This window comes from Cereibacter ovatus, from assembly GCF_900207575.1.
Classification (GTDB): domain Bacteria; phylum Pseudomonadota; class Alphaproteobacteria; order Rhodobacterales; family Rhodobacteraceae; genus Cereibacter_A; species Cereibacter_A ovatus.
Window position 1 is genome coordinate 336,709 of record NZ_OAOQ01000001.1, and the last position, 55,345, is coordinate 392,053.

Here is a 55,345-nt window from a genome sequence, read left to right on the forward strand (position 1 = left end):
CCAATGGCTTTGGCTTTCAGTGGTTCCCGATCCCGTGGCTGGATGGCTCGTCCGAGGCGATGGCGGCCGAGGGTCTTGCCGCCGCCGCCTGCGATCTTGACGCCTTTCTTGACGAGCTGCTGGAAGCCGAGGGGCTGGGCCCGGAGGCGCTGGCGCTGGTGGGCTTTTCGCAGGGCACGATGATGGCGCTGCATGTCGCGCCACGGCGGGCGGCGGAAATCGCGGGCATCGTCGGCTTTTCGGGGCGGCTGCTGGCGCCTGACCGACTGGCCGACGAGGCGCGGGTGAAGCCGCCGGTCCTGCTGATTCATGGCGATGCCGACCCGGTGGTGCCCTTTGCCGACATGAGCCTTGCCGGCGAGGCGCTGTCGCGGGCGGGCTTTACCACCTATGGCCATGTGATGAAGGGCACGGGCCACGGCATTGCCCCCGACGGGCTGTCGGTGGCGCTGGCCTTTCTGAAGGACCGCCTGCCCGCGGCGTGACCGGCGCTGTGCGCGCCCGGCCTTGGGCGGGGCGCGCACCGTCGGGGCGATTGCCTCAGGCGGTTGCGGTGCCTTTTGCCGCGATCCGCGCCGAGCAGAGCGCCCCGCCCACCGTGCGCAGCGCGGCCTTGCGCGCATCGCCCAGCACCAGTGCGCCATCGCGCAGGGACGACCGTCCCCGGTCGTCACAGGGGCACCAGCCGCTGTCATCGGCCAGTCCCGCGGTCCGCGCGATGGCGCCCGCCCAAAGCGGCGGCACGAAGTTCACCACATCGGCCTTGAGCCGGCCGGCTGCGGTCTCGATCAGGCCGCGCGGTGCATCGATTGCCTGCACGACCCCGCCTTGGGCCGCGGTCAGCCAGCGCAGCCCCTGCGGGGCGGCCGTCTGCGCAAAGGCCCGGGCCAGATCGTCGGTCGCAGACGCGTCAATCACGGTCAGCCGCGCGTCCGGGCGGTTTGCCGCCAGATGGTGGGCAAGGGCCGCGGCGCGGGCGACCGCGGCCTGCGGATGGCTGACATCTGCGGGCAGGCGCAACACGACATGGCCGCGGTCGGGCAGGGCGGCAAGCTGCGCCGCCAGACGACGCGCCTCGCGTGGGCTGCCCCAGGCGGCGGGCCAGACATGGCGGGCCATGGCGTCAAGGCCGGGGATGGATTCGTCGCGCGGGGCGGTGCCGGGGGCCAGCAGCAGTCGGTCGAAAGCAAGCTGGCGATTGCTGAACAGCGCCAGCCGAGCCGCGGACCAGTCGATGTCCACCACGTCGTCCAGAACGACCTGAATGCCCGCAGCCTTCAGCGCCGCAAGGCCGGCCTCGGCGCGGGGGCGGACGAAGGCGGCGGCGGCGGGATCGTGCGCCCCATCCGCCAACCGACCGGGATCGCGCTCGACCAGAAGGATCCGCGCCCCGGGGCTTGCCGCGCGCAGGGCCAGCGCGGCTTCGGCCCCGGCCGGGCCGCCGCCGATCACAATGGCGCGCTCGCCCGGGCGCAGGCGGACGGCAAGCCCCCCCGACGCGGCAAGCGCAGAGGCGGCGACAAGGCCAAGGGTGAACTGGCGGCGGCTTACGCGATGCATGAGGGGCTCTCCTTGCGGGCCGTGGCGGGACAGGCGCGGGGGATCATTGTTTCTTTTCCAGCAGTTCGGCTTCGGGATGGATCGGGCGGTAGATCTCGACCCGGTCGCCTTCCCGCAGCACCCGGTCGAGCGGACAGATCGCACCGAAGATGCCGATCTTGTTCAGGGCAAGGTCGATCTCGGGGAATTGGGCCAGAAGGCCGGATCGTTCGATGGCCTCTTGCGCACTTGCGCCTTCGGGCACGTCGACGTGCTTCCAGACCTGAACGGTCGGCTTGGCATAGGCGACACCCACGATCATGCGTCGTCTCCTTCTTGCAGGCGGGGTTTCAGCACGCCGGCGGCGGTGAACACCCGCTCGACGCGCAGATCCTTGATTTCCTGTTCCAGGTTGGCCTTGCTGCGGTCGATCACCGATTTCAGCGCCAGAAGCAGCCCGACAAGGATGAACCCCCCGGGCGGCAGGATCGCCAGAAGAAAGCCCGGATAGTCGGGGAACACCGTCAGCTCCATGAAGGCGAAGCCCTGCCCCAGCAGCACCGATGCCTGCGCAAACAGCGTGCCGGACCCCACCACTTCGCGCAGCGCCCCCACCACGACCAGCGCCAGCGTGAAGCCCACCCCCATCGTCAGCCCGTCGAAGGCCGAGACCATCACCCCGTTGCGCGAGGCGAAGGCCTCGGCCCGGCCTAGGATGGCGCAGTTGGTGACGATCAGCGCGATGAACAGCCCCAGAACCTTGTGCAGGTCATGGACCCAGGCATTCAACGCCAGATCCACCACTGTCACGATGCAGGCAATGACAAGAACGAAGGCCGGAATGCGGATTTCCGGCGCGATCACCCGGCGCAGCGCCGAGATGGCCACGTTCGATGCGATCAGAACCGCCGTGGTGGCCAGCCCCATGCCCAGACCGTTGGTGGCTGTGCCGGTGATCGCCAGCGCCGGGCACAGCGCCAGCATCTGGCCGAAGACGATGTTCTTGTCCCAGATCCCGTCGCGGGCGATCTTGCCGTAGATGGTCGACATCGGCCGTTCTCCTTACGGTTTCGCGGTCAGGGGGGCTGTCAGCGCCGTCTGGTGGCGCTGGAACAGGGTCAGACCGCGGTAGATGGTCTGCACCACGGCGCGCGGGGTGATGGTGGCGCCCGAGAATTGGTCGAACACCCCGCCGTCGCGCTTGACCTTCCAGCCCGCGGGCGCCGGATCGGTCAGCGAGCGGCCCGCGAACCCGTGGATCCAGTCGCCTTTGCCGACCTCGATCTTGTCGCCCAGACCGGGGGTTTCGGTGTGCGACAGCACCCGCACGCCCAGCAGGCGGCCATCGGGCGCCACCGCCATCAGGACGCGGATCGCGCCGCTATAGCCATAGCCCACCAGTTCGAACGCGACCCCGGTGACGGTGCCGGCCCTTGCGGCGATGTAAACCGGGACTTCGCCCTCGTCGGGGTCGGCCAGGGTGCGGATATCGGCGGTGGGATCGTTGTCATGCAGGTCGGGTGGCACCACCTGTTCCAGCGAGGCCAGCAGATCCTCGGCCGAGCGTGCGGCAATGGGCGCGCGGGTGCTTTCACTGGCGACCGCCAGCATCAAGGCGCTGACCAGCGAGAACAGCCCCAGCATCAGACCCAGCCCGAGGGGCGAGCTTTTCAGCGCGGCCATGCGACCCTTCGGCACGACAAGGGTTTCTTCGGTCATTTCTTCCCTCCGCGCGCGGGCTTGATCGGAAGCGGCTTGCCGGTGCGGGTGCGTCCGAACACGCGCGGGCGCACATAGGTTTCGATCAGCGGGGTGCAGGCGTTCATCAGCAGCACCGCGAAGGCCACCCCTTCGGGGAACGACCCCCAGGTGCGGATCACGAAGATCAGCGCGCCGATGGCCATGCCGTAGATCAGCTTGCCCGCCGCGGTGACCGGCGAGGTCACATAGTCGGTGGCGATGAAGAAGGCGCAAAGCATCGTCGAGCCAGAGGTCAGATGCAGGATCGGCGGCGCGAAACGGTCGGGCGCCAGCGTCGAGGCCACCGCCGACAGCGCCGCGATCGTGCCCAGCACCGACAGCGGAATGACCGGGGTGATGATCCGCGTGGCCATCAGCACCACCCCGCCCAGCAGCAGAAGGACGGTGCTGGTCTCGCCCAGGCTGCCCGGCACAAGGCCGATCAGCCGGTCGCGCAGATCCGCAAGGTCGGGGGTGATCTGCCCCATCGAAGCACCCGCGCCGATCTGGCTTTTGATATGGCTGAGGGTCGAGGCGCTGGAAACCGCATCATAGTCCTGCGATCCGGCGAAGGTGATGGCCAGGCCCTGAACGAACCCCGGCCCGTCCAGCAGGCCCACCGGCGCGACCCAGGTCGTCATATGCACCGGCAGCGCGATCAGCAGCATCGCGCGGGCCACCATCGCCGGGTTGAACAGGTTCTGCCCCAGCCCGCCGAACAGATGCTTGGCGATCACGATGGCGATGCCGGCGCCCAGCACCCCCACCCACCACGGCGCATAGGGCGGCAGCGTCATCGCCACCAGCCAGCCCGACAGCAGCGCCGAGCCGTCGGTGGCGAAGCGTGCGACGGATTTGCCGGCGATCCAGAGGCTTGCCACCTCGAACAGCCAGGCCGATCCGACGGTGACCAGAAACAGGAAGATCGCCGGCCAGCCGAACTGGTAAAGCCCAAAGACCGTGGCCGGCGCCAGTGCCGCGCAAACCGTCAGCATGGTGCGAGACACGGTGAACAGCGTGTGTGTATGCGGACCCGAGATGATCAGGGGGGCGGTCATTGCAGCGGTTCTCCGTGCTGGGCCGGTTGCGGCGTCGCGGCGGCGGCGGCGGCCTCGCGCTGTTTCTTCGCCTCCATCTCGGCCTTGCGCTTGGCCATCGCCTGACGCTTGGCTTCGGCGGCGGCCTCTTCGCGGGCCTTGCGTGCGGCGGCGAGGCGCCTGGTTTCTTCCTGCTGGTGTTTGCGGCCTTCCTGTTCGGCCAGTTTCCCCTTGGCGAAATGGATGGTCTGCACCAGGGGGATGTTCGACGGACAGGTGAAGGAACAGCAGCCGCAGGTGATGCAGTCCAGAAGACCGATCCGGCCCGCGCCATCCAGATCGTCGGCCTGAATGCGGGCGTTCATCTCGAAGGGCGTCAGCCCGACCGGGCAGGCCTGCGCGCAGCGCCCGCAGCGGATGCAGGGCATGGTGTCAAGGTCCGGCGTCTCGGCCCGGGTCAGGGCGAGGATGCCGCTGGTGCCCTTGACCACCGGAACGCGGGTGTTCTGGATCGGCTGGCCCATCATCGGCCCGCCCAGCAGCAACCTCTCGGGGTCTTCGGTCAACCCGCCGCAATGGGCCAGAACCTCGGCCACCGGAGTGCCGATCAGAACGCGCACATTGGCCGGCCGCCGCACCCCGCGCCCCGAGACGGTGACCACGCGCGAGATCAGCGGCTCGCCATAGCGCACCGCAAGGTGAACGGCATGGGCGGTGCCGGCATTGTGGACCACCACGCCCAGATCGGCCGTCAGCGCGCGGGCGGGGGTTTCCCGGCCGGTCAGGATCTTGACCAGATGCTTTTCCGACCCCATCGGATATTGCGTCGGCACCACCTGCACCCGCAGCGGGATGCCAAGGGCGCGATCGAACCGCTGCATCGCCGCAATCGCCTGCGGCTTGTTCGATTCGATTGCCACGACGATCTGGGTCACGCCAAGGGCGCGGGCGATGATGCCGATGCCGTCGACGATCTCTTCCGCGCGTTCGCGCATCAGGCGGTCGTCGCAGGTCAGGTAGGGCTCGCATTCCGCGCCATTGATGACCAGCGTGTGCAACGCATATTTGCCGCGCAGGTTCAGCTTGACCGCCGAGGGGAAGGTGGCGCCGCCCATGCCGACGATCCCGGCCTCGGCCACCTTGGCGGCGATCTCTTCGGGGCTGGCGTTTTCGGGGCGCAGGCGGCCAAGGCGCGGACCCCAGCTATCCGCGCCATCGGTGCGGATGGTGATGGTGGGGATCGGCAGCCCCGAGGGGTGGGGCGCCGCGAAATGGCCCACCGCGATCACCCGCCCCGATGTCGGCGCATGGATATTGGCCGAAACCGGCCCGCGGGCCTTGCCGATCAGTTGCCCTTTCAACACCACATCGTCGCGTTTGACGACCGGCTCGGCCTCGGCGCCGATATGCTGCTGCAAGGGTACGCGGATCAGCGTGGGGATCGGCATGTCCTCGATCGGGCAGTCCGAGCTCAGCGACTTGCGCCCCTCGGGGTGCACGCCGCCGCGGATCGAGAAGAACTGCGACGGCCGGAACAGGGTCGCGAAGGACCGGACGCTCATGCTGCATACCCCCCGTTGCCAGAGCCGAAGGCGGGCTGCGGCTTGTCCCAATACCAGTTCTTGATCGATTTCGGCTTGACCCGCTTCACGATGGCCTCGGTCGGGCAGACCTCGATGCAGGCGTCGCAGCCGATGCAGGCATCCACCACGACCGAATGGATCTGCCGGTTGGCGCCGATGATCGCGTCGGTCGGGCACCGCTTGAAGCATTTCATGCAGCCGGTGCAGTGGTCCTCGAAGATGAAGGCGACGGTCGGCTCGGTCTCGGCCATGCCGGCCACCGCACCATCGCTGCCGGTGTCGACGATGGTCGCCAGTTGCAGCGCCACGTCGCGCCCGCCGGGGGTGCAGGCGGTGACCGGCGCGCTGCCCTCGGCCATCGCTTCGGCAAGGCCATGGCAGCCGGGATAGCCGCAGGCGCCGCAGTTGGTGCCCGGCAGGATGGCGTCGATCGCATCGACGACGGGCGGGGTTTCGACATGGAACCGGCGGGCGGCGACGCCCAAAAGCAGGCCCAGCCCAAGCCCGAGGGCAGACATCGAGACAGCGGCTTCGATCATGACATTCGTCTCCTGCTATGTCTCAGTTCGGCGCAAGCCCGGCAAAACCCATGAAGGCCATCGACAGAAGGCCCGCCGAGACGAAGGCGATGGGCACGCCCGCGAACGGCCCCGGCACCGCAAGCTGGGCCAGCCGCTCGCGCATCCCGGCAAAGATCACGAGGACCAGGGTGAACCCCGCCGCCGAGCCGAAGCCGTAAAGCAGGCTTTCCGCCAGTGCGTGCCGTTCCTGGATGTTCAGCAGCGCCACGCCCAGCACGGCGCAATTGGTGGTGATCAGCGGCAGGTAGATCCCCAACGCCTTGTGCAACCCCAGCGAGACCTTGCGCAGCACGGTTTCGATGAACTGCACGATGGCGGCGATCACAAGGATCAGGCTGAGGATGCGCAGAAAGCCAAGGTCGAGCGGCTGAAGGATCAGAACCTCGATCATCCAGCTGGCCCCGGCCGCCAGCGTCAGCACGAAGGTGGTGGCCAGCCCCATGCCGATCGCCGCATCGGTCTTGCGCGATACGCCCATGAACGGGCAAAGCCCGAGAAACTTGACCAGCACGACATTGTTCACCAGCGCGGTGCTGAGCAGGATGAAAAAGAAGTCGCCCATCTGGTTCCCCGTATGGCTCTGCGGCTTTGTGCCGGGCCTTGTGCCGCAACAGCCGCGGCGGGCCCTTGCACAGGAGTTGTGGAAAAAGGGGAAGCAACCACCGTGCCAAGCCAGTCGAAGGCGCTGGGCCGGCGTTCTGCGCCTGCATCGCCGCGGTGGCCGCGGTCTTGCCTGCGGGGGGCATCGCCCGTGCGCAGGGGGGGGCGGAAGGGCGGTGATGGGATCGCCGCCGGATCGCGCCAGATGCATCGCCCGTGCGCAGGGGGGGGCAACGCCGCCCCGCGCCGGCATCTGCACGGTTTCGTGATGTCGCGTTCCCTACAGTCTCGTCGGGAAATCCGTCCGTTCCGGACAAATGTCCCGACCTCGCCCTTCTTCCCGAGAATTTCGGGCGGGCGTCCGCTGGTCGGCGCCCCTTGCTGGCCGGGCGGAATGAGCCACCTGACCGGGCGGCGCTGGGCGCCGGGTGCAGTTGGCACGGTGTTTGCTTCCTATGACATAAGTATTCCGCCGCCGAAGGAGTTCCGCTTGTTCCCCGCCGCCGCGACCTTTGCCTGCCCACAGCCCCCCGTGTCGGAAGGGCCTGTCGAGATCGTGCCCGGCGTTCACTGGATCGGCGCTTTCGATCCCAACCTTCGCAGCTTCGACACGCTGATGAAGACCGCGAACGGCACCAGCTACAACGCCTATGTCGTGCGCGGCAGCGCGGGTGTTGCGGTGATCGACACCGTGGACGAGACCTGTTCCGACGCCTTCTTCGCCCGGCTTGAAGCCGTCGCCCGCTATGACGAGATCTCGGTTCTGGTGCTGAACCATCTGGAATCGGACCATTCCGGCGCCCTGGCCGAGCTGTTGCGCCGCGCGCCGCAGGCCCATGTCCATGTCTCGCCGCGCGGGCTTCAGATCCTGCGCACGCTGTTGAAGGATGCGTTCGGCCTTTACCGCATCTCGCCGGTGACGACGGGGCACAGCGTCTCGCTGGGGGATCGCAGCCTGCACTTTCTGACCACACCCAACGTGCACTGGCCCGATACCCAATGCACATGGCTGGACCAGGACCGGATCATCTTCACCTGCGACCTGTTCGGCAGTCACTATTGCGATGAACGGCTGTTCGACGATCTGGTGGGCGATTTCCGGTTTTCCTTCGAACATTACTTCGACCGGATCATGCGGCCGTTTCGCAGTTCGGTCGCAGCCGCCCTTGACCTGATCGAGCCGCTTGCGCCTGCGGTGATCGCGCCCTCGCACGGGCCGATCCTGCGGGCGAACCCCGGCGATTACCTGCGCCATTACCGCCGCCTCAGCAGTCCGCGCTTTGGCTTTGGCGCGGGGACGGACAAGACGCTGGCGATCCTTTACATCAGCGCCCATGGCGCCACGGCCGAACTGGCGCAGGCGATCCGCGACGGCGCGGCCGAGGAACCGGGGGTGCGCGTCTCGCTGTTCGATCTGGACCGGGGCGAGTTGCACCCCTTCGTCGACCTGATCGAGGAGGTCGATGGCATCGCGCTGGGCACGCCCACGATCAACGGCGATGCGGTGCGCGCGGTCTGGGAATTGCTGGCCAAGCTGGTCGATATCGAGACAAAGGGCAAGCTGGGCGCGGCCTTCGGCTCTTACGGCTGGTCGGGCGAAGCGGTGCGTCAGGTCGAGGCGCGGCTTCAGGGCCTGAAGATGCGCCTGCCCGAACCCGGCCTGCGGGTGAAGCTGGAACCGACCGCGGCCGATCTGGCCGAGGCCCGCGCCTTCGGCCGTCGCCTTGCCGCCCATCTGACCGGCCGAGCCCCCCCGCGCGAGATCGACCTTGCCGACCTCGCCGCACGCTGACTTCAGGAGACCCAGGATGGAAAAAGCCACACTCACGTTCACCGATGTATCCATCACGGTCAATGTGCCGCCCGGAACGCGGATCATCGAAATGTCCGAAAAGGTCGGCTCTGGAATCACCTACGGCTGCCGCGAGGGCGAATGCGGCACCTGCATGACCCATGTGATCGAAGGGGCCGAGCATCTCTCGGAACCCACGGCGCTGGAACAGCGGGTGCTGGCCGAAAACCTTGCTGGCAAGGACGACCGCCTTGCCTGTCAGTGCCGCGTCCTGTCGGGCGCGGTCAAGGTGCGCCCGGGCTGACCCCGCCACTTCCATCCGTCACCCCCCCTTTACACAGCCGAAGAAAGGATCTTCCCATGGCCATGATGATTTCCGCCGACATGTGCACCGCCTGCGGCGACTGCGAGCCGGTCTGCCCGACCGCCGCCATTGTCCCGAAAAAGGGCGTCTATTTCATCAAGGCGGATGTCTGCACCGAATGCGACGGCGAACATGATCTGCCGCAATGCCTGAACGTCTGCACCGCCGACGCCATCACCCCGGTTGATGCGTGAACCCCATGCCGTGGCGGGATGACCTTCCGTCAGACGATGCCGGGCCACGCCTTCTGCGGGAACGGTTGAAGGTTGTTGCCGTCTCGGGCGACCGGCTGCAACTGGCGGCCGATCGTGCCGCCGGTTGCACGGCTTGCGCGATGCGCAAAGGCTGCGGCGCGGTCGAGCTTGCGGCCGCGGCGCGGCCTGACCTGATCGAGATCGCCCGGCCCGACGGGCTGGCGGTTACCGCCGGCGACGAGGTCGAGCTTTTGCTGCCCGGTGGCAGTTTTCTGGCCGCGGTGGCCCTGGCCTATCTGCTGCCGACGCTGGGGGTGGTGGGTGCGGCCGCGGGCGGGTTGGCGCTGGGTCTGCCCGATCCGTGGGTGGCGCTGCTTTGTCTGTTGGCGCTGGCGCTGGCTCTGGTGCCGTTCGGCCGGGCCGGGCGTCGCGACGGGTTGCAAAACGCCTTCCGGATCGTGGCGGTGCATCGCGCTGCCCGCTTGCCGGGATGCGGCGGGACATGACGGCGGGGCGAACAGCCCTGCGCCTGTCGCTGGCCGGTCTTGCACTGGCCGCTGTGGTGGCCGGTGTGCGTCTTGCCCAACCCGATCCCGATATCCGCGAAACCTTCTTTGTCTTTGGCACCCTGGTCGAGATCGAGACCCGGGGCGTCCCCGAGGACAAGGCCCGCGCCGCCATCGCCAAGGTCGGCCACCGTCTGCAACAGATACATCACGACTGGCACGCCTGGCGCCCGGGCAGGCTGGAAAGCCTGAACGCCGCCATCGCTGACGGGCGGGCCTTTACCGTCGATCCCGCGCTTGCCGACCTTCTGCGTGAGGGACGCCAGCTTGCCTGTGCCAGTGGCGGCCTGTTCGATCCGGCCATCGGCCGCCTGATCGAGGTCTGGGGCTTTCACGCCGACACCCCGCCCGAAGGCGCCGCGCCGCCCGATGCCGTGCTGGATGCGCTGGTTGCGCGCCATCCCCGCATGACCGACCTGCGGATCTCGGGGACCGAGGTGCGCTCGGACAATCCGGCGGTGCAACTGGATCTGGGCGCCTATGCCAAGGGCGCGGCGCTGGATCTGGCTGCGGCCGACCTTCGTGCCGAAGGAATCGAGAATGCGGTTCTGAACGCGGGCGGAGGCGTGCAGGTGATCGGCCGCCACGATGCGCGTCCGTGGCGGGTGGCGATCCGCGATCCGTTCCAGTGGGGCGTGGTGGCCGCGGTGTCACTGCACCCGGACGAGGCGCTGCACACATCGGGCAATTACGAACGGTTCTTCGATCAGGGAGGCGTGCGCTTTTCCCATATCATCGATCCGCGCAGCGGCCGGCCGATGCAGGGGATCGTCTCGGTTTCGGTGCTGGATACCAGCGGCGCGCGCGCCGATGCGGCGGCGACCGCCCTGAGCGTCGCCGGGCCTGCGGACTGGCCGAAGGTGGCAGCGGCAATGGGGGTTCATGCGGTGATGATGATCACCGACGACGGCACGATCTACGCCACCCCCGCGATGAAGGCCCGGCTGGAGCCCGTCGATGGCGGGTTTCCTGCGCCGGTCCATGTGGTCGACTTGCCCACGGGCGTCGTCAGCCCCGACTGCCCCTGACATCGACGGCTCTGGCCGTTTCACCGGCCCGCAGCCCGGCCCTGAACCGCTTTGGCCGTTGCGTGACGCAGACCCCGCTGCATTCCTGTGGCGGTCTTCGGGTGTTTGCGCGGCTCGTGCCTATTGGCATGCGACCGAACCTTACCCCTGACCCTGTGGCGCGGTTTTCGGATGGTTCGCAAGGTGCGCTGTCCCTGAAGCGCAAAAGGACCGCCGAAGCGGTCCCTGCATCCAACCGGCTGATAAGGCCGGTTTAATTGGAGCGGGCGATGAGATTCGAACTCACGACCCTTACCTTGGCAAGGTAATGCTCTACCCCTGAGCTACGCCCGCACTCCGTGAGCGGGGTATTAGCCGAGCTGCCCGGCGGCTGCAAGGGCCTTCTTGCAGCCTCAGGCGTGGTTTGTTGCGACTTTTGCAGGATGGGCCGGGGCCACGGCCGCCCGCGCGGCCTGATCGATGTGATGCGACTTCCAACGGTCGGCAAGCCAGGCCATCGTGAACTGGATCGACAGGCCGATGGACAGCAAAAGCGTGTCGAACAGGAAGTGGTTGCCCACAACATCCTTCACGCCCTGACCGATAAAGCACAGGATGGTGCCGGTCGCGAACACCAGAAGGGCGTGGCGGCCGAGCAGGGCGAACGGCTCCATCGCGGCACTGGCTGCCAATCGGCGCACCCAGGGCAGGGTGCTGACCAGATAGGCCAGTGCCAGCACATGCAACAGACGCGGCGCCGAGACGAAGGTCTTGTCGAAGGTGGCCAGATAGAACGGCACGCCGACATCCTGGGCCAGAAACCGCATGAAGCCGTTCAGCGCGACCGTCAGCGGCGGAACCTTCAGCCAGATCAGCGCGAACAGCAAAAACGCAGCCGACACCCACTGCAACCACGGCAGAATCGGTACGAAGCGCCGGCCCTGTTTCATTGCGATTCCGGTCATCAGGCCCAGAACGAAGATCAGCTGCCACGAGATCGGGTTGAAGAACCAGCCGCCAGGGTTGGGAAAGTTGGGCAGATTCAGCCGGAACTGGCCCGCAAGCAGCCAGACCGCCACCGAAACCGCCAGCAGCTGGCGCGGCCAGCGCAGCGCCGCCAGCAGCAAAGCCGGCGTCACCAGAAGCAGCGTCGCATAAAGTGGCAGGATGTTGGTGTATCCCAGCTGATGGGTCAGTGCCGGCACGCCGATCATGAAGCCCAGCGGCTTCTTGAACAGCACGCCCACCTGATTCTCGCCAAGCAGTTGCGGCGCCGCGAACCAAAGCGCAAAAGCCGCCGCGATCGCGATCGCCCAGACCGTGGTCAGCATGTGGACAAGATACAGCGTCCAGGCGCGGCGCCAGATCTTGCGCGCCGAGGCCCAGGACGGCTTCCAGAACCCCTTGGAATAGGCAAGGCCCGCGGCGATCCCGGACATCAGCACGAATCCTTCGGCCGCGTCCGAGAAGCCGAAGTTGCGGTTGGTAAAGTTCTCCCACAGCGTTCCGGGCACATGGTTGATGAAGATCATCACCAGAGCCAGTCCCCGGAACATGTCGAGCCGCTTGTCGCGCGCGGGCGGCAGGGAAATTCCAGCCTCAGGCATGGCTGACCGCCAACGGCGCCTCGGCCCTGGGGGCGGGGATGCTTTGCCAGTCGGCAAGGATCGCCTCATGCGCCAGCAGAACCGGCGTCGGGTGCAGGTCGAGCGGCGCGGTGAACAGCCCCGACCGGCTGGCCCGTGAACTGCTGGCAATGACAAGCGGCGAAAGGATCATCGGCAGGGCAACCGGAAGCAGCCAGGGCACAAGGCCGGGGGCAAGGAAATAGGTCGCGGCGATGCCCGCGATACCCCAGGTCACGATCCAGTGGCTGGCCATCCACGCCTCGGACAGCGTCATGCTGCCGTCACCGCGGTTGTTGGTGGGCCAGCCGCCGTCGCGTCCCATCAGCACCTGAAGGACCGAGCGCGTCTGATACGCCATCAGGATCGGTGCCGTGACGCTGGAAAACACGATCTCGGCCAGGGTCGAGGCCATCACCCGCACCGGCCCGCCAAAGCCCGCGGCCCGCCCGGTCAGGATCGCATCGACCCCGATCAGCAGCTTGGGCAGGAACAGCAGGCCGAAGATGCCGACGGCAAGGCCGATCGCCTTCCAGGTCTCGTCCGACGGGAACACCGGGAAGGGCCAATAGGGCACCGGGAAATAGTCGACCGGCGGCACAAAGAACGGTGCCGCGATCGATGCCAGGATGAAGCCCAGCCAGAACAGCGGCGCGATATAGGCCATGATGCCCTGAACGAACACGAAGCGGTTCCAGGCCCGCAGCCCCGGCGCGAACAGGATTCGCGTGTGCTGAAGGTTGCCCTGACACCAGCGGCGGTCGCGCTTGGCGTGGTCGACCAGATTTTCCGGGCCTTCCTCGTAAGAGCCGGCAAGATCGTCGTCGAACCGCACCAGCCAGCCCGCACGGGCGAGCAGGGCGGCCTCGACATAGTCGTGGCTCATCACCGGGCCGCCGAAGGGCGGCGGGCCGCTCAGTTCCGGCAGGCCGCAGCTTTCGACAAAGGCGCGCACGCGCACCATGGCGTTGTGGCCCCAGAACGGCCCCGTCGGCCCCTGCATCATCGCAAGTCCGCGGGCAAAGCTCGGCGCATAAAGCGCGGCCGAGAACTGCATCGCGCGGCCAAAGCGTGCCTTGGCCTTGGTCACGGCGGGCAGGGTCTGAAGCAGGCCCAGCCGCGGCTCGGCCTCCATCCGGCGGACCATCTCGACGATGGTGTCGCCTTCCATCAGGCTGTCGGCGTCAAGGATCAGCGCAAATTCATAGGCACCGCCGGATTTCTGAAAGAAATCCTCGATGTTGCCGGCCTTGCGGCCGCGGTTGATCGGGCGGCGGCGGTAGAAGATCCGCCCCTCGCCGTTGCGTTCGGCCAGAAGGCGCAGGAACCAGAGCCGTTCGCGCGCGGCGATGGTGTCGTCACGGGTGTCCGACAGGATCGCGAAATGGAACAGCCCGGCATAGGGCGTTGTGGCCAGCGAGGCATCCATCGCGGCGATGCGCGAGAAGGTGGCGACCGGGTCTTCGTTGTAGACCGGCACCAGAATGACCGTCCGCCCCGAGATCGGCGCGTTCGGGCGCACCCCTTCGGGCCTGCGGGCACGGGTCAGCAGGCCCAGGATCGCATGTGCAGCCCCCCAGGCCAGCCAAGAGGTCGACACCAGGATCAGCACGCTGCGCGTGATGTCCATCGAATCCAGACCGTCGGCCGAGCCGAACTGGAGGAAAAGGAAGAAGGCCCCGGCCGCTGCGGTCAGGCTGATCGCCATCGCCGCAAGGCGCGAGGCCAACGTCACGGCGCCCAGGCGCCGCACCCCGGACATGGATCAGAGTCCCGGCCTGGGCGCGCGGACACCGAACAGCCGCAGCAGCGACATCCGCCCGGCGCGGGCAGGCTCCAGTTGCTGTTTCGGCATGATGCACGGCGCTGCCGGAGGCGCGCCGAGCGTGGCAACGAGGGCCTCGATCTCTTGGGCCGAGGCGGCCACATTGGCCTCGGGCCGGAGCAGGTCGGCAGAGTGCAGCATCAAGCTTTGTTCCACTGATAGAGCCATGTTTCAGTCAGTTTGCGTCCGTAACCGGCGATATGGGCGCCAAGTTCCACCGTGGCGCCCGCCGGGGCGACCACATCCAGGACGAGACGCCATATGTCCATTCCGTCCAGTCGTTCAAGGGTCTGATTCACGATCTCGCCCTGCTGGACCGAGACCACCGCCTCGACCTCGGCGTTGCCGGGCAGGTTGCCCAGCAGACCGCCCTTGAAATCAATGACGAACTTGCGCGAATTGGGATCATTCTTGCCCCCCGACACGCCACCGTGGCCCGCGCGGCTTTCCGCCACATGGGCAATGTCGGCGCGTTCGGGAAGCGGCAGGTCGCCCCAACGCAGGCGATAGGCGAACTCGCGTGCATCGCCGGCGACGATGGTGCCTTCGGGCACCCAGAACGCCACGATATTGTCGTTCGTCTCATATTCGGTCGGGATCTCGACCAGACGCACCGCACCCTTGCCCCAGTCGCCGACCGGCTCGACCTCGACCGAGGGGCGGCTTTCGTAATGCGCTTCGGCATCCTGATACAGGGCGAAATCGCGGTTGCGCTGGTGCAGGCCAAAGCCCACCGGGTTGTGTTCGCCGAAATAGCTGCTGGCCAGCCGCGGCGGATTGTTCAGCGGCCGCCAGATCCGGTCCCCGTCGGCGCGGCGGACGGTCAGCCCCTCGCTGTCGTGAACGTTGGGGCGGAAATCGTCAAAGCTGGCGCGGTTCTTTTCACCGAACAGGAACATCGAGGTCAGCGGCGCGACGCCCAGCTGCGTTACCGCGCTGCGGAAGAACAGCCGGGCCGTCACCTCCATCACCGTTTCGACGCCGGGGGTGATGACAAAGCGGTAGGCGCCGGTGACGCTGGGGCTTTCCATCGCGGCATAGATCACCGCGTGCAGGCTGCCGCCCTTCGGCCGTTCCAGATAGAACCGATCGAAGCGCGGGAATTCCTCGGGCGAGGTGGTCGCGGTGTTGATCGCAAGTCCGCGGGCCGAAATACCGTAAGAGTTGCCGCGGCCAAGCGCGCGGAAATAGCTGGCGCCCAGAAACGCCACCAGTTCGTCCTGCACATCCAGCCGGTTCAGCGGCACCGACATGCGAAAGCCCGCGACGCCCGGCAGGTCGACATGCGGCGCCACCCGTTCGGCCAGCGCACCGCGATATTCGAAATCGTCGGTCGAGAACTGCATCTCTTGCACGGTGCCGTCGGTGACGTCGAACAGGCGCACCGGCGCGCCAAACAGCCAGCCAAGATGGAACGCCTGCACCCGGAACTGGCTGTCGGTGCCGGTCCAGCGGGCGCGGTCGGTGCGGAAGTTGATCGCGCGGTAGTCGTCGTATTTCAGTTCGCCCAGAAAGCCGGTCAGATTGGCCGGATTGGCATGGGGCCGGGTGGCTGCGGCGCGCATTTCCTCGGTCAGCCAGTCAAAGCTGAACTGCTGCGGCGCAGCGACAGGGGCGGGCGCTTCCACAACCGGGGCGGCTGCCTCTTGCGCGTGCAGAGGCAGGCCCGACAAGCCGCCCGCAACAAGCGCGAAAGACGAGCTTGCTGCCGAAAGAAGCGCGCGGCGATTGACCCGCGCAGAGGAGGAGACATTCAGGCTCATGTGATGTGACGGCGTCCGGATTCCAGAGGCTTGCGAGGCGAGGTCGGAAGATTCGCTTTCGTGAGCAATATGGTTTTGTGACGGTGACTTGCAAGCTCGGCCGGTGCCGTGGCCGCCCGGTAAGCGCGCTTTCGCCTAACGTGTGTGCAAATAGCCGCTTGCGGTGTCGGCCCTTCCGGTTTCGCATCCGCAGAACGCCCCGGCCGCGGCAAAGCCGCCTGAATGCTGCGCCGCAATCGGGCGCAAAGGCAACGCGCCGCGGGGCCATCAGGGCACCGCGGCGGGGCTGGTGTCAAAGCGGCGAATCGTTGGGCTGGTCGGTTTCGGGCATCTGCCGGGGATGCAGGAAAACCAGCGCCTCCCCCCCGCGGATCTCTTGCTGGGGCTTCATCCCCGGGGCGATCCTCTCGGCGGCCTCGGTCAGTGCCTTTTCGACATCCGTCAACCCGTGCCGCTCGGCGTAGCCGATCAGGGATATCAGATGCGGCACCAGCCAGCCGTGCCCGGAATCGACCGTGCGGGGTTTGCGGTCATGACCGGCGAGGGGGCTGATGTTCGATCTGTCCGGCTTCGGTTGCGCCATTCTTTCCTTCCTTCCCGAGTCCCCGCCGCGGCATCGGCCGCGACGCAAGGGATGCCCCGACCGTGGTCGTGTCCGGGGCGACATGGCGGTGCATGGCCGCGCCCGACGTGTTACGTCATGCCGTCACGCGATGCGGCTGCATCACGTCATGGTCGATCCCCGAGAACGCCCGGATCCGCGCAACCCGTTCTTCCGAACAGTCCATCAGTGCCGCCAGCGCCGTTACCTTGCCCATCGGCTTGGGAGTGCCGAGATAGCCGTGGGGTGCATTGCCCGACCGTTTCAGCACCCGGTCCATCACCGGATCGATCACCGCGACCGCATCGGTCACGCCGGCCGACATGGCGAATTCGAAGGCGCCGATCATCACCTCGCTGGTGACATAGGAAATCGAGTTGCTGGCCCGACCGCCGGTCAGCACCTCGGTATCGACGCAAAAGCGCGTGGCTTCCCAGCAGGTGGCGCTGCGCAGCGGCGGCTCGCCATCAAGGATCGCGCCGAACACGTCCGACAGCATGTGCGGGCCGGTGGTCTGCAACAGCCGCATGCAGCCAACCACCCGCCCTTCGTCGTCGACGCTGATGACATGGGCGGGGTCAAGATCGTCGAAGCGGTCCCGCTCCATTCCCTGCGAGACGCGGACATCCCAACCCAGCCGGTCGGCGAAGACGCGTTTGCGCAACCGAAACATGTCCTTCACGAGAGGTTCATGTTCTCGAAGGTTGAGTGAATCGATGATGAAGATCATCCTTGGTATCCCCGGAGTTGCGAAACTTGCCCTATAGTTGCGCAAACACAGCTTTTAAGACTATCGGGGTTTTCCCGTAGTCATCGGGGGAAATGGGGATATTCGTCCGGGGTTTGTGGCCAGTTTGTCGCAAGGTGCCGGCGCGGGGCAGGATCTGGTGCTACGCCTTTCGGACAGGGTTCGGGATGGCCTGCCGTCAGCGCGGATAGATCATCCCAAGGCCGATCGCGCGCCCTACCGCCTGAACGATGGACAGCGTTCCCAGCTTGTCACGCGCCGAGCGCAGGTGAACCTCGACCGTGCGGTGCGAGATGTTCAGGATGTCGCCGATGTCCATCTGCGACTTGCCGGCCGCCACCCATTGCAGCACCTCGATTTCGCGCGCGGACAGCCGCGGCTGGCGCAGCGCCCGCGAAATCACGTCAGAGCGCATCACCGCATCGTGCAGATGCACTGCCGCCGCCTGAAGATCGCCCACCACCGCACGCTTCAGCTTGTCCCATTCCGCGCGCGAGCAGGCCCGGGTGACCGACAACAGCCCGCGGTCGCCATAGGGGCCGCGCACCGGAACCGTCAGACCTTGCGGGGAAATCCCGAAATCGCCCGCAGCGAAGAACACGGCGTGAAACCGCTCGTCCCGGTCAAAGCGGCTCCAGTCGACCGGGGCGATGCTGAGGGCCGACTTGTGGATCGTGGGGTCTACGCGGTGCAGGTTGCGCCGCATGTAATGCATCTTCCAGGCGTCGGGATAGTTGGCATAGCCCTGCACCGCGCCGGTCAGCGGGCTTGTCGTGGCATAGGACGCGTAGTCAAAGCCAAGCTGGGCGCAAAGCTGATCGAGATATTCCAGACAGTTTTCGTCGCTGGTGTCGACGGTGCTGAGGTCGATGATGTCCATCCCGAAGACTCCGCTCCGGCCGTGGGTCTGGCCGGTCTCCCTGACGTCTGTCTATCACACTCACCCGCAGGATGGGAGGTGGCCAACTGACGTAAGGTCAGGAATGGCGGCCTGCCGCCTGCGACAGGGTCAAAGAATGCCCCGGCTGGCCGCGACCGAGGCCGCCTGCGCCGCTGTCTTGGCATTCATGCGCAGTGCGGCGCCCTTCAGCCGCGCCTTGACCGCGCTTTCCGAGATCCCCAGCGCAAAGGCCATCTGCTTGTAGCGCATGCCTGTGGACAGCATCCGCAGCACCTCGACCTGACTTTCGGTCAGGGCCTGCGGTTCGTTCACATGCGGCGTGACAAGCATTTCGCGCAGCTGCTGCATCTCGGCATCGGTGAATTCTCGGTCGGTGCGGGCGAAGATGCCGAAACTTTTCTTCGGCACCGTGCCGCGGCCGGGCAGGCAGATCGCCGCCCCGAAGCGCAGCCCGAACTGGCGATAGCGCGCCATCACGCCCAAGGGGTCGGCGATGTCGATCTCGCTCCAGCGGCGGGCGCCAAGATTGGTCAGGGTCCAGCGCATCAGCGGATCCTGAAGCGCAAGGCCGCGCGCGGTGTAGAGATCGACGAAGGTTTCGGGAAAGGTGTTCAGCTCATCTTCGGGCGAGTAGAAACCAAGTCGCAGTGCGACATAGAAGCCAGCCGTTGCGATCTGCAGGAAGGCGCCTTTCATGTCTGGCAGATGCATGATCTTGTGATGTTCCATTGTGATCCGGCAGGCCGTAAACTGGCAGTCGACGGGCATGATGACGTGCCTCGCCTTGATACACAACCTGCGGTCGGGAACAAAGCATGATGAACCTTCTGCGCGTGCGGGATCTTCTGACGGCCGTTGCCAACCACGCCGAATGGCAGTTCGCCATCGGCGTCCGGGTCCGGTTTGCCAATCCGACGCTGCTTTACCAGACCTATCCGCCCGAGTGGCTCAAGCTTTACAGCGATCAGGCCATGATCTTTTCCGATCCGACCTTGCGTTGGGCGATTGAGCATTACGGAATCTGCCGCTGGGCGGATCTGGCGGATCAGGACGAGGCCGGGGTGATGGCCAAAGCCGCCGAATATGGGCTGCGTCATGGCATCATCGTCTCGGTGGGGGATGAAACGGGTCGAACGCTGGGATCTTTCTGCCGGTCAGACCGCGATCTGACCGAGGCCGAGACCGCCTTTGCCGCCGCCAGCGTGCAAGAGCTGCACAGCCTTACCGAGGGAATTGGCGCCCTGAGCGAATCCGCCCTGTCGGAATTGCGCAGCCTGAATGTCGGGCTTCGGCGCGATCCGCGCCCGTAAGCGATCATGTGGTGCGCCCCGTTCCTCGGGGGCGTTGGGTGGTTTTTTCCGTCGGTGCAAACGGATGGTTTCCGTCGTGGAAACGGTGTGACGCCTGTTTTCCGGGCATGGCCGGGTTTTCGTTGCTGCTAACTGACTGGTCGGTTAGTAAGGGCCATGTCGTCGGACCCCATCCCAGACCCGACTCGGCCTGCTGGCGGACCGCGGTTCCGCCGCCGGGCCGAGGCGCGCCCCGACGAGGTGCTGGATGCGGCGCTGGATCTGTTTACCCGGCAGGGCTTTGCCGGCACCACGGTCGAACAGGTCGCGCGCCATGCCGGTCTGTCGAAGGCTGCGGTCTATCTTTATTTCCCCTCGAAGCAGGCGCTGCTGACCGGGCTGGTGCGCCGCGCCATCGTGCCGGTCGCGGACGAGGCGCTGACCCGCATCGCAGCCTATCGCGGCGATCCGCGGCCGATGCTGCGCCAGCTTCTGACGCTTGTGGCGGAACGGCTGGCCGATCCGAAGGCGCTGGCCGTGCCGGTCGTGGTCCTGCGCGAGGCGGTCTCGGTGCCCGAGATCGCGGCGATGTATCGCGAGGAAGTAGTGCAGAAGATGGTGACGGCGGTGGTGCGGCTGCTGCGGCAGGGGGTCGAGGGCGGCCATATCCGTCCGGTCGATCCCGAACTGGCGGTGCAATCGGTCATGGGGCCGGTGTTTTTCCATCTGGTTCTCAATCAGGTGTTCGGTATCGGCCGGGCGCCCTTGGCGGACTTGCTTGAGACCCATCTGACGATCCTTTTTGCGGGACTGGAACCGGAGGCCGGGCGATGATCCTTGAAACCTTGGCGGGCGTTGTCGCGGCGCTGTTCGGCGGCGCCGAGCCCGCGGTCTGGACCGGCTACACCGAGGCCGAAACCGTGCTTGTGGCCCCGGTTGCGCCGGGACGCATCGTCAGCATCAAGGTCCGCGCCGGCGACAGCGTCGCCATGGATCAACCGCTGGTGACCCTTGATGCCGCGGCCGACCACGCGGCACTGGCCGCGGCCGAGGCGGCGGTGGCGGGGGCCGCAGCCCATCTCGACAACCTGCGCACCGGGCGGCGGCCCGAGGAGATCGCGGTGATCCGGGCCTCGCTGCACCGGGCCGAGGCCGATCTGGGTCTGGCGCAGGTGACGCTGGACCGCTCGGCGCAGCTTCTGGCGCAGGGGCGGGTGCCCGAGGCGACGGTGGATCGTGACCGCGCGGCGCTGACGGCGGCGGCGGCGGCGGTCGAGCAGCTTCGTGCCGAACTGGCGGTGGCCGGTCTTCCCGCGCGCAAGGCCGAACGGCTGGCCGCCGAGGCGGCGCTGGCGCAGGCCCGCGCCGGGGCCGAGGCCGCGCGTGTCGCCCTGCGCGAACGCGCGCTTTCCGCCCCGCTGGCCGGCCGGATCGAGACCCGCTTTCGCGAACCGGGCGAAGTGGTGGCGGCCGGGGCGCCGATCCTGTCGCTTTACGACCCCGACCGGCTTTTCGCGGTGTTCTTCGTGCCCGAAGCCGCCCGGGCCCGGCTGCGCCCGGGCGAGCGGCTGTCGCTGTCGTGCACCGGCTGCGTCGAAGGTCTGACGGCGACGCTGACCGAATTGGCCACCGATCCGCAATTCACCCCGCCGGTGATCTACAGCCGCGAGGAACGCGCGCGGCTGGTGTTCCGCGCCAAGGCCATGGTGGCGCCCGGCGCAGGCCTTTTGCCGGGTCAGCCGGTGACGCTGGCGCTGCGGCCATGACACGGGGGGCGGGTATGGCCGGCAGACCAGTCCAGCCGGGGCAGGGCCCCGCCGGTCCTGCCAAGACGGTGCCTTCCGCGATCTCGGTCCGCGGGCTGACCAAGGCGTTCCATGGCCGCCGCGTGGTGGATGATTTCGACATCGAGGTGCCGACCGGCGCGATCTATGGCTTTCTGGGCCCCAATGGGTCTGGCAAGACCACCACGATCCGGATGATGTGTGGCCTGCTGACGCCCGATGCCGGGCAGGGCACCTGCCTTGGCTTCGACATCCTGCGCGACAGTGCTCGGATCAAGGCGGCGGTGGGCTACATGACCCAACGCTTCTCGCTGTATGAGGATCTGACGATCCGCGAAAATCTGGATTTCATCGCGCGGATGTATCGGCTTGACGACCGGCGCGGGCGGGTGGCGCGGGCGCTGGCCGATCTCGGCCTTGCCGACCGCGCGGGCCAGCTTGCCGGAACGCTGTCGGGTGGCTGGAAGCAGCGCCTTGCGCTGGCCGCCTGCATGATCCACCAGCCGCGGCTTCTGCTGCTGGACGAACCCACCGCCGGCGTCGACCCCAAGGCCCGGCGCGATTTCTGGGACGAGATCCGAAGGCTTGCGGCGCAGGGTGTGACGGTTCTGGTCTCGACCCATTACATGGACGAGGCGGTCCAGTGCGATTTCATCGCCTATATCGCCTATGGCCGGAAGCTGATCGATGCCCCCGCCACGGAAATCCCGCAACGGCTGGGTCTGGTCACATGGCGCGTCGAAGGCCCGGCGATCACGGCGCTGGAAGCCGAGTTGCGCGCCCGCCCCGGTTTGCGTCAGGTCGCGCGCTTCGGCGCGGTGCTGCATGTCTCGGCCACCGATGCCGGGGCGCTTGACCGGCTGGCGGGCGAATTTGCGGCCCGCGGCACCCACCGCTGGCAGCGCCAGACGGGCGGGCTGGAAGAAGCGTTCATCTGGCTGATGGCCACGGCGCGCGACAATTTCGCCGCGGGTGGCGCATGAACGCGCGGGGGCAGGGCTTCTCGGTGTCGCGGCTCTTTGCGGTGCTGGCCAAGGAATTCATCCAGATGCGGCGCGACCGGGTGACGTTCGCCATGATGATCGGCATCCCGATCATGCAGCTCATGCTGTTCGGCTTTGCGATCAACTCTGACCCGCGTCACCTGCCGACACTGGTCGAGATGGCCGACACCGGGCCGGTCAGCCGGGCGCTGCTGGCGGGGATGGAGACATCGGACTATTTCGACATCAGGGGCCTTGTGGCCAGCCCCGCCGAGGCCGACCGCGCGCTGCGCGACGGGCAGGCCACCTTCGTCGTGGTGATCCCGCCGGGATTTGAACGCGACGTGCGGCGGGGGCTGGCGCCCGAGGTGCTTTTGTCCACCGACGCCTCTGACCCGACCGCCGCAGGCGCCGCGGTGGCGGCGCTGCCGGGGATCGTGGCCGGCGCCGTGGCCGAAGTCTGGCCCGATGCGCCCCCACCGCAGCCCTTCGCCGTTACCGTGCATCGCCAGTTCAATCCCGAGGCGCGAACCTCGACCAATATCGTGCCGGGTCTGCTGGGGATCATCCTGTCGATGACCATGGTGATGATCACCGCCGTCGCCATCGTGCGTGAAAGCGAGAAGGGCACGATGGAGACGCTTCTGGCGACCCCGGTCCGGCCGATCGAGGTGATGGCGGGCAAGATCGCGCCCTATATCCTTGTGGCCTATGTGCAGACCGCGGTTTTCCTTGTCGCGGCGCGTGTGGTGTTCGACGTGCCGTTTCTGGGCTCGGGCGGGGCATTCTTTCTGGGCTTCAACCTTTATGTTGTGGTGAACCTTGCGCTGGGGCTTCTGGTCTCGACGCTGGCGCGCAACCAGATGCAGGCGATGCAGATCTCGTTCTTCACCATCCTGCCCTCGGTGCTGCTGTCGGGGTTCATGTTTCCCTTCGCCGGGATGCCGGGCTGGGCGCAGGCGCTTGGATCGGCCATTCCGGCGACCCATTTCGTCCGCATCACCCGCAAGGTGCTGCTGAAGGGTGGCGGCCTGCCCGAGATCCTGCCCGACATGGCCGCGCTGCTGGCGATCCTGCTGGTGATCGTGGCGCTGGCGCTGCGCCGCTATCGCCGGACGCTGGACTGAACGACGCCCTCGCGGATCACCACGACAGCTTCTATCACCCATGCCGGCTATCCGTCAGAATGCGCCCCAGAAAAGCGAGTCCCCCGACCCATGACCTTCCGGTTCCTGCATTCCTCGGATCTGCATCTTGGCAAGCCCTTCGGCGGCTTTCCCGAAACCATTCGCAACCGCCTGCGCGAAGCCCGCCACGGCGCAATCGCCCGGCTGGCGCAGGCTGCGCGCGGGCAGGGGGTGCGGACCATCCTGCTGGCGGGCGACACGTTCGACGCTGAAACTCCGGCCCCCGACACCCTGCGCCATGCGCTGCGCGCCATGGCGGCCGAGGCCGATGTGACATGGGTGCTGCTGCCCGGCAACCACGACAGCCTTGCCGCGACCGAACTCTGGCGCCGGGCCGCCGCCGATGCCGCGCCGAACCTTTGCCTTGCGCTTGAGGCGCGGCCGATGACGCTGGCCCCCGGCGTCACGCTTTTGCCGGCCCCCTGCGCCCGCCGCCGGTCCGGCCGCGACCTGACCGAGTGGATGGAGGACGCCCCCTCTGACGGGCTGCGCATCGGGCTGGCCCATGGCGCCGTCACCAGCTTTGACGGCGAGGACGGCGGGCCCGGCCTGATCGCGCCTGACCGCGCCGCCCGTGCCCGGCTGGATTATCTGGCGCTGGGCGACTGGCACGGCACGCTGGCCATCGACGCGCGCACCCATTATTCCGGCACGCCCGAGCCCGACAGCTTCAAGCATGACGCCCCCGGTGGCGCGCTGCTGGTGGCGATCGCCGCGCCCGGTGCGCCGCCCGCCGTCGAGCGGGTCCGGATCGGCGCGCTGCGCTGGCAGGTGGCCGACCTTGCGCTGCTCCCGGCCGAGGACGGGGCGGCGCGGCTGGGCGCGATCCTGCCGCCGGTGACCGATCGGCGCGACTGTCTGCTGCGGCTGGTGTTGCGCGGGCGGCTGCCGCTGCCGGCACGCGCGGCGCTTCTGGCCGCCGCGGCCGAGGTCGCGCCCGATTTCGGCTGGTTCGATTGCGCCGACGCCGCGCTGGAAACCGAGGCGCGGCCCGATGATCTGGACCTGATCGACCGCGCCGGCGCGCTGCGCACCGCCGCCGAGGCGCTGCTGGCCGAAGCCCGTGACGACACCCTGCCGGCGGACCTGCGCGAGGCCGCCTCGGCCGCGCTGTCGCGGCTTTATGCCTTCGCGCAAGAGGTGCAGGGATGAAACTCCGCTCGGTCTCGCTTGCCAATGTTCGCCGCTTTGCCGGCCGCCGCGCCACCATCGACGCCATCGGCGATGGCATCACCGTGCTGGCCGAGCCGAACGAGTTCGGCAAATCCACCTTCTTCGATGCGCTGCACGCACTGTTTTTCGAACGCCACCGCAGCCGCGCCAAGGCGGTGATGGCGCTGCAACCGCATTCGGGATCGGCCCCCGAAGTCGGGGCCGACCTTGACTTGCCCGAGGGCCGGTTCCGCATTGAAAAACGCTGGCTTGGCCGGCCGTTCGCCCGGATCACCGACGCCGCGGGCCGCCTGATCGCACAAGAGGACGAGGCCGAGGCCTGGATTGACCGCCTGTCCGGGGGCGGGCTTCTGGGGCCTTCGGGGCTGTTGTGGGTGCGGCAGGGGGTTCTGGGGCTTGAACCCGAAGGCGCAGGCGGGGCCGAGCGTGACCGGCTGCTGGCCAGCCGGCGTGATCTGCTGTCCTCGGTCGCGGGCGAGATCGACATGATGACCGGCGGGCGGCGGATGGATGCGGTGCTGGCGCGGGTGACCGAGGCGCTGGCGCCGCTGGCGACCGACCGGCTGCGCCCGAAGGCGCGCGGCGACTGGGCTGTGGCGCTGGACGAGGCACAGGCGCTGGCCCTGCGCGAGGCCGATCTGGCCGCCCGCGCCGCGGCGCTTTCCGGCGCGCTGGCCGACCGGCATCAGGCCGAAGGCCAACGCCGCGCGCTGGACGACCCCGAGGCGCAGGCCGCGCGGCAGGCCGCCCTTGCCGAGGCGCAGGCCGCCTATGCCATCGCCACCGCCCATGCCGCCCGCATGACCGAGGCCGGGCAAGAGGCGCGTCTGGCCGACCTTGCCGCCGATGCTGCCGCGCGCGATCTGGCGACGCTGGCCCGGCAGAACGAACAGGTGCAGACCGCCGAAGCCGCCCATCTCGCAGCCCTGGCCGAGCGTGACCGCGCCGCCATCGCCGCCAGTGCCGCCCGCACCGCCGAGGCCGAGGCCGCGGCGCAGGCCGATGCCGCGCGCGGGGCAAGCGGCGCGCTGCGCGCCCGCCTTGCCCTTGCCCAGCAGGCGCGGGCCGCGCAGCAGGCCGCCCGCGACCGCAGCGACCTTGCCGCCCGCCTGGCCCGCGCCGAAGAGTTCCGCCGCCGCCACGAAGCGGCGCTGGCACGGCTTGCCACGCTGGCCGTCACCCCGAAGGCCGTGACCGCGGCCGAAGATGCCACGCTGGCGCTTGACCGGCTGCGCACCCGGGCCGAGGCGCGGGCCGTCACGCTGGCCTTCGATTATGACGGGCCGGCGCGGGCCAGCGTCGAGGGCCAGCCGGTTCAGGCCCCCTTGCGGCTGACGCGCGCGGCGGTGATCGCGCTTCCGGGCCTTGGCCGGCTGACCGTCGATCCCGGCGAACGGGCCGATGACGACCTGCCCGCGTGCCTCGCTGCCGCCGAAGCGGCGCTGACGCGGGCGCTGGCCGGGTGTGGCGCTGCCTCGCTGGCCGAGGCGCGGGCGCATCTTTCCGCCGCCACCGCCGTGCGCGAAGATGCCGGGCGGGCGGGCGAACTGCTGGCTTCGGTCGCGCCCGAGGGGCTTGAGGCATTGCGCGCGGCACTGGCGCGGGCCGAGGCCAGTGCCGCGGGTGCCCCCGACGGCGGCGCTGCGGCCGAAGATCCCGCGGCTCTTCTGCCGGCGCTGGATGCCGCCGATCTGGCCGAGGCCGCGGCCCTTGCCGCCGCCCGCGCCGCCCATGCCGCCGCCGCCACCGCGCGCGAACGTCTGGCCGGGGCCGAGGCTGCCCTGTCGGCCTGTGTCTCTGCGCTGGCGGCCGCACGCGCGGAAGCGGGCGATCCGGCGCTGCGCGAGCCCCGCGCTGCCGCCGCCCGTGCGGCCGTGGCCGAGACTGCCGCCCGGCGTGCCGCCGCCCGTGCCCGGCTTGAGGCGCTGGCCGCCGCCGCGCCGGACATGGACAGCGCGCAGGCCCGGCTTGACCGGGCGCAAAGCGTGATCGACCGCACCGCGAAAGAGCGCGCCGAACTTGCGCGCCGGGTGGCGGAACTGGATGGTTTCATCCGATCCGAGGCCAGTCTGGGCCTTGAAGAAGAACTGGCCGAGATCCGTGGCCGCCGCGCTGCCGCCGAAGCCCGCGCCGCCCATTGCGAGGCCGAGGTCCGCGCGCTTGCCCGCCTGCGTCATGCGCTCGACGAGGCCCGTCGCGCCGCGCGCGATGCCTATTTCGGCCCGGTGACGCAAGAGCTGCGCCCGCTGCTGGCGCTGTTGCACGACGGCGCCGACCTGCGGCTGGATGACCGGACGCTGCTGCCCCTTGCCCTGACCCGCGATGGCGTCGACGAGGGGCTGGAGATCCTGTCGGGCGGCACGCGCGAACAGATCGCGATCCTGACCCGGCTGGCCTTCGCCCGGCTATATGCGCGGCGTGGCCAGTCGGTGCCGGTGATCCTGGACGATGCGCTGGTCCACAGCGACGATGCGCGGATCGAGGCGATGTTCACGGCGCTGCACCGCATCGCGCGCGATCAGCAGATTCTGGTGCTGACCTGCCGACAGCGCGCCTTCGCGGCGCTTGGCGGAGAGCGTGCAACGGTCCGGATCGAGACGCTGGCCTGATATCGGGCGCCGCAGCGAAAGGCACCATCCGCGGCGCCCGGCTGCGTCCATTGTCACTGCGCAGCCCCGCCGGGATCGTGGTGGGGCTTGCCCCTTTGCGGCGCCGACCGCGGTGGCGTCCCCGGACGCCTGTGACACATTCGGGGTCAAGCAGGTCGTTGTCGACCCGCACCGCCTTGCCGACGGGGGGCGGGCGGCTCGAACGGGTGAAGCGCGTGTCCGGGGCCGGGCAGCGCCGCGATCAACCCGCCCTTGGCCGTCAGAACGTCGCCCGTGGAATCGCCAGTCCGCCAGATGGATCGTCGCGCAAGGTCACGATCCGGTCCGACAGCGCCGCATTGCCGGGGCCGGCCTTGATCGACAGCTTGCCTTCGGCATCGCCGCCCATCGAGCGGTTGTTCGGGTTCGATGCGCCCACCCGGAACAGACGGTCATCCACCACCAGACGGTCGCGGGTATCCCGGCGGTCGGCGGGCATGTCGATGCCGCCGCAGACCGCCAGCGCATCGTCGATCACCACCATCTTCTGATGATGGACCAAGGCCCGCGGATGCGCCCCGTCCAGCCGGAACCGGATGCGCGCGTCGGTCAGCCAGTCCGGCACGAACAGCGGTGTCGTGCCGCGTCCCAGCGGCTTGACGGTGCCCGGATCGCATTTCGGCACCCGGATCTGAAGCGCGGGATTTCGCTTTGCCATCCAGCTCAGGAGCGAACCCAGCCGGTCCGGCACCTTGCCGCGCGGATCAAGCCATATGCGGGCGCCGACATCCCAGGCGATCAGCTGAACGGTGTGCCGGGTAACCAGGATCGCCTGTGTGACCGTGGCGGAACAATCTGCGGCGTCGACGATCACGGCCATCCGTCCGGCGTGTTCGATGCGCCAGCAGGTGTCCCGTGGACAAAGGATCGGCGCGTCGTCGGCCATGGCACCGGGCTGTCTGGTTGCGCCCGGTGTCAATGACCTGCGGCAGGCGCCGGTTAGGGCAGAAGCCGGCGCAGCGGATCCAGCAGCAGGTCGGGGCGCAAGCCCAGCACCGCCGTCGCGGCCGAGGCCAGCAGCAGAAGCAGGCGGTCGGCCGCGGGCAGGAACGGCGCGGCCGGATCGGGGGCACGGCGGAAGATCAGCGCGACGAACCGCAGGTAGTAATAGGCCCCCAGCGCGGACCCGGCGATGGCCATCGCCAGAAGCGTCCAGGCGCCGCCCTCGATCAGCGCCGTGAAGACGATGTATTTGCCGAAGAACCCGGCCGAAACCGGCAGCCCCGCCAGTGAGATCAGCGCCAGCGCCATCGCGCCCCCCGCCAGCGGCCGGCGCCAGACCAGCCCGCGCAGATCCGCAATCCGCGCCTCGGGTCCAAGGGCCGCTGTCACACACAGCGCGGCCAGCAGCGCCGGCGCATAGACCGCGATGTAGAACAGCGCAGCCTCGGCCGCCATCGGCGCCCCCGAGGCCAGCGTGGACGCGACATAGCCGGCATGAGCGACCGAGGAATAGCCCAGCATCCGCCCGATCCCGTCCTGTCGCAGCGCCACAAGATTGCCCAGCAGGATCGAGGCCCCCCCGGCCAGCCCAAGGCCGATGGCCCAGACCTCGGGCGGGGCAAGCGTGTGCAGCCGCACCAGCGCCGCAACCACCGCGATCTTCGACGCAGCCCCGGCAAAGGCCGCCGCCGCGCGGGGGGCGCCGTCGAATGCATCGGGTGTCCACATATGAAACGGCACCAGCGCCAGCTTGAAGCACAGCCCCGCCATCAGCAGCGCCGTGGCAAGGCCGAGCATCATGCCCCGGCCGGCAAATGCCTGAAGATCCGCGGTTCCACTGGCTGCATGGGCCAGCGCAAGCCCCATCAACAGCGTCGCCGCCCCGGCCGCCCCGAGGATCAGGAACTTGTAGCCCGCCTCAAGCGCCGCGCGCGTCAGTGGCAGCACGAACAGCGCGACCAGCGCCAGCGTCACCAACTCCAGCCCCAGAAACAGGCTGGCGGCATGGGTCGCACCGGCCAGCATCAGCCCCCCCAGCGATGCCAGCAGGATCAGCGCAGGCCCCTCTTTGGATGGCCCGCCGGGACGCAGGAAGGCAAGGCTGCCCAATGCGGCAAGGCAGACCATCATCCCGGCACTTCGCGCCAGCCCGTCATCGGACAGCAGCGCGGACTGGCCTGCCGGCGCCCAAAGCCGTGCCGCCAGCGTGGCGGCCGCCGCCATCAGCGCCAGCGCCGCCAGCACCCGCGACAGGCGCGGCAGTCGCGGCGCGGCCAGCATTGCCGCGACCGCGCCGAACCCCAGGAAAAGCAGCGGCAGAAGGGCGGGAAAGCTTGGCATCACGGCCCCGCGACCGGCGCCAGCGCAGCCGTCACCGCGCCTTCCAGCGCGCCCATCAGCAGCTGCGGCAGCATCCCGAACAGCAGCGTCGCAATCGCCAGCAGCACGATCGGTCCCATCTCGCGCGCGGTCAGATCCTCGACCACGCCGCTGCGCCGGGCCTTGCCGAACACCACCCGCTTGAACAGCCGCGTGGCATAGACCACCGACACCACCAACGAGATCAGCGTGATCGAGGCGAAGATCCAGTTCACCTGGAACATACCTGTAATCACCAGCGCCTCACCCAGAAAGTTCGCGGTGCCGGGCATCGCCAGCGCGGCCGAGAAGAACACCGCAAAGGCCGCGGCAAACCGTGGCGCGCTTTGCTGCAAGCCGCCCAGTTCGCGCAGGTCGCGGGTGCCGGTGCGGTCGTAAAGCGCGCCGATCAGCAGAAACAGCGCCGAGGCCGAGAAGGCATGGGCCACCATCTCGACCCCCGCGCCCATCAGCGAGAAATAGACCCCGCCGCAGATCCCCATCAGCACGATGCTCATATGCGCAACCGAGGTATAGGCCACCAGCCGCTTGGCATCGGTCTGCCCGCAGGCCAGCAGCGCGCCATAGATCGAGCCGAACGCCCCCAGCACCATCCCCCACGGCGCCAGCGTGGCAAAGCCCTCCGGGAACAGCATCGGCGGGAAGCGGAACAGCCCGTAGGCCCCGGTTTTCAGCAGCAGGCCCGCCAGCAGGATCGAACCGGCCGTCGGCGCCTGCGTATGGGCGTCGGGCAGCCATGCGTGCAAGGGCGGCACCGGCAGCTTGACCAGAAACGCCGCCGCAAAGCCCAGCAACAGCAGCACCTGCACGCCATGGGGAATGTCACGCTCGGCCACCTCGAAGGCGTCGAAGGTCACGACCTCGCCCGAGGCGCCAAGATAGAACACCGCCGCCAGCAGGCCCAGCCCCGCCACCGCGTTGAACACAAGGAACTTCAGCGCCGCCGCCTCGCGGTCGCCATGACCCCAGACCGAGATCAAGAGGAAGGCGGGGACCAGCATCAACTCCCAGAAAAACGCGAAAACCAGCAGATCGAAGGACAGAAACACCCCGTTCGAGGCCGCCACCGTCCACAGCAGCGCCGCGTTCAGAAGGCCCGAATGTTCGGTGATCTTCCACGACACGATCACCGACACGATCCCCAGCGCCAGCGACACCACCAGAAGCGCCCCCGACAGCCCGTCCATGGCCAGGATCACCTGCATCCCCAGCGAGGGGGCCCAGTCGAACCTTTCGAACGCGATCCAGCGCCCGTCCCCGGGCGTCAGGAAGGCAAGGATCAGGATCACCAGCGCCAGCGCCAGCGCGGCAATCGACACCCACCGCTCGGCGTCGCGCCCGAACCGTCCGGCGAAAAGCGCGGCTATGCCACCGAAGAACGGCAGCAGGATGAGCGCGGTCAGTTCCATGTCGTACCCCATGCAATCACGAGAAGCGCGGCCGTGCCAAGGGCCAGACCCAAGGCATAGTCGCGGCTTCGCCCGGTCTGGATGGCGCGTGCCATGACCCAGATCCGCACCAGCCGGTTGGCCGACCGCATCCAGAAGCGGTCGAAACGGTCATGGGCCAATGGCCCCACCACCGCCTGCGTCAGCCGCAGCGCAAGCGCCACCGGCGCACTGCCCACCGGATCGACCCCCCCGCCGCGATGGCCCGAAAGCCAGCGCACGAGGTTCACGAATGGCCGCACCACCAGCGCCTGATAGACCCCGTCCATCCGTGCGCCGCGGCTGAGCCAGCGGATCAGCCGCACCTGACGTTCGAAATCCAGATCGGCATCGCGCGGGCGGCGGTCGCGGCTGAGCCAGCGGATCAGCCGGATGTAAGGCTCGATCACCCAGATCTGGAACTTGTGGTCCAGCCGGGTGGGGCGGCGCATGTCGTGCGCGCCCTCGACCGCCGCCGCCAGCGAGGGCACGAAGGTCAGCGCCGCCGCGCCGATCAGCCCCGCGAACGGCGCCATCGCCGCCAGCAGCGCCGGCAGATGCGGCGCATGCGGCACCTCGGCGCCAAGGAAGCTGATGATCGGTGCGACCATGACACCGCCCAGCATCGAGCCGGTCGCCAGCACCACCAGCGGCACGGTGATGAAGCCGCTGCCGATCCGGGCGCGATGATGCAGATTCAGGGCCAGCGGATGGCCGTGCGGGGCGCGGCTGCGATGCTCGGGTTCCGGCAGCAGGGCTTCCAGCACCGGGCGGAAGGCATAGACGGCGGTGCAGATCGCCGTCAGGAAAGCCAGCGCCCAGATCGCGATGCCGAACGGGCCGGTATTCCATGCGGCCGACAGCACCGCCTCTTTGGACCACCAGCCGGCGGTGATGAAGGGCACCCCCGCCAGCGAGGCCGCGCCCGCGACATAGGCCACATAGGCCACCGGCCGGCGCCGCGCCGCGCCGCGCATCGCCTTCATCGACGTGCCCAGATCCGAGCCATGGGTGATGTCGCCCGCCGCAAGGAACAGCAGCGACTTGAACATGGCATGGACGACGAAATGGCCGATCGCGACCTCGGGGGCGCCAAGGCCCACCGCCAGCACCATGAAGCCGATCTGGCTGATCGAGGAATAGGCCAGAAGCCGTTTCACATCGGTCTGAAAGATCGCCGACAGCGCGCCGAAGGCGGCTGTGCCCACACCGAACGCCGCCGCAATGGCCTGAACCAGCGGCTCTGACATCACGATGGGCGAAAAGCGCGCCAGCATGAAGGCGCCTGCCGCCACCATCGTGGCCGAATGCAGCAGCGCCGACACCGGCGTGGGCCCGGCCATCGCCGAAGGCAGCCATGTGTGGAACGGCACCTGCGCCGACTTGCCCAGTGCGCCGGCCAGTAGCAGCAGCGCGATCACCAGATGGCGATCCTCGGTCATGGTGGCGCCCGCCGGGATCAGCACGTCGAGGCGCACGGAATTCGCCTCAAGAAACAGCAGCAGCAGCCCCGCCAGCAGGAAGGCATCGGCAAAGCGGGTGATGATGAACGCCTTGCGCCCCGCCGCCACCGCCTGCGGCAGCCCGGTGTTGTAGGCGATCAGAAAGAACGAACAGAGGCCCATCAACTCCCACCCGAAGAAGAAGGTGATGGTGTCGCCGGCGAGAACCATGGTCAGCATCGCCGCGAGGAACAGGTTCATCAGCGCGAAGAACCGGCGCAGGTCGGCCACGCCCGCGTCCGACATGTAGTCGATGGCATAGGTGATGACCATCGCCCCCACCGCCGCCACAGTCAGGCCGACAAGGGTGCTCATCGGGTCCAGAAGCAGCGCAAGCGCCACCTCTGATTGCCCGAAGGCCAGCGTGAACACCGGCACGACGCCGTGACATTCGCCGCCAAAACAGACCGCCGCCAGCGGCAGCATCACGAAGAACGGCGCCACCCCACCCAGAAGCGCCAGAACCTGAACCGCGCGCCGGCGCAGGAAGAACGGATCCAGCCCCAGCATCAGGAAGGCCGCAAGCGGCGGCGAGGGCACGAGAAGCAGAAGAAGATAGGGGCTCAGCATGTCAGTGCCTCAGCCGCGTGATGGTGTCTGCATCCTCGACATCGGCCACGCGGCGCAACGCAAGGTAAAGCGCAAGACCAAGGGCGACCTCGGCCGCGGCCAGGATCAGGATCAGCACGAACATCGCCTGTCCGGTCTGCCCGCCGTGATAGGCGCCGCCCGCGATGAAACCAAGCGCGGGGCCTGCCAGCATCAGTTCCAGCGAGATCAACTGAAACAGGATCGCCCGCCGCGCCAGAAGCCCGAAAAAGCCGGTGGCGAACAGCCCGGCAGACAGCAACAGCAGGATGGACAGGGTGGCCGCGTTCATTCCCCGGCCCCCCGCCGTCCCAGATGACGCGCGCCCATCAGCGCGGCCAGCAAAAGACCCGACGCGACCTCGATCGCCAGTGCCCATGGCCCGAACAGCAGCGCCCCAAGGCTGCCCTGCGCCGTGCCTTGGGGCGCCACCAGCGCGGGCCCGCCCACGCCAAGCCCTGCCACCAGCGGCACCGCAACAAGGATCACCGCCGCCGCGGGCCGTCTCCAGCCTGTGGCAAGACGCTCGCGTTCGCGCCCGCGGGCCTCGGCCGAGGTGTCCACGCTCATCACGACAAAGACGAAGACCGCGACGATGGCGCCGGCATAGATCAGCACCTGCACCGCCCCGGCAAAACTTGCGCCCAGCGCGAAGAAACAGGCCGCCAGCGACAAGAGCGCGGCCACCAGCCAGATCAGCGCATGGACGATCACCGGCCGCGTCACCGCAAGCACGGCACAGGCCAGCGCCACGGCGGCGCACCACAGGGCAAGAAGTCCGCTCATGGGCACAGATCCTTCGGATCGACCGGCGCCTGCACCTTGCCGGCGATCGCCTTGCCGGCCACGTCCCAGTAGCGATAGCCGGGGTGCTTGCCTTCGCCCGCGATCAGCAGGTCGGGCTTTTCATATTGCAGGAAGCCGCGGTCGTAATCGGCCAGTTCCACATCCGGCGTCAGCTGGATCGCCGAGGTCGGGCAGGCTTCCTCGCAGAAGCCGCAAAAGATGCAGCGGGCAAAGTTGATGCGGAAGGTTTCGGGATACCAGCGGCCGTCGGGGGTCTCGGCCTTGACCACCTCGATGCAGTCGACCGGGCAGACCGCCGCGCAGAGGTTGCAGGCCACACAGCGTTCCTGCCCGTCGGGGTCGCGCGTCAGCACGATCCGCCCGCGGGTCCGCGGCGGCAGGACGGGCTTTACCTCGGGATATTCCCGCGTCTTGGTGGGGGCGAAGACCATCCGCCCCACCCGCAGGAAACTGTCGATGATCCCCCTCATGGTGCATCCCCCACCGCGATCCAGCCTGTCACCAGCAGGTTCAGCAGCGCCAAGGGCAGCGCCACCTTCCAGGCAAAACCGATCAACTGGTCATACCGCGGTCTGGGCAGCGCCGCGCGCAACCAGACAAACAGGGCGCAGATCGCCCCCACCTTCAGCCCGAACCAGACCGGAGCGGGCAGGATCGGCCCGGCCCATCCGCCCAGAAACAGCGTCGTGAACAGCGCCGCCACCAGCAGCACCGCGATATATTCGCCAAGGAAGAACAGCGCGAAACTCATGCCGGAATATTCGGTCATGAAGCCTGCGACCAGATCCTGCTCGGATTCCTGAAGGTCGAAGGGCAGGCGGTGCGCAGCGGCGATCCCGGCAATGAAAAACAGAACTGCACCAAGAGGTTGGATCAGGATGAACCATGCGCCGTCCTGCTGCGCGGCCACGATGTCGCCCATGCGGAAACTGCCGGCAAGCAACACGCAGCCCATCAGCGACAGGCCAAGGAAGCTTTCATAGGCCAGCATCTGCGCCGCCGCCCGCAATCCCCCCAGCATCGCATAGCGGTTGCGAGAGCCCCACGCCCCCAGCACCATCGCCCAGACCGTCAGCGCCAGCATCCCCATCACGAACAGCACGCCCATGTCGAGATCGGCCACGACAAGCCCGGGCGCAAAGGCCACCACGCCAAAGCCCGCCAGAACCGGCGCGGCCGCCAGCGCCGGCGCAAGGCGGAAGGCCGCAACATCCGCCCCCGCGGGCGGGGCGTCTTCCTTGGCGATCAGTTTCACCGTGTCGGCCACCCATTGCAGGAAACCGAACGGCCCGACGCGGTTCGGCCCCAGCCGTTCCTGCAGGAAGCCCAGAAGCCGCCGCTCGGCCCAGGTGAAGATGCCGGCGGCGACGATCAGGGCGACCAGCACCGCAACCGACAGCAGAAGGGTGGCGGTAAGGCTCATGGTGCGGCCTCGACGGTGACAAAGAGGCCGTGGCCCCGCGCGCCGGTCAGCGCGACATGGCCCGGCGGGACGCTTGCATCCAGCGCCAGCGGCGCCGGCGCGGGCACTCCGTCCAGCAGCACAAGGGCGCCCTCGGCCAGACCCAGATGGGCCGCATCCCCGGGGTGCATCAGCAGCCGCGGCCGCGGCGCGCGTTCGGCCAGCGGAGGGCTGGCCCGATCGGCCGCACTGGCTGCGAAGGGATCGTGCAGCGGCAGAACCGCCAGCCCCTCGGTGCCGGTGCGATCGGCCAGCGGCTGCCCGGCCGCCCCCGTGCCAGGATGCAGCAACAAAACCCCCGGATCGCCGCCCGTGACCGGGCCACCCACGCCATCGGTCCCGGCCCAGGCGCCGCTGGCCGAGTGATGGCCCGCGTCGGTGCGCAGGGCAGGCGGTGCGTCCAGACCGTGCGCCCCCTCCATCGACCAGACCAGCGCCGAATCGGCATCCTGTCGTGGCTGGCCGTCAGGCAGGCGCCCGGCCAGATCGCGCGCCGTGCGCCCCGAGGCGCGGGCCGGCAGGCGGGCCACCGGACCCGCCGCCGCACCAGGGGCCGCCTGCGTGACCGCAGCCAGATCCGGGCAATCATGCGCCAGCGCCGCCAGCATTTCGTCCAGCGTGGTTTCCGTGCCGCCGCAGAGCGGCGCCAGCAGCCGCCAGGCCGGAACCAGATCCGAGGGGCGGCCGGCAAAGCTGCGTTGGGCGCGGCCTTCGTGGTTGATCCATGTGCCGGCGGCCTCGACCGGGGCCGAAACCGGCAGCATCAGGTCAGCCCGCGCCGACAGCGGACCATTCAACCAGTCCAGCACCATCACCGTGGTTGCCGCGGCCATCAGCCTTTCGACCGTGTCGGCCGGTGCGCGGTCGGGAAGGGCGGCATCCAGCACGATCACCGGGCGCGGCTCGGCTTCCAGCGCGCGGGCCGCATGGTCAATACCGGCACCTCCCAGCAGGGCAAGGCCAAGGCTTCCGGCTTCGGGCGGGAACAGCGCGACCATCGCCTTCGGCCCCAGCGCCCGGGCGATCTCGGCCATGGCCTCGGCCGGGCCGGCAAGGCCCAGACCGGCGCCCGCCACCAGAAGGGGCGCGTTGGCTGCCGCAAGCGCCGCCGCCACCTCGCGCGCCTGGGGCTCGGCCGGCTCGCCGCGCAGGGCCGCGGCCACGGCGCGCCCGAAGGCGGCCACTTCGGCGGGCGGGCGGCGCAGCGGCCAGGTCGCCACCTCGTCCAGCGCATCGGGCCGGGGCGTCACCAGCGCAATGGGCGAACGGCGGCCTTCGCCCGCCACCCGCACCGCCGCATCCATCCATTCCGGCACGCCCTTTTCCGCCGCCAGCCGCTTTTCCGCCCCGCGCGCCGCCTGCCGCAGCGCCAGCGCCGCGCGCGGGGCCGTGCCGGTCAGATCCTCGCCCAGCACCAGCGCCGCATCCGCGCGCCCGATATCGCGGACCGAGGCGATCCGCCCCGGCCCCGCCCGCAGGATTTCGGCCATCCGCCGCACCAGTGCCGCCTCGTCATCCGAGACGCCGGCGAAAAAGCGGTCCTCGCCCACCAGTCGGCGCAGCGCAAAATTCGCCTCCAGCGAGGCGCGCGGCGAGCCGATCCCCACCGCCCCCTGCGCCACCAGCGCGCGGGCATCGGCCACCGCCTCGACCCAAGGGATTTCCCCCCCCTTGCGGCTTGGAAACAGCGGCCGTTCCGCCTCGGCCGCCATCGGGCCGAACCGGCCCCTGTCGCACAGGAAAGAGCCGTTCACCGCACCATGCGTCCGGTTCTGCACCTTGCGCAGCGTGCCGCCGTGTTCAAACAGCGTGATGTTGCAGCCCACCGCGCAGTGGGTGCAGATCGCGGGCGTCGCCGCCATGTCCCACGGCCGGGCATAATGGCGCGACCACCAACGGTCGTCGAAGACGCCGGTGGGGCAGACCTCGGCCAGATTGCCGGCAAAGGGGCTGTCCAGCGCGCCGGGCTCGGTCCGGCCGAACCAGACCCGGTCATGGGCGCCGATCACCTCGAAATCCCGGCCGCCGGCATGGTCACGATAGAACCGCAGACAGCGGTAACAGCCGATGCAGCGGTTCATCTCCTGCGTCAGGAATGGCCCGTGATCCACGTTGCGATGCACCCGCTTGGCCACCGACACGCGGCGATGACGGTGGCCGGATGCCACCACCATGTCCTGAAGATGGCAGGCGCCGCCTTCCTCGCAGACCGCGCAATCGTGGGGATGGTTGACCATCAGCCATTCGATGATCCGGGCGCGGAACCGCTCGGCTTCGGGGGCCATGACCTCGACGCGCTGGCCGTCGCGGACGGGGGTGGTGCAGGCCATCTCCAGCCGTCCGGTGGTGTCGTCGGGGTCGTCGAACACCTTGACGGCGCAGAGACGGCAGGCCCCGACCGATCCCAGATCGCCGTGCCAGCAGAAATGCGGCACCTCGATCCCATGCGACAGACAGGTGGTCAGCAGGTCGTGGCCGGGCTCGACCGTCAGATCGCGGCCGTTGACGGTGATCTTCATGCCGTCCCCCCATGCGGGCAGCCGCCCGAAAGATGCGTCTTGTCGTGTGGGCAGCCGCCCGCCAGATGCGCCGCAAACTCGGCCGCGAACATCTCAAGCCCCGACGCCAGCGGCGCCATCGCCCCCCCCATCAGATCGCAGAAACTGCGGCCGCGGGGTCCGGCCTCGGCCGCGGTCATGTGCAGCAGATCCAGATCCTCGGGCCGGGCCGTTCCGGCCTCGAACGCATGAAGGATCTTTGCCGCAAGGGGCAGCCCCTCGCGGCAGGGCGTGCACCAGCCACAGCTTTCGCGGGCGTAAAACCGCATGTGGCGCGCAATCAGCCCGACCGGACAGGCCGAGCCATCCAGAACGATCAGCATCCCCGTGCCGAACATGGCCCCCGCGCGGGCCAGATGGCCGAAATCCAGCGGCGTATCCAGATGGTCCGGGCCAAGAAAGCGGCTGGCCCCGCCGCCGGGCTGAAAGGCGCGCAGCGTGCCGTCGCCCGAAATGCCGCCGGCGCGTTCGATCAACTCGCGCGCGGTGGTGCCCATCGGCGCCTCGAACAGCCCCGGCCGCTTCACCCGGCCCGAGACGCCGTAAAGCTTGGTGCCGCCTTCCTCGGTTCGCGACAGCGCGCGGAACCGCTGCGGCCCCAGCGTCAGGACGTGGGGGACAAGCGAGATCGTCTCGACATTGTTCACCGTGGTCGGACGCCCCCAAAGCCCCGATTGCGCCGGAAAGGGCGGGCGCTTGCGCGGCACCGCGCGGTGGCCTTCCAGCGCGGTGATCAGCGCGGTTTCCTCGCCCACGATATAGCGGCCGGCCGAGGGATGGACACGGATGTGCAGGCCCCCCAGCAGGCCCGCATTCCGCGCTTCGTCAATGGCGCGTTCGACGGCGGCGATGCCGGGGCGGTATTCGTCGCGGATCAGCACGATCGCTTCATCGCAGTGGGTGGCATGGGCAGCGATGAGCGCGCCTTCCAGCAGTTGATGCGGCAGGGCTTCCAGCAGGAAACGATCCTTGAAGGCGCCCGGCTCCATCTCGTCGCCGTTCACGATCAGGTAGTTCGGACCGTTGCCGGGCGTCGTGCCGCGTTCGGGCATGAAGCGCCATTTGCGCCCGGCCGGAAAGCCTGCGCCACCGCGGCCGTTCAGATTTGCGGCCTCGACCCAGTCGATCACCTCGGATGGCGCCATGGCACGGGCGCGTTCGACGGCCGCATAGCCGCCAAGGGCACGCCATTCAGCGAGCGTGTGCGGCTTGCGGTCGGGACGCGCGCGGCCGGTCAGGGGCAGATCGGTCACAGCCCGCCCTCCAGCAGTTTCGCGACGCCTTCGGGCGACAGCGGGCCGATCAGGCGACGGTCGCGGCCCACCACGGCCGCGGGCGCGCGGTCGCAGCCGCCAAGGCAGGCCACGTTGATCAGCGTGTATTCCCCGTCCGCTGTGGTCTGACCGAAGCCGATGCCCAACCGGCGTTGCAACTCGTCGCGCACCGCATCGGCGCCGTTCAGCCAGCACGAGGCCCCGTCGCACAGAAGGATAACCGTCCTGCCCACCGGATGGCGGAAGATCAGGCTGTAAAAGCCCGCCAGTGCTTCCATTTCCGCGCGATGGACGCCCAGCGTGGCCGCGGCCTCGGCCAGATGGGCATCGCACACCCAGCCGTGGTCGTGCTGGATCATCCGCAACGCTTCCAGCATGGCGGCGCGGGGGCCGCCGTGGTCATGGGCGGCTTGCCGGATGCGGGTCAGAAGGTCAGGAGAAAGGCTCATCTGTCCACGTCCGACATGACGAAATCGATGCTTGCGATATGAGCCACAAGATCGGCCACCGTCATGCCGGGGGCGATCTTCGGCAGCATCTGCAAATGCGCGAACGAGGGCGTGCGGATGCGTGTGCGATGGCTGTGCGCGCCGCCGTCCGAGACGATGGCGTATTGCGTCAGGCCGCGATGACCCTCGATCTGGCCGGTGGCCTCGCCCGCGGGGACATGGGTGCCCCACGTCATTTGCAGGAAATGCGGGATCAGCGTCTCGATATCCGACTGCATCGCGCCACGGGGCGGTGGCGTGGTCAGCGGGTGGTCGGCCTTGATCGGGCCTTCCGGCATGTTTTCAAGGCATTGGCGGATGATCTTCAGAGATTCTCTCATCTCGTCGGCGCGCACGCGGGTGCGGTCAAAGCAATCGCCACGGCTGCCCGTGGGCACGTCGAAATCGAAATTCTCATAGCCGGAACAGGGTCTTGCCTTGCGAAGATCCCAGTCGCAGCCGGTGGCGCGCAGGCCGGGGCCGGTGGTGCCCCAGCCGAGCGCCGTGTCGGTGTCATAGGCGCCGATCCCGACGGTTCGGGCGCGGAACAGGCCCGAATTCAGCACCATGCGCTGGTATTCGTCCAGCCGCGCGGGCATCCAGTTCAGAAACTCTTGCACGAGGCCCTGCCAGCCGCGCGGCAGGTCCATCGCCACGCCGCCGATGCGGAAAAAGGCCGGATGCATCCGCGCGCCGGTGATCGCGGCGACGGCATCATAGGCTTTTTCGCGGTCGGTGAACATGTAGAACACCGGCGACATCTGCCCCACGTCCTGCGCCATGGTTCCATAGAACAGCAGGTGGTTCAGGATGCGGTAAAATTCGCACAGCATCACCCGGATCATCTGCGCCCGTTCCGGCACCGTGATCCCGCAAAGCCGTTCCACGGCAAGCAGATAGGGCAGTTCGCTGATGACGCCGCCCAGATAATCCACCCGGTCGGTATAGGGGATGAAGCCGTGCCAGGTCTGACGCTCGGCCATCTTTTCCACGCCGCGGTGGTGATAGCCGATGTCGGGCCAGGCCCAGACCACCTCTTCGCCGTCAAGGCCAAGCAGAATCCGGAAAACCCCATGGGTTGAGGGGTGATGCGGGCCGAAGTTCAGAACCATCAGCTCTTCGCCATCGCGTGCGACGGGCAGGCCCAGTTCTGCGGGATCGGTGACGGTCGCGCGTTCCTCGGCGTCGAAGAAGCGGTCGGTCATCACGAAGGGCGGCTTTTCGGTCGCGCGGGCGTAGTGGGCTTTGCGCAAGGGATGGCCGTCCCATGTCGGAGGCATCAGGATGCGGCGGGTCTCGCGGCCGAAATCGAGGCCGAACATGTCGAAGGCCTCGCGCTCATACCAGTCGGCATTGGCATAGATCCCGGCTACAGAGGGCGCGCGGCCCTGGGTTGCCAGCTTCAGCCGGATGTCGGCGTTGCGTGCAAGCGAGATCAGGTGCGAACACAGCGTGATCCCGGACGCCGGCTGTCCGTCGCGGTGGCGTCGCCCGGTTTCGTCGATGGCCCAGAGGTCGGCCAGCAGGGGGAAGGGCTGCGCGATCTCGTCGCGCAGGAAGCGGTGGGCGTCCTGCCAGACCTCGGGCGACAGCCAGACCACCGGGAAGCCCTCGGCCGTCGGCTGTTCGGCAAGGACCGCGCGGCCAAAGCGGTTGCGCAGCGCCTGAAGCGCGGATGTCGTGGCTGTGTCGAGGCTCATGTCGCCTCCGGGTCGGGCAGGCGGGTGAGGGCGCTGCGTTCGGCGCGCAGGGTGTCGCGGCGCGCGACGGGATCGAAGGGGCGCGGCGGGCCGGCCTCGCCCAGACGGATCGACAGCGGACGCGCCTCGGTCGCGATCTTGGACTGAAGCAGAACCAGCGCCTCCATCAGCGCCTCGGGGCGGGGCGGGCAGCCGGGCACATAGACATCGACCGGCAGGAAGCTGTCCACGCCTTGGACCACGGAATAGATGTCATACATCCCGCCCGAATTGGCGCAGGCCCCCATCGAGATCACCCAGCGCGGTTCGCGCATCTGCTGATACAGCCGGTAAAGCGGCACCGCCATCTTGCGAAACACCGTGCCCGACACGATCAGCAGATCCGCCTGCCGCGGGGTCGAGCGGATGACCTCGGCGCCAAAGCGCGCCTGATCGTGCAAGGGCGTCAGGGCGCTGGCCATCTCGACATAGCAGCAGGACAGGCCGAAGTTGAACGGCCACAGGCTGTGCTTGCGCGACCATGCCACCAGATCGTCCAGCCGGGTGAACAGATGCGAGGCCGACATGCGGTCTTCCGGCGCGTCGGCGCCGGGGCGGTCCAGGCTCCAGCTCATTCCCGGTCCTTCCGCGGTCCGGCTTCCAGGGCCCCTTCCATCCAAAGCCATGCCAGCGCCGCCAGCAGCACAAGGATGAACACGGTCGCCGCGATCAGTTCCTGCCGGCCCAGTTCCAGCGCCGAGACCGCCCAGGCGAACAGCACCGCCACCTCGACGTCGAAGATCATGAAAAAGACCGCGATGAGAAAATACTGCGTCGCGACGCGGCCCTTCAGCGGTCGGGCCCCGGGGGCGCCGCTTTCATAGGTGCCAAAGCTGTCGCGCGACGGTTCGCGCAGCGCGCCTGCAACCAGAAGAATGGCGGCCACAGTCCCGACAACGATCGCAAGATGCAAAGCAAGAGCGGCCCGAGGATCGAGGCTGTTCAGAAGATCGATCATTCAACCAGTTCCTTCCGGGGCAGAGGATACACCTTCCGACATATCGCCGCGTATAGTCCAGCCCGCCTCTATCACGATGGGCTTAACCATTCGTTCGCGCCGATGCCTTGATCTGTATCAGGAAATTCTCGGCCCGGCCAGAATGGCCCGTTCCGATGCTGCAGGCCCTGCGCCAAAGGGACGCAGGGCGCCGGCGGCGAATCGCTCTCAGCCGAACAGGATGCATCTGCCTGTTCGGCAGGCCGCAGCGGCGATCCCGGGCGGCGGTCAGCCGGGAAAGTGGCCGCTCGGGGCCAAGAAAGTGCCCGCGCGACCCCAGCGACATTGACCTGAAACGGGGGGGGCGACATAGAAGGCCGAAAAATCGCACGCATGTCCGGGCCGCTGGACGGAAGCGGGAGGAATGATGGGAAGCCTACTTGGCCTGTCGCGGTTCATAGACCGCATGAACGAACTGATCGGGCGAGGGATCTCTTGGTTGATCCTGATCGCGATCATCATCAGCGCCGGAAACGCGACGGTGAGAAAGATTCTCAGCACCTCGTCGAACGCCTGGCTGGAACTTCAGTGGTATCTGTTCGGCGCGGCCTTCCTGTTCGCCGCCGCCTATACGCTGAAGCAGAACGAACACATCCGTATCGACATCGTCTACGGGCTGTTCTCGCGCCGGGTGCAGCACTGGATCGACCTGTTCGGGCATCTGTTCTTCCTGATGCCCTTCGTGGTGCTGATGCTTTACTACCTTGGGCCTTACGTTCAGCGGTCCTGGATCAGCGGCGAGGTCTCGAACAACTCGGGCGGGCTGGTGATCTGGCCGGCCAAGGCGCTGTTGCTGGTGGGCTTCTTCCTGCTGGCGCTTCAGGGGATTTCGGAAATCATCAAGAAGGTCGCGGTGATGCGGGGTCTGATCCCCGATCCGTCGCCCTTCATCTCGGCGCATGAGGCAGCCGAACGCGAAGGCGAGATGCTGGCCGGCGAGGTGAAGAAATGATGGAATTCATCGCGGTGAACATGGCGCCGATCATGTTCGCCTCGCTTGTGGTGTTCCTGCTGCTGGGCTATCCGGTGGCCTTCGCGCTGGCGGCGAACGGGCTGTTGTTCTTCTTCATCGGCGTCGAACTGGCGCCCTTGTCCGAGGGCACGATCACGCTGGGCTGGAACCTGCTTGGAACCATGCCCGACCGTTTCTGGGGCGTGCTGTCGAACGAGACGCTGCTGGCGATTCCCTTCTTCACCTTCATGGGCATCGTGCTGGAACGATCCGGCATGGCCGAGGATCTGCTGGACACGATCGGCCAGCTGTTCGGCCCGATCCGTGGCGGCCTTGCCTATGCGGTCATCATCGTCGGCGCGCTGCTTGCGGCCACCACCGGCGTCGTTGCGGCCTCGGTGATCGCGATGGGGCTGATCTCTTTGCCGATCATGCTGCGTTATGGCTATGACCGGCGCATCGCTTCGGGGGTGATCGCGGCTTCGGGGACGCTGGCGCAGATCATCCCGCCGAGCCTTGTTCTGATCGTGCTGGCCGACCAGTTGGGCCGCTCGGTGGGCGACATGTACAAGGCCGCGCTGATCCCCGGTATGGTGCTGACCGGGCTTTACATGGGCTATGTGCTGGTGATGTCGATCCTGCGGCCGCAGTCGATGCCGGCGCTGCCGCTTGAGGCGCGGACGCTCGGCTCTGGCGTCACCTCGCTGTTCGTGGCGCTGGCGGCGGCGGGCGCGATCGCGGTCGGTGCGCATTACTGGCTGGCTGAAAGCCAGGGCGCGAAGAACGCCGACCTTCTGGGCGCCGTGGTCGGTGTGGTGGTGATCTACATCGCCGCGATCTTTGATCGCGCGACCGGCAGCCGGTTGATGTCGCGGTTGGCGCAACAGGTCGTCATCGTGCTGATCCCGCCGCTGGCACTGATCTTCCTTGTGCTGGGCACGATCTTCCTTGGCATCGCCACCCCGACCGAGGGCGGCGCCATGGGGGCCATGGGCGCGCTGTTCCTGGCCGCCGTGAAGGGCCGGCTGAACCTTGAGGTCGTCAAGCAGGCGCTGGCTTCAACCACGCGGCTGTCGGCCTTCGTGATGTTCATCCTGCTGGGTGCGCGGGTGTTCTCGCTGACCTTTTACGGCGTGAACGGCCATATCTGGGTGGAACATCTGCTGACCTCGCTTCCGGGCGGCGAGATGGGCTTCCTGATCGCGGTCTCGGTGCTGGTGTTCCTGCTGGCGTTTTTCCTGGACTTCTTCGAACTGGCCTTCATCATCGTGCCGCTGCTGGCCCCCGCGGCCGAGGCGCTGGGGATCGACCTGATCTGGTTCGGGATCATCCTTGCGGTGAACATGCAGACCTCGTTCATGCATCCGCCGTTCGGCTTTGCGCTGTTCTACCTGCGGTCGGTGGCGCCGCGGCAAAGCTATGTCGACCCGGTGACGCGGGCGCGGATGGCGCCGGTCACCACGGGCCAGATCTATTGGGGCGCGGTGCCGTTCGTCTGCATCCAGATCCTGATGATCGCGATCGTGATCGCCTTCCCGCAGATGGTGATGCACTACAAGGGCGCGCCGGTGGATACGTCGAACGTCACCATCACCTTGCCGCAGATGCCAGGGCTGGGCGGTGGACTGCCGGGCGGGCTGGGCGGTGCGCCGACCATGCCCGCGCCGGGGGCAGGTGGACTTGGCACGCCGCCGGGGCTTGCGCCGGCAATGCCGGCGCCGGGTGGGCTTGGCGTGCCCCCGGGCCTTGCACCGGCCGTGCCCGCGCCCGCGCCGGGGCTGCAACCGGGTGGGCTGCCACCGGGCCTTGCCCCTGCGAACTGACGCCCGCCGGTGCGCCGGCCGGCATACCGGCCGCCCCAGCCTGCCAAAGCAAAACCCCCGGAAGCGGCGCTTCCGGGGGTTTCTTCATCCGATCCGGTGGGGATCAGAGTTTCTGCGCGTTCTGCTGCACCATCATGAAGGTGTCATAGTTGTATTCGGCGATCTGAGCCCAGGTGTAATGCTCGGACCGGAACGCTTTCATCGAGCCCCAGATCTTCGCGAAGGCCGGGTTCGTGGCTTCCATCTCGGCATAGACGGAGTTGGCGGCCTCGAAGCAGGCTTGCAGGATCTCGGCGCTGAAGGGACGCAGTTGCGCGCCCTGTGCCACCAGCGACTTGATCGCGGTGGGGTTCTTGTAGTCATACATTTGCAGCATGTTCGCATCGGTTGCCTGACAGGCGGTGCGCAGCAGCGACTGATAGGCCGGGGGCAGGCCCTCATAGGCGGCCTTGTTGAACATGAAATGCACGGTCGGGCCGCCTTCCCACCAGCCGGGGTAGTAGTAGTAGGGCGCGACCTTGAAGAAGCCCAGCTTCTCGTCGTCATAGGGGCCAACCCATTCGGTGGCGTCGATCGTGCCCTTTTCCAGCGCCGGATAGATGTCGCCGCCCGTGATCTGCTGCGGCACCACGCCAAGGCGTTCCATCACCTTGCCGGCAAAGCCGCCGACGCGCATCTTCAGGCCCTGCATGTCGGCCACGGTGTTGATTTCCTTGCGGAACCAGCCACCCATCTGCACGCCGGTGTTGCCGCCGGGGAAGGCCACGATGTTGTGCTGGGCCAGGAACTCGTTGTAAAGATCGATGCCGCCGCCGTGATAGGACCAGGCGTTGATCGCCCGCGCGGACAGGCCGAACGGCACCGCCGCGGCCACGGCCCAGGTCGGGTCCTTGCCCCAGTAATAGTAGCCGACCGTGTGGCAGGCCTCGACCGTCGCGGCCGTCACGGCATCGGCGGCTTGCAGACCCGGCACCAGTTCGCCGGCCGAGAAGACCTGGATCTGGAAATTGCCATCGCTGGCTTCCGACACCATTTTCGACAGCACTTCCGCGCCGCCGAAGATCGTGTCGAGCGATTTCGGGAACGAGGAGGTGAGCCGCCAGGTCACCTTGGGCGCGCCCTGCGCGATGGCGGGCGCGGCCAGCGCCCCTGCTGCGGCGCCGCCAAGTGCTGCCTTGGCGATGAATGAACGTCGATCCATATGGTCCTCCCTCTGTGGACTGGGCGCGGTCCGGCAGATCGGCCAGCCGCGCGCTGCGGGCAGATTACACCGCCCTTCGCCGCTGTCCAGAACCGAGGCCACCGCATCGCGTTTTCCCGCGAAGCCACGGATCAAAAAGGGGATTTGCCGCATTTGACGCAAAGCTTATGCCCGCGCCCAGGGCATCTGCCCAAGACGCGGGCGCCCCGCACGACAGGGTTGCCACCCCGCGGCCGGGCTCGCTTATGCAGCGAGGAACCGGCGCAGTTCGGTCTCGGCGCCATTGGCCCAGACGGCATTGAGCGCGCTGGTAAATTCCGCCACCAGTGCCGCGTTGCCGGCCAGATCGCCATAGACCTCGGCCATGGCCAGCCACGCGGCCGGATTGGTGCGGGCGCGTCTGGCGCGGTCCTGAAGCGCCGCCCAGTTCGGATCGTTCGGTTCCACCACCAGACCCGAATCCGTGGTGCCAAAACAATAGCGGCACCACAGCGCCGACAGCAGCACCAGCCCCTTGGGCATCACGCCCCTGGCCAGATTGTCCCTCAGCGAGGGCACGATGAACTTCGGCTGCCGGTTTGATCCGTCAAGGCACAGCCGGCGCGTGGTGTCCGCGATCTCGGGGTTTGCAAACCGGCTTTCGATCAGCGTCAGATAGTCGGGGATATGGGTGTCGGGCACCGGCGGGACATGGGGCAGGATCTCGTCCACCTCGACCTTGTGCAGGAAGGCCGCGACCAGCGGGTTGGCCATCGCCTGATGCACCAGTTCGATATCCATCAGCGCCGAAGGGTAGGCGATGACCGCATGGCCGCCGTTCAGGATGCGGATCTTCATCGCCTCGTAGGCGTGGACATGCGGGGTGAAGGTCACCCCCACCTTTTCCAGCGCCGGGCGGCCCGCGGGGAAGTTGTCTTCCAGCACCCATTGCCGGAAGGGCTCGCAGGTCACCGGCACCGGATCGCTCAGGCCGAAGCCCTGTGCAAGATCGCGTTCATGCTGGCCGGTGGCGGGGGTGATGCGGTCGACCATCCCGTTCGGAAAGGCGACATGGTGCTTGACCCAGCCCGCCAGATCGGCGTCGAACAGTTCCGCCAGCCCCACCACGGCGTTGCGCGTGACATGGCCATTGCCCGGCAGGTTGTCACAGGACATCACCGTAAAGGGCGCCAGATGCGCCGCGCGGCGATGCTGCAACGCTGCAAGGATCGCGCCGAAGGCGGTGGCGGGGGCCTGCGGACGGGCGGCATCGGCCACGATATCGGGGTGGGTCGGGTCGAACTCGCCGCGGGAGTCGACGTAATAGCCGCCCTCGGTCACCGTCAGCGAGACGATGCGGATGCGCGGGTCGCTCATTGCTTCGATCAGCGCGGCGTTGTCGGCCTCGACCGGCAGAAAGCCCACCATGGCGCCGATCCGGCGGGCACGGTGGCCCGAGGGGTCAAGCTCGATCACGGTGGACAGGTTGTCCTGCGCGGCCAGCGCCTCGCGCATCCGGGCATCGGTCGGGCGCACGCCGGCGCCAAGGATGGCCCAGTCATGGCCTTCGCCCAGGGCAAACAGGTCGTCGAGATAGACCGCCTGATGGGCGCGGTGGAAATTGCCGACCCCGATATGGACGATCCCGGGGGTCAGGGTGCTGCGGTCATAGGCGGGCAGGGCGACGGTGCGGGTCATGGGCTCCTCGGGCGTGACTGGGGTTCGGCGCGGGTCAGATGGCCCGGCCATCGGGGCCGAAACGGTGGATCTTGTCGGGTTGCGGCGTCAGCCACACGCGGTCGCCGTGATGAACGCCGAATTCGCCGCCTGCGCGCACCGTCAGCGTGGGCATCCCCTTCACATGCACATGCAGGAAGGTGTCAGAGCCCAGATGTTCGGACACGCCCACCTCGCCCGGCCACTCGCCCCCATCGCGCGAGATGTCGAGGTGTTCGGGCCGGATGCCGATGGTGGTGGCGCCGCGGCTGGCCGCTTCGGGGCCGGCAATCAGGTTCATCTTCGGGCTGCCGATAAAGCCCGCGACAAACAGGTTCGCCGGGCTGCGGTAAAGGGTCAGCGGGCTGCCCACCTGTTCGATCCGGCCGGCGTTCAGCACCACGATCTTGTCGGCCATGGTCATCGCTTCGACCTGATCGTGGGTCACATAGATCATGGTGGTTTTCAGTGACTGGTGCAGTTCGGTGATTTCCAGCCGCATGTTGACGCGAAGGGCGGCGTCAAGGTTCGACAGCGGCTCGTCGAACAGGAACGCCGCGGGTTCGCGCACGATGGCGCGGCCGATGGCGACGCGCTGGCGCTGGCCGCCCGACAACTGGCCGGGGCGGCGGTCAAGATAGTTCGTCAGGTTCAGCACCCGCGCGGCATTGTCCACCCGCCGGTCGATCTCGGCGCGGTCCATCTTGGCCATCTTCAGCGGGAAGGCGATGTTTTTCCGCACCGTCATGTGCGGGTAAAGCGCGTAGCTTTGAAACACCATCGCAAGGCCGCGCTTGGCGGGCGGCATCTCGGTTGCATTGCGGCCGTCGATCAGGATCTGGCCGTCCGACACATCCTCAAGCCCCGCGATCAGGCGCAGCAGGGTGGACTTGCCGCAGCCCGAGGGGCCGACGAAAACGACGAACTCTCCGTCTTCGATATCCAGATCAAGCGAGGGGATGACGACCGCCTCTCCGAACCGTTTCTGGACGTTGCGCAGGGTTATCTTGCCCATATGGCCCTCACTTCACCGCGCCGAAGGTCAGGCCGCGGACGAGTTGCTTCTGGCTGAACCAGCCAAGGATCAGGATCGGCGCGATGGCCATGGTCGAGGCCGCCGACAGTTTTGCGTAGAACAGGCCCTCGGGGCTGGAATAGCTGGCGATGAACTGCGTCAGCGGCGCCGCGCGCGAGGTGGTCAGCTGCAACGTCCAGAACGCCTCGTTCCAGGCAAGGATCACGTTCAGAAGCAGGGTGGACGCGATCCCCGGCACCGCCATCGGCGTCAGGATGTAAAGGATTTCGGATCGCAGCGTGGCGCCGTCCATCCGGGCGGCTTCAAGGATCTCGCCGGGGATCTCCTTGAAATAGGTGTAAAGCATCCAGATCACGATCGGCAGGTTGATCAGCGTCAGCACGATCACCAGGCCGGTGCGGGTATCCAGCAGCCCCAGATCGCGGAACAGCAGGTAAAGCGGGATCAGCACCCCCACCGCCGGCATCATCTTGGTCGACAGCATCCACATCAACACATCCTTGGTGCGCTTGCCCGGCACGAAGGCCATGGCCCAGGCGGCCGGAATGGCGATCGCCAGCGCCACAAGGGTGGAGCCCAGCGAGATCACGACCGAGTTCATGAAGTGGCGCGAATAGTTCGACCGGGTCTGCACCTGTTCATAGCTGGCAAAGGTCCAGTCCGACATCAGCATGGCGAAGGGCGCCTTGATGGCGTCGCCTTCGGATTTGAAGCTTATCAGCACGGTCCAGAGGATCGGGAAGAAGATCAGAAAGCCCACGGTCCAGGCGGCCAGCGTGACGATCAGGGTGCGGCGGGCGGTGATGCGGCGTGACATGTCAGGCGTCCAGATTCTTGCCGATCATGCGCATCAGGAAGATGGCCACGATATTGGCGAGGATGACAGCGACGATCCCGCCGGCCGAGCCGCCGCCCACATCGTAGTTCAGCAGCGACTGCGCATAGACGAGATAGGTGATGTTGGTGGATGCCGTGCCGGGGCCGCCGTTGGTGGTGACAAGGATCTCGGCAAAGACGCCCAAGAGGAAGATGGTCTGGATCAGCACGACGACGGTGATCGCCCGCGTCAGATGCGGCAGGGTGATGTAGACGAAGCGCGCGACCGGCGAGGCGCCGTCCATTTCGGCCGCTTCCATCTGTTCGCGGTCCAGCGATTGCAGCGCGGTCAGCAGGATCAGCGTGGCAAAGGGCAGCCATTGCCAGGCCACGATCCCGATGATCGAGGCCAAGGGCGCATGGGCCAGGAAATCGAAAGGCTGCATCCCCAGCGCGCGGGCGATATGGGCGAACATGCCGTTCACGGGGTTCATGAACATGTTCTTCCAGACCAGCGCCGAGACGGTGGGCATGATGAAGAACGGCGCGATCACCAGAATGCGCACGATGCCCTGACCCCACATCGGCTGATCCAGCAGCAAGGCCAGCGCCGTGCCGCCGACGATCGTGATGAGAAGCACGCCCCCCACCAGAAGCAGCGTGTTGGTCAGCGCCGCGGCAAAGGCGGGATCAGTCAGGAAATAATAGTAATTGTCCCATCCGGTGAAGCTTTCCATCCCCGGCATCAGCAGGTTGTAGCGCAGGAAGCTGAAGTAAAGCGTCATCGACAGCGGCACGATCATCCACAGGAACAAAAGGATGACGGCCGGGGAAATCATCAGACGCGCCGCAGTCTTTGAATGCTGGGTCGCCATGGCTGCCTCGGGGGCTGGATCGGTGCGGAAGGGAAGGTCCGCAGGCCGGAGGGATCGGTTCCGGCCCGCGGTGCGAGGATCTTACTTGATATAGCCCGCGCGGGTCATCTCGCGCGTGGTGAAGGCCTGCGCCGCTTCCAGCGCCGCCTCGGCCGTCATCGAGCCGGCAAGCGCGGCCGAAAACTGCTGGCCCACCGCGGTGCCGATGCCCTGAAACTCGGGGATCGCGACGAACTGGATGCCGACATACGGCACCGGATCGACAGCCGGGTTGGTCGGATCTGCCGCGTTGATGCTGTCCAGCGTCATCTTTGCGAACGGCACCTTCTGATATTCCGGGTTCTCGTAAAGCGAGGTGCGGGTGCCCGGCGGCACGTTGGCCCAGCCCTCTTTCGAGGCCACCAGTTCGGCATAGTCCTTCGAGGTCGCCCAGGCGACGAAGGTCCTGGCCGCGTCCACCTTCTGCGAGCCGGCCGGGATCGCAAGGTTCCACGCCCAAAGCCAGTTCGACCGCTTGCCCTTGCCGGTATCGGGCGCCAGCGCGAAGCCCACCTTGTCGGCCACCGTCGAGTCGTGCGGGTTGGTCACGAACGAGGCCGCCACCGTCGCATCGATCCACATGCCGCACTTGCCCTGCTGGAACAGCGCGAGGTTTTCGTTGAACCCGTTGTTCGACGCGCCGGGCGGGCCGTAGTTCGTCATCATGTCGAGATAATCGGTCAGCGCGGCCTTCCAGCCCTCGCTGTCGAACTGCGGCTTCCAGTCCATGTCGAACCAGCTTGTGCCATAGCTGTTGGCCATGGCCGACAGGAAGGCCATGTTCTCGCCCCAGCCGGCCTTGCCGCGCAGGCAGATGCCATAAACCTCGGCATCCTTGTCGGTCATCTTTGCGGCAGCTTCCTTGACGAACGCCCACGAGGGGGCGTCGGGCATCGTCAGCCCGGCCTTCTCCATCAGATCGGTGCGATACATGATCATCGAGCTTTCGCCATAGAAGGGCGCGGCATAAAGCTCGCCGTCGACGGTCAGGCCGTTCCGGATCGCGGGCAGGATGTCGTCGGCATCATAGTCCGGCGGTAGGTCGTTCAGGCTGACCAGCCAGCCCTGCTTGCCCCAGATCGGAACCTCGTAGGTGCCGATGGTCAGCACGTCGAACTGCCCGCCCTTGGTGGCGATGTCGGTGGTGACCTTCTGGCGCAGCACGTTTTCTTCCAGCGTGACCCATTCGACCTGAATGTCGGGGTGCCGGGCGTTGAACTCGGCCATCAGGCCCTGCATCCGGATCATGTCGCCGTTGTTCACTGTGGCGACGGTGATGGTTTCGGCGGCGGCGGCTGTCGAAATCGCAGCCACAGCGCACGCGCCCATCAGGGCGCGGAAGCTGTAGGTCATCGGTATCCTCCCTGTGCGACGGCTGAGCATTAACTCAGGTCGCGAACAATTACTCATCAACCCGCAACAAACTGTCAACGGGTTTTTCGCGGCTTCGGGGCAGGGGTCAGGCCAGCAGCGCGCGGGCGGTCAGCTCGTCGGTAATCAGGCCATTGAAAAGGCGGCCCTTCAGCCCGGCCGCCAGCGCGACCAGCTTCGGCGTGCCACCGGCAATGGCCACCGCCATCCGGCCCTCTCCGACCTCGACCCGGACGCCGGCGACACGCTGGTTCAGGCTGGTCTCAAGATAGTGGCCGTCCGAATCGTAGACCCAGCCCGCGACCTCTCCGGCCGCCCCCAACGCCTGCATCGCGCGCAATTCGTCGGCGGTGATGAAGCCGTCCTTCAACAGCGGCGCGTCATCGCTCATCTGGCCGATGCCGACAAAGGTCACATCGGCGTCGCGCGCCAGCCGCAACACCGACTGCACGGGTTTCAGCGAATGGAACAGTTCGCGTTCCTCGGTGCTCTGGGCAATGACCGGCATCGGCATCGGATAATGCGGCGCCCGCACGCGGTCCGCGATGCGGAAGATCACGTCATAATAGCTGGCCGAACCATCAGCCGAGATATTGCCGTTCAGCGACACGATCTTGTGCTGCTCGCATTCCATCGAGGTCATCTCTTCGACCGTCGCGCGCAGGCTGCGCCCGGTGCCAAAGGCGATCACCTGCGGCTCGGCCGCGCGCAGCACACGCTCGATCTCGGCGGCGGCGGTGGGCGCGATCGAGGGCAGGGGGTCGACCCCCACCCCCAGCGAGGGCGCCACCCGTGCCAGCTTCAACCCGAAGCGCCGGGCCAGCTCCGCCTCCAGTCGCAGACACCCCGAGACGCGATGCTCCAGCCGCACATGGATCAGCCGCTCGGAGATGGCACGGCTGACCAGCCGCTGTGCGCGCTGGCGCGACGTGCCCAACTCGCGCGCGATCTGATCCTGCGTCAGGCCTGCGACATAATAAAGCCAGCCCGCTCGGGCGGCATCATCCAGTGGCGTGGGCTCGGTCTCGGGTCGGTCGATCATGGCAGGGCCCCGCACCTGGCGCGGCGCAGACCCGGCGCCAGATCAAAGAATTCGGTGAAACAGGCGAACCGCCGGTGCGGGCGGCAGTCCGCCGGCTCGTCCGGAACCGCCCCCCGGAAATGGCTGCCGCCGATGAACCGCCAGACCTGCATCCCGGCCGCCAGCCCGGCACGCAAGCCGGGCAGCGTGTCCTCGATCACCAGACAGCGCGCGGGCGCAACGCCCATCCCGGCCGCAGCCAGCAGGAACAGGTCCGGCGCAGGCTTGCCCCGCGCCACCTGGCTTGCGGTGAAACAGCAGCTCTCGAACAGCGGTGCCAGCCCCGCGATCCGCAACGATACCGCCAGCCGCTCGGGCGCGCTCGATGTGGCAAGGCAATAGGGCACTCTCAGCGCCCGCACCGTCTCGATCACGCCGGGAACGGGCCTCAGCCCGGCCGCGAACACCTCGCTCAGCCGCCCGCGATAGGCCGCCTCGAACCCATCGGGCAGCAGGACGCCGAACCGCTCGGCCAACACCTCGCGAATGACGGGAAAGCCACGGCCCAGAAAATGCCGATGCACGAAAGCCTCGTCGATCCGTACGCCAAGGGGCTGCAACGCCTCGATCAGCGTGGCGACGGCAAGCACCTCGGAATCGATCAGAACGCCATCGCAGTCGAAAATGACAAGCCCGATATCCATGCGCCGACCCTAGGCGAGCGTGCCTTGCCGAGTAAAGCCGCAAGAAAGGCCAAGTCGATGCCGGGACCATTGCCCCGCCTTGCCGGTTGTGCGGCCGCCCCGGCACGGAACCGGCCGCGGCCCGTTCGCAACCACCATGAACAAGAATGCCCATGGCCTCGGTCTCGAAGCACATCGGCTCGATGGACGATCTTTTCACCCATCTGCTGCAAGACATCTACGACGCCGAAAAACAGATTGAAAACGCCCTGCCGAAGATGGCGGGCAAGGCTTGCGACGCCACGCTGCGCTAAGGCTTTGAAAGCCACCTGAAGGTAACACACGACCATGTCGCGCGGCTGGAAAAGGTGTTCTCGCGGCTCGGTCAGCCCCCCAGGACCACGACCCGCCCCACGATCGACGCGAGATCGCCGCCGACATCGCCGATCCGGCCGTTCGCGAAGCCGCCCTGGCCGCCGCGGCGCAGGCGGTCGAACATTACGAGATATACGCTACGGCACCCCGATCCCCTGGTCCAAGGAACCGGGCCACAGCGAGGTGTCGAAGATCCTGCAAGAAACGCTGGCCAAAGAAACGGCGGCCGACCAGAAGTTGACGAAACTGGCTCAATCCCGGCTGAACCGCGCCGCCTGACAGCGCCTGCCATGACATCGGGAACCAGATCCCCCCTTCATCCCAGCCCGAATATCCAGGCTCCGGGGCGGCACTGCTGGGCTGGGGCACTGCCCCTTTCATTCTGGCCCAAATATCCCGGGGTCCGGGGCAGCGCCCCGGTCGCGCGACCACATGGCCGGTCCCGCCTCAGTGCGACGCAACCTCGGGCAGCGCCAGCGCGCTGGTGCCGTCACGCAGAAGTGCCGCGGCATAGAAATAGACCAGCGCCCGCTCTGCCGGTTTGGCCTGACGCCAACGGTCGGCGGCAAATCCGGCCGCGGTCACATAGGGCGCCACCGCGATTCGCAGCCGCGCCAAGGGGCTTTCGGCCTCGTCGGTGCCGCCGAAATAGTCCAGCAGCAGCCCGGCCCGCACCTGCATCGCGGCGGTGACGCGGATCTCGTGCCCCATCAGGTCGAAGGTCCGCGCCGTCAGGCCACCGTCGCCCTTTTCGGCGACGCGGC

General features: G+C 67.7%; 56 protein-coding genes and 1 tRNA gene (2 of these 57 running past the window's edge). 17 read left to right on the forward strand and 40 right to left on the reverse strand.

Annotated elements, in window-relative coordinates; all coding sequences use genetic code 11:
• Positions 1-485, forward strand: partial view of an alpha/beta hydrolase gene (locus tag CRO07_RS01570; protein ID WP_097028919.1) — the 3' portion only. It extends 181 nt beyond the left edge of the window; the window shows 485 of its 666 coding nt (coding positions 182-666); its start codon lies off the left edge, out of view; it ends in the stop codon at positions 483-485.
• A 55-nt stretch (positions 486-540) separates the two neighbouring features.
• Here the strand turns inward: CRO07_RS01570 and CRO07_RS01575 are convergent, their stop codons facing one another.
• The 8 genes from CRO07_RS01575 to rsxA are packed head-to-tail and all read right to left on the reverse strand — an operon-like array spanning position 541 to position 7,042.
• Positions 541-1,560: an FAD-dependent oxidoreductase gene (locus CRO07_RS01575; RefSeq protein WP_097028920.1), complete on the reverse strand. Its 1,020-nt coding sequence runs from the start codon at positions 1,558-1,560 to the stop codon at positions 541-543.
• 43 nt (positions 1,561-1,603) lie between these two features.
• Positions 1,604-1,861: an RnfH family protein gene (locus CRO07_RS01580; protein WP_097028921.1), complete on the reverse strand. Its 258-nt coding sequence runs from the start codon at positions 1,859-1,861 to the stop codon at positions 1,604-1,606.
• Positions 1,858-2,589, reverse strand: coding sequence for an electron transport complex subunit E (locus CRO07_RS01585; RefSeq protein ID WP_097028922.1), 732 nt, complete (start codon positions 2,587-2,589; stop codon positions 1,858-1,860). Before CRO07_RS01585 ends, CRO07_RS01580 begins: the two co-directional genes overlap by 4 nt.
• A gap of 12 nt (positions 2,590-2,601) precedes the next feature.
• Complete coding sequence (gene rsxG, locus CRO07_RS01590; RefSeq protein WP_097028923.1) at positions 2,602-3,258, reverse strand: electron transport complex subunit RsxG; 657 nt, start codon at positions 3,256-3,258, stop codon at positions 2,602-2,604.
• A complete protein-coding gene (locus CRO07_RS01595; protein ID WP_097028924.1) occupies positions 3,255-4,337 on the reverse strand; it encodes an RnfABCDGE type electron transport complex subunit D in 1,083 nt (360 codons plus the stop codon). Before CRO07_RS01595 ends, rsxG begins: the two co-directional genes overlap by 4 nt.
• On the reverse strand, positions 4,334-5,878 hold the full coding sequence (gene rsxC / locus CRO07_RS01600; protein WP_097028925.1) for an electron transport complex subunit RsxC: 1,545 nt from the start codon (positions 5,876-5,878) through the stop codon (positions 4,334-4,336). The genes CRO07_RS01595 and rsxC overlap by 4 nt, the downstream gene beginning before the upstream one ends.
• Positions 5,875-6,438: an RnfABCDGE type electron transport complex subunit B gene (locus CRO07_RS01605; RefSeq protein ID WP_097028926.1), complete on the reverse strand. Its 564-nt coding sequence runs from the start codon at positions 6,436-6,438 to the stop codon at positions 5,875-5,877. The genes rsxC and CRO07_RS01605 overlap by 4 nt, the downstream gene beginning before the upstream one ends.
• Before the next feature lie 22 nt (positions 6,439-6,460).
• Entirely contained in the window at positions 6,461-7,042 is a 582-nt protein-coding gene (rsxA, locus tag CRO07_RS01610; protein WP_097028927.1) for an electron transport complex subunit RsxA, read from the reverse strand.
• Between the two features lie 528 nt (positions 7,043-7,570).
• On the opposite strand from rsxA, the gene CRO07_RS01615 reads away from it, so the two are divergent.
• The 5 genes from CRO07_RS01615 to CRO07_RS01635 all read left to right on the forward strand — a co-directional run bounded on the left by CRO07_RS01615 (position 7,571) and on the right by CRO07_RS01635 (position 11,024).
• Positions 7,571-8,872, forward strand: a complete 1,302-nt coding sequence (locus CRO07_RS01615; RefSeq protein WP_407919616.1) for an FprA family A-type flavoprotein — start codon at positions 7,571-7,573, stop codon at positions 8,870-8,872.
• A 16-nt stretch (positions 8,873-8,888) separates the two neighbouring features.
• On the forward strand, positions 8,889-9,176 hold the full coding sequence (gene fdxC / locus CRO07_RS01620; protein ID WP_097028929.1) for a ferredoxin FdxC: 288 nt from the start codon (positions 8,889-8,891) through the stop codon (positions 9,174-9,176).
• A gap of 56 nt (positions 9,177-9,232) precedes the next feature.
• Positions 9,233-9,430, forward strand: coding sequence for a 4Fe-4S dicluster domain-containing protein (locus CRO07_RS01625; protein ID WP_097028930.1), 198 nt, complete (start codon positions 9,233-9,235; stop codon positions 9,428-9,430).
• A 65-nt stretch (positions 9,431-9,495) separates the two neighbouring features.
• On the forward strand, positions 9,496-9,936 hold the full coding sequence (locus CRO07_RS01630; RefSeq protein ID WP_235840905.1) for a SoxR reducing system RseC family protein: 441 nt from the start codon (positions 9,496-9,498) through the stop codon (positions 9,934-9,936).
• Positions 9,933-11,024 carry an FAD:protein FMN transferase gene (locus CRO07_RS01635; protein WP_097029048.1) on the forward strand — a complete coding sequence of 364 codons (1,092 nt, stop codon included), beginning with the start codon at positions 9,933-9,935 and terminating at the stop codon, positions 11,022-11,024. Before CRO07_RS01630 ends, CRO07_RS01635 begins: the two co-directional genes overlap by 4 nt.
• Before the next feature lie 258 nt (positions 11,025-11,282).
• On the opposite strand, the gene CRO07_RS01640 is transcribed toward CRO07_RS01635, so the two are convergent.
• The 9 genes from CRO07_RS01640 to CRO07_RS01680 all read right to left on the reverse strand — a co-directional run bounded on the left by CRO07_RS01640 (position 11,283) and on the right by CRO07_RS01680 (position 19,234).
• A tRNA-Gly gene (locus CRO07_RS01640) sits at positions 11,283-11,357 on the reverse strand.
• A gap of 59 nt (positions 11,358-11,416) precedes the next feature.
• Positions 11,417-12,610, reverse strand: a complete 1,194-nt coding sequence (locus tag CRO07_RS01645) for an OpgC family protein (RefSeq protein ID WP_097028932.1) — start codon at positions 12,608-12,610, stop codon at positions 11,417-11,419.
• On the reverse strand, positions 12,603-14,390 hold the full coding sequence (gene mdoH / locus CRO07_RS01650; RefSeq protein ID WP_097028933.1) for a glucans biosynthesis glucosyltransferase MdoH: 1,788 nt from the start codon (positions 14,388-14,390) through the stop codon (positions 12,603-12,605). The genes CRO07_RS01645 and mdoH overlap by 8 nt, the downstream gene beginning before the upstream one ends.
• A 3-nt stretch (positions 14,391-14,393) precedes the next feature.
• Positions 14,394-14,594, reverse strand: coding sequence for a hypothetical protein (locus CRO07_RS01655; RefSeq protein WP_097028934.1), 201 nt, complete (start codon positions 14,592-14,594; stop codon positions 14,394-14,396).
• Positions 14,594-16,216, reverse strand: coding sequence for a glucan biosynthesis protein (locus CRO07_RS01660; RefSeq protein WP_097028935.1), 1,623 nt, complete (start codon positions 16,214-16,216; stop codon positions 14,594-14,596). The genes CRO07_RS01655 and CRO07_RS01660 overlap by 1 nt, the downstream gene beginning before the upstream one ends.
• 292 nt (positions 16,217-16,508) lie before the next feature.
• Entirely contained in the window at positions 16,509-16,799 is a 291-nt protein-coding gene (locus tag CRO07_RS01665; RefSeq protein ID WP_097028936.1) for a hypothetical protein, read from the reverse strand.
• 115 nt (positions 16,800-16,914) lie between these two features.
• Positions 16,915-17,547 carry an acyl-homoserine-lactone synthase gene (locus tag CRO07_RS01670; protein WP_097028937.1) on the reverse strand — a complete coding sequence of 211 codons (633 nt, stop codon included), beginning with the start codon at positions 17,545-17,547 and terminating at the stop codon, positions 16,915-16,917.
• A gap of 196 nt (positions 17,548-17,743) precedes the next feature.
• Positions 17,744-18,445 carry a LuxR family transcriptional regulator gene (locus tag CRO07_RS01675; protein ID WP_097028938.1) on the reverse strand — a complete coding sequence of 234 codons (702 nt, stop codon included), beginning with the start codon at positions 18,443-18,445 and terminating at the stop codon, positions 17,744-17,746.
• Between the two features lie 129 nt (positions 18,446-18,574).
• Positions 18,575-19,234 (reverse strand): autoinducer binding domain-containing protein, encoded by a 660-nt coding sequence (locus CRO07_RS01680; RefSeq protein ID WP_097028939.1) that lies wholly within the window; start codon positions 19,232-19,234, stop codon positions 18,575-18,577.
• A 47-nt stretch (positions 19,235-19,281) separates the two neighbouring features.
• Between CRO07_RS01680 and CRO07_RS01685 the strand changes: the two genes are divergently transcribed.
• The 7 genes from CRO07_RS01685 to CRO07_RS01715 all read left to right on the forward strand — a co-directional run bounded on the left by CRO07_RS01685 (position 19,282) and on the right by CRO07_RS01715 (position 27,491).
• Entirely contained in the window at positions 19,282-19,776 is a 495-nt protein-coding gene (locus CRO07_RS01685; protein ID WP_097028940.1) for an autoinducer binding domain-containing protein, read from the forward strand.
• 156 nt (positions 19,777-19,932) lie between these two features.
• Entirely contained in the window at positions 19,933-20,589 is a 657-nt protein-coding gene (locus CRO07_RS01690; RefSeq protein ID WP_097028941.1) for a TetR/AcrR family transcriptional regulator, read from the forward strand.
• A complete protein-coding gene (locus tag CRO07_RS01695; RefSeq protein WP_097028942.1) occupies positions 20,586-21,521 on the forward strand; it encodes an HlyD family secretion protein in 936 nt (311 codons plus the stop codon). The genes CRO07_RS01690 and CRO07_RS01695 overlap by 4 nt, the downstream gene beginning before the upstream one ends.
• A gap of 14 nt (positions 21,522-21,535) precedes the next feature.
• Positions 21,536-22,522 (forward strand): ABC transporter ATP-binding protein, encoded by a 987-nt coding sequence (locus CRO07_RS01700; protein WP_097028943.1) that lies wholly within the window; start codon positions 21,536-21,538, stop codon positions 22,520-22,522.
• Entirely contained in the window at positions 22,519-23,649 is a 1,131-nt protein-coding gene (locus tag CRO07_RS01705) for an ABC transporter permease (RefSeq protein WP_097028944.1), read from the forward strand. The genes CRO07_RS01700 and CRO07_RS01705 overlap by 4 nt, the downstream gene beginning before the upstream one ends.
• Positions 23,650-23,739: 90 nt before the next feature.
• A complete protein-coding gene (locus CRO07_RS01710) occupies positions 23,740-24,861 on the forward strand; it encodes a metallophosphoesterase family protein (RefSeq protein WP_097028945.1) in 1,122 nt (373 codons plus the stop codon).
• A complete protein-coding gene (locus CRO07_RS01715; protein WP_097028946.1) occupies positions 24,858-27,491 on the forward strand; it encodes an AAA family ATPase in 2,634 nt (877 codons plus the stop codon). The genes CRO07_RS01710 and CRO07_RS01715 overlap by 4 nt, the downstream gene beginning before the upstream one ends.
• A 259-nt stretch (positions 27,492-27,750) precedes the next feature.
• Here CRO07_RS01715 and CRO07_RS19020 read toward each other — a convergent pair whose 3' ends face one another.
• Genes CRO07_RS19020 through CRO07_RS01785 form a run of 14 tightly spaced genes read right to left on the reverse strand, consistent with a single transcriptional unit; the run spans position 27,751 to position 42,655 of the window.
• On the reverse strand, positions 27,751-28,416 hold the full coding sequence (locus CRO07_RS19020; protein WP_235840906.1) for a phospholipase D-like domain-containing protein: 666 nt from the start codon (positions 28,414-28,416) through the stop codon (positions 27,751-27,753).
• Positions 28,417-28,469: 53 nt separating this feature from the next.
• Positions 28,470-29,813 carry an NADH-quinone oxidoreductase subunit N gene (locus CRO07_RS01725; RefSeq protein ID WP_097028947.1) on the reverse strand — a complete coding sequence of 448 codons (1,344 nt, stop codon included), beginning with the start codon at positions 29,811-29,813 and terminating at the stop codon, positions 28,470-28,472.
• The gene (locus CRO07_RS01730; protein WP_176504463.1) at positions 29,813-31,261 is read right to left on the reverse strand and encodes a complex I subunit 4 family protein; all 1,449 of its coding nucleotides are present in this window, start codon (positions 31,259-31,261) and stop codon (positions 29,813-29,815) included. Before CRO07_RS01730 ends, CRO07_RS01725 begins: the two co-directional genes overlap by 1 nt.
• Positions 31,252-33,351 (reverse strand): NADH-quinone oxidoreductase subunit 5 family protein, encoded by a 2,100-nt coding sequence (locus CRO07_RS01735; protein ID WP_097028949.1) that lies wholly within the window; start codon positions 33,349-33,351, stop codon positions 31,252-31,254. The genes CRO07_RS01730 and CRO07_RS01735 overlap by 10 nt, the downstream gene beginning before the upstream one ends.
• 1 nt (position 33,352) lies before the next feature.
• Positions 33,353-33,661, reverse strand: a complete 309-nt coding sequence (gene nuoK / locus CRO07_RS01740) for an NADH-quinone oxidoreductase subunit NuoK (protein WP_097028950.1) — start codon at positions 33,659-33,661, stop codon at positions 33,353-33,355.
• Positions 33,658-34,155 carry an NADH-quinone oxidoreductase subunit J gene (locus tag CRO07_RS01745; protein WP_097028951.1) on the reverse strand — a complete coding sequence of 166 codons (498 nt, stop codon included), beginning with the start codon at positions 34,153-34,155 and terminating at the stop codon, positions 33,658-33,660. The genes nuoK and CRO07_RS01745 overlap by 4 nt, the downstream gene beginning before the upstream one ends.
• Entirely contained in the window at positions 34,152-34,646 is a 495-nt protein-coding gene (nuoI, locus tag CRO07_RS01750; protein ID WP_097028952.1) for an NADH-quinone oxidoreductase subunit NuoI, read from the reverse strand. The genes CRO07_RS01745 and nuoI overlap by 4 nt, the downstream gene beginning before the upstream one ends.
• Positions 34,643-35,599: an NADH-quinone oxidoreductase subunit NuoH gene (gene nuoH / locus CRO07_RS01755; RefSeq protein ID WP_097028953.1), complete on the reverse strand. Its 957-nt coding sequence runs from the start codon at positions 35,597-35,599 to the stop codon at positions 34,643-34,645. The genes nuoI and nuoH overlap by 4 nt, the downstream gene beginning before the upstream one ends.
• On the reverse strand, positions 35,596-38,157 hold the full coding sequence (locus tag CRO07_RS01760) for a 2Fe-2S iron-sulfur cluster-binding protein (RefSeq protein WP_097028954.1): 2,562 nt from the start codon (positions 38,155-38,157) through the stop codon (positions 35,596-35,598). The genes nuoH and CRO07_RS01760 overlap by 4 nt, the downstream gene beginning before the upstream one ends.
• Positions 38,154-39,449, reverse strand: coding sequence for a complex I 51 kDa subunit family protein (locus CRO07_RS01765; protein WP_097028955.1), 1,296 nt, complete (start codon positions 39,447-39,449; stop codon positions 38,154-38,156). The genes CRO07_RS01760 and CRO07_RS01765 overlap by 4 nt, the downstream gene beginning before the upstream one ends.
• Positions 39,446-39,919 carry an NADH-quinone oxidoreductase subunit NuoE gene (gene nuoE / locus CRO07_RS01770; RefSeq protein ID WP_097028956.1) on the reverse strand — a complete coding sequence of 158 codons (474 nt, stop codon included), beginning with the start codon at positions 39,917-39,919 and terminating at the stop codon, positions 39,446-39,448. The genes CRO07_RS01765 and nuoE overlap by 4 nt, the downstream gene beginning before the upstream one ends.
• Positions 39,916-41,658: an NADH-quinone oxidoreductase subunit C/D gene (nuoC, locus tag CRO07_RS01775; protein WP_097028957.1), complete on the reverse strand. Its 1,743-nt coding sequence runs from the start codon at positions 41,656-41,658 to the stop codon at positions 39,916-39,918. Before nuoC ends, nuoE begins: the two co-directional genes overlap by 4 nt.
• Positions 41,655-42,272: an NADH-quinone oxidoreductase subunit B gene (locus tag CRO07_RS01780; RefSeq protein WP_097028958.1), complete on the reverse strand. Its 618-nt coding sequence runs from the start codon at positions 42,270-42,272 to the stop codon at positions 41,655-41,657. Before CRO07_RS01780 ends, nuoC begins: the two co-directional genes overlap by 4 nt.
• A complete protein-coding gene (locus tag CRO07_RS01785; RefSeq protein WP_097028959.1) occupies positions 42,269-42,655 on the reverse strand; it encodes an NADH-quinone oxidoreductase subunit A in 387 nt (128 codons plus the stop codon). The genes CRO07_RS01780 and CRO07_RS01785 overlap by 4 nt, the downstream gene beginning before the upstream one ends.
• A 406-nt stretch (positions 42,656-43,061) precedes the next feature.
• Between CRO07_RS01785 and CRO07_RS01790 the strand changes: the two genes are divergently transcribed.
• Together CRO07_RS01790 and CRO07_RS01795 are read left to right on the forward strand one after the other, a co-directional pair.
• Positions 43,062-43,646, forward strand: coding sequence for a TRAP transporter small permease subunit (locus tag CRO07_RS01790; protein WP_097029049.1), 585 nt, complete (start codon positions 43,062-43,064; stop codon positions 43,644-43,646).
• Positions 43,643-45,469, forward strand: a complete 1,827-nt coding sequence (locus CRO07_RS01795; protein WP_204839977.1) for a TRAP transporter large permease — start codon at positions 43,643-43,645, stop codon at positions 45,467-45,469. The genes CRO07_RS01790 and CRO07_RS01795 overlap by 4 nt, the downstream gene beginning before the upstream one ends.
• 103 nt (positions 45,470-45,572) lie before the next feature.
• Here CRO07_RS01795 and CRO07_RS01800 read toward each other — a convergent pair whose 3' ends face one another.
• The 8 genes from CRO07_RS01800 to CRO07_RS01835 all read right to left on the reverse strand — a co-directional run bounded on the left by CRO07_RS01800 (position 45,573) and on the right by CRO07_RS01835 (position 54,227).
• Positions 45,573-46,670, reverse strand: a complete 1,098-nt coding sequence (locus CRO07_RS01800) for a TRAP transporter substrate-binding protein (RefSeq protein WP_097029050.1) — start codon at positions 46,668-46,670, stop codon at positions 45,573-45,575.
• Positions 46,671-46,913: 243 nt separating this feature from the next.
• The gene (locus CRO07_RS01805; protein ID WP_097028960.1) at positions 46,914-48,347 is read right to left on the reverse strand and encodes a mannitol dehydrogenase family protein; all 1,434 of its coding nucleotides are present in this window, start codon (positions 48,345-48,347) and stop codon (positions 46,914-46,916) included.
• A 34-nt stretch (positions 48,348-48,381) separates the two neighbouring features.
• Complete coding sequence (locus CRO07_RS01810) at positions 48,382-49,380, reverse strand: ABC transporter ATP-binding protein (protein WP_097028961.1); 999 nt, start codon at positions 49,378-49,380, stop codon at positions 48,382-48,384.
• Between the two features lie 7 nt (positions 49,381-49,387).
• Complete coding sequence (locus CRO07_RS01815; RefSeq protein ID WP_097028962.1) at positions 49,388-50,218, reverse strand: carbohydrate ABC transporter permease; 831 nt, start codon at positions 50,216-50,218, stop codon at positions 49,388-49,390.
• 1 nt (position 50,219) lies between these two features.
• The gene (locus CRO07_RS01820) at positions 50,220-51,092 is read right to left on the reverse strand and encodes a carbohydrate ABC transporter permease (protein ID WP_097028963.1); all 873 of its coding nucleotides are present in this window, start codon (positions 51,090-51,092) and stop codon (positions 50,220-50,222) included.
• An 81-nt stretch (positions 51,093-51,173) separates the two neighbouring features.
• Complete coding sequence (locus tag CRO07_RS01825) at positions 51,174-52,484, reverse strand: ABC transporter substrate-binding protein (RefSeq protein ID WP_097028964.1); 1,311 nt, start codon at positions 52,482-52,484, stop codon at positions 51,174-51,176.
• Between the two features lie 106 nt (positions 52,485-52,590).
• Entirely contained in the window at positions 52,591-53,544 is a 954-nt protein-coding gene (locus CRO07_RS01830) for a sugar-binding transcriptional regulator (protein WP_097028965.1), read from the reverse strand.
• Positions 53,541-54,227, reverse strand: coding sequence for an HAD family hydrolase (locus CRO07_RS01835; protein WP_097028966.1), 687 nt, complete (start codon positions 54,225-54,227; stop codon positions 53,541-53,543). Before CRO07_RS01835 ends, CRO07_RS01830 begins: the two co-directional genes overlap by 4 nt.
• A 146-nt stretch (positions 54,228-54,373) precedes the next feature.
• On the opposite strand from CRO07_RS01835, the gene CRO07_RS19025 reads away from it, so the two are divergent.
• Entirely contained in the window at positions 54,374-54,520 is a 147-nt protein-coding gene (locus CRO07_RS19025) for a DUF892 family protein (protein ID WP_235840907.1), read from the forward strand.
• A gap of 244 nt (positions 54,521-54,764) precedes the next feature.
• Positions 54,765-54,860, forward strand: coding sequence for a hypothetical protein (locus tag CRO07_RS19030; protein WP_235840908.1), 96 nt, complete (start codon positions 54,765-54,767; stop codon positions 54,858-54,860).
• A 168-nt stretch (positions 54,861-55,028) separates the two neighbouring features.
• On the opposite strand, the gene CRO07_RS01845 is transcribed toward CRO07_RS19030, so the two are convergent.
• Positions 55,029-55,345, reverse strand: the end of a protein-coding gene (locus tag CRO07_RS01845) for a hypothetical protein (protein ID WP_097028967.1). 337 nt of this gene lie beyond the right edge of the window; 317 of the gene's 654 nt are visible here — the last part of the coding sequence; its start codon lies off the right edge, out of view; its stop codon occupies positions 55,029-55,031.

Coding starts and splice junctions, on each gene's coding strand:
- CRO07_RS01730 (WP_176504463.1), bottom strand. CDS start 31,261: ATGGAACTGACCGCGCTCATCCTGCTGCCGTTCTTCGGTGGCATAGCC.
- CRO07_RS01690 (WP_097028941.1), top strand. CDS start 19,933: ATGTCGTCGGACCCCATCCCAGACCCGACTCGGCCTGCTGGCGGACCG.
- CRO07_RS01805 (WP_097028960.1), bottom strand. CDS start 48,347: ATGACCCGCACCGTCGCCCTGCCCGCCTATGACCGCAGCACCCTGACC.
- nuoC (WP_097028957.1), bottom strand. CDS start 41,658: ATGAGCCTCGACACAGCCACGACATCCGCGCTTCAGGCGCTGCGCAAC.
- CRO07_RS01685 (WP_097028940.1), top strand. CDS start 19,282: ATGATGAACCTTCTGCGCGTGCGGGATCTTCTGACGGCCGTTGCCAAC.
- CRO07_RS01645 (WP_097028932.1), bottom strand. CDS start 12,610: ATGCCTGAGGCTGGAATTTCCCTGCCGCCCGCGCGCGACAAGCGGCTC.
- rsxA (WP_097028927.1), bottom strand. CDS start 7,042: ATGGGCGACTTCTTTTTCATCCTGCTCAGCACCGCGCTGGTGAACAAT.
- CRO07_RS01835 (WP_097028966.1), bottom strand. CDS start 54,227: ATGGATATCGGGCTTGTCATTTTCGACTGCGATGGCGTTCTGATCGAT.
- CRO07_RS01575 (WP_097028920.1), bottom strand. CDS start 1,560: ATGCATCGCGTAAGCCGCCGCCAGTTCACCCTTGGCCTTGTCGCCGCC.
- CRO07_RS01665 (WP_097028936.1), bottom strand. CDS start 16,799: ATGGCGCAACCGAAGCCGGACAGATCGAACATCAGCCCCCTCGCCGGT.
- CRO07_RS01815 (WP_097028962.1), bottom strand. CDS start 50,218: ATGTCACGCCGCATCACCGCCCGCCGCACCCTGATCGTCACGCTGGCC.
- CRO07_RS19025 (WP_235840907.1), top strand. CDS start 54,374: ATGCCCATGGCCTCGGTCTCGAAGCACATCGGCTCGATGGACGATCTT.
- CRO07_RS19020 (WP_235840906.1), bottom strand. CDS start 28,416: ATGGCCGACGACGCGCCGATCCTTTGTCCACGGGACACCTGCTGGCGC.
- CRO07_RS01735 (WP_097028949.1), bottom strand. CDS start 33,351: ATGCTGAGCCCCTATCTTCTTCTGCTTCTCGTGCCCTCGCCGCCGCTT.
- CRO07_RS01605 (WP_097028926.1), bottom strand. CDS start 6,438: ATGATCGAAGCCGCTGTCTCGATGTCTGCCCTCGGGCTTGGGCTGGGC.
- CRO07_RS01660 (WP_097028935.1), bottom strand. CDS start 16,216: ATGAGCCTGAATGTCTCCTCCTCTGCGCGGGTCAATCGCCGCGCGCTT.
- CRO07_RS01655 (WP_097028934.1), bottom strand. CDS start 14,594: ATGCTGCACTCTGCCGACCTGCTCCGGCCCGAGGCCAATGTGGCCGCC.
- CRO07_RS01670 (WP_097028937.1), bottom strand. CDS start 17,547: ATGATCTTCATCATCGATTCACTCAACCTTCGAGAACATGAACCTCTC.
- CRO07_RS01795 (WP_204839977.1), top strand. CDS start 43,643: ATGATGGAATTCATCGCGGTGAACATGGCGCCGATCATGTTCGCCTCG.
- CRO07_RS01790 (WP_097029049.1), top strand. CDS start 43,062: ATGGGAAGCCTACTTGGCCTGTCGCGGTTCATAGACCGCATGAACGAA.
- CRO07_RS01780 (WP_097028958.1), bottom strand. CDS start 42,272: ATGAGCTGGAGCCTGGACCGCCCCGGCGCCGACGCGCCGGAAGACCGC.
- rsxG (WP_097028923.1), bottom strand. CDS start 3,258: ATGACCGAAGAAACCCTTGTCGTGCCGAAGGGTCGCATGGCCGCGCTG.
- CRO07_RS01625 (WP_097028930.1), top strand. CDS start 9,233: ATGGCCATGATGATTTCCGCCGACATGTGCACCGCCTGCGGCGACTGC.
- nuoI (WP_097028952.1), bottom strand. CDS start 34,646: ATGAGGGGGATCATCGACAGTTTCCTGCGGGTGGGGCGGATGGTCTTC.
- CRO07_RS01785 (WP_097028959.1), bottom strand. CDS start 42,655: ATGATCGATCTTCTGAACAGCCTCGATCCTCGGGCCGCTCTTGCTTTG.
- CRO07_RS01705 (WP_097028944.1), top strand. CDS start 22,519: ATGAACGCGCGGGGGCAGGGCTTCTCGGTGTCGCGGCTCTTTGCGGTG.
- CRO07_RS01675 (WP_097028938.1), bottom strand. CDS start 18,445: ATGGACATCATCGACCTCAGCACCGTCGACACCAGCGACGAAAACTGT.
- CRO07_RS01595 (WP_097028924.1), bottom strand. CDS start 4,337: ATGACCGCCCCCCTGATCATCTCGGGTCCGCATACACACACGCTGTTC.
- CRO07_RS01820 (WP_097028963.1), bottom strand. CDS start 51,092: ATGGCGACCCAGCATTCAAAGACTGCGGCGCGTCTGATGATTTCCCCG.
- nuoK (WP_097028950.1), bottom strand. CDS start 33,661: ATGAACGCGGCCACCCTGTCCATCCTGCTGTTGCTGTCTGCCGGGCTG.
- CRO07_RS01635 (WP_097029048.1), top strand. CDS start 9,933: ATGACGGCGGGGCGAACAGCCCTGCGCCTGTCGCTGGCCGGTCTTGCA.
- CRO07_RS01715 (WP_097028946.1), top strand. CDS start 24,858: ATGAAACTCCGCTCGGTCTCGCTTGCCAATGTTCGCCGCTTTGCCGGC.
- CRO07_RS01800 (WP_097029050.1), bottom strand. CDS start 46,670: ATGGATCGACGTTCATTCATCGCCAAGGCAGCACTTGGCGGCGCCGCA.
- nuoE (WP_097028956.1), bottom strand. CDS start 39,919: ATGAGCCTTTCTCCTGACCTTCTGACCCGCATCCGGCAAGCCGCCCAT.
- CRO07_RS01830 (WP_097028965.1), bottom strand. CDS start 53,544: ATGATCGACCGACCCGAGACCGAGCCCACGCCACTGGATGATGCCGCC.
- fdxC (WP_097028929.1), top strand. CDS start 8,889: ATGGAAAAAGCCACACTCACGTTCACCGATGTATCCATCACGGTCAAT.
- CRO07_RS01825 (WP_097028964.1), bottom strand. CDS start 52,484: ATGACCTACAGCTTCCGCGCCCTGATGGGCGCGTGCGCTGTGGCTGCG.
- rsxC (WP_097028925.1), bottom strand. CDS start 5,878: ATGAGCGTCCGGTCCTTCGCGACCCTGTTCCGGCCGTCGCAGTTCTTC.
- CRO07_RS01585 (WP_097028922.1), bottom strand. CDS start 2,589: ATGTCGACCATCTACGGCAAGATCGCCCGCGACGGGATCTGGGACAAG.
- CRO07_RS01580 (WP_097028921.1), bottom strand. CDS start 1,861: ATGATCGTGGGTGTCGCCTATGCCAAGCCGACCGTTCAGGTCTGGAAG.
- nuoH (WP_097028953.1), bottom strand. CDS start 35,599: ATGAGCCTTACCGCCACCCTTCTGCTGTCGGTTGCGGTGCTGGTCGCC.
- CRO07_RS01710 (WP_097028945.1), top strand. CDS start 23,740: ATGACCTTCCGGTTCCTGCATTCCTCGGATCTGCATCTTGGCAAGCCC.
- CRO07_RS01810 (WP_097028961.1), bottom strand. CDS start 49,380: ATGGGCAAGATAACCCTGCGCAACGTCCAGAAACGGTTCGGAGAGGCG.
- CRO07_RS01695 (WP_097028942.1), top strand. CDS start 20,586: ATGATCCTTGAAACCTTGGCGGGCGTTGTCGCGGCGCTGTTCGGCGGC.
- CRO07_RS01745 (WP_097028951.1), bottom strand. CDS start 34,155: ATGAGCGGACTTCTTGCCCTGTGGTGCGCCGCCGTGGCGCTGGCCTGT.
- mdoH (WP_097028933.1), bottom strand. CDS start 14,390: ATGTCCGGGGTGCGGCGCCTGGGCGCCGTGACGTTGGCCTCGCGCCTT.
- CRO07_RS01680 (WP_097028939.1), bottom strand. CDS start 19,234: ATGCCCGTCGACTGCCAGTTTACGGCCTGCCGGATCACAATGGAACAT.
- CRO07_RS01700 (WP_097028943.1), top strand. CDS start 21,536: ATGGCCGGCAGACCAGTCCAGCCGGGGCAGGGCCCCGCCGGTCCTGCC.
- CRO07_RS01725 (WP_097028947.1), bottom strand. CDS start 29,813: ATGCCAAGCTTTCCCGCCCTTCTGCCGCTGCTTTTCCTGGGGTTCGGC.
- CRO07_RS01760 (WP_097028954.1), bottom strand. CDS start 38,157: ATGAAGATCACCGTCAACGGCCGCGATCTGACGGTCGAGCCCGGCCAC.